This is a genomic window from Mycobacterium sp. OTB74 (assembly GCF_029892685.1).
Taxonomy (GTDB): Bacteria; Actinomycetota; Actinomycetes; order Mycobacteriales; family Mycobacteriaceae; genus Mycobacterium.
Genome location: NZ_JARXVD010000002.1, coordinates 57,672 through 113,139 on the forward strand (window position 1 = coordinate 57,672; position 55,468 = coordinate 113,139).

The window sequence follows — 55,468 nt, forward strand, 5'->3', positions numbered from 1 at the left end:
CCCAACTACACCCGGCCGGCATTGCGGTCGGTGGCGCCCATCGCCCAGCTGCATTTCGAAGTAGCCGAGGTCCTGGTGCCTGCCCCCATGCAAGTGCCCGCTCCCCTGCCGGCCCCGGCCCCCGAGCCGGCACCAGTTGTCGCGATGCCGCCGACCATCACTCCTCGGACCCCGATGCCCGAACCGGTTGAGCCGGTCGCCTCTGAGCCCGTTGAAGACGAGGCACCCGAAGTAGCAGCACCCGAACCCGTCGCGGCGCCGCGCTCTCGCAAGCGCAAGCCCGAAATCCCCGCTTGGGAAGACGTCCTGCTCGGGGTGCGCGCCAACGGCCAGCGCTGACCAACTGCGCCGCTGCGGCTAGCTGACAGCTAGCGTCGCCAGCCAACCGATTGCCACGCCAACGCCGCAGCCCAATGCGTACCAGCGCCATACCGGACGTGCACGCCAGCCCCACACCGTGGGCGCCAGACCACCGACCGCAATCAGGTTGAGAGTGATTGCCAGCAGCGGGTGCACACGGATCAAGCCCAAGCTGAGCACGACGATCGCCACGGCCGTGAATGCCGCCACAAATGCCGCGACCGTGAGGCCTGTCCCCCACGGGGTCTCGGTGCCCGTCATCCGGCCAATCTAACCCGTCGTGCTGGACCGCTCGTAGAACGCGAGCGCCGCCGCGGTGGCCACGTTCAGCGAGTCGGTGCCTCGCGACATCGGAATGCGGGCCCGCACGTCGCACGCCCGCATGGTGCGTTCGGTCAGCCCCGGCCCCTCGGCCCCGACCAGCACCGCCACCTTCTCCCCGGACAACGGGCCCAACGCCCGCGCCAGCGGCACCGAACCGGCGCCGGGCGTCATCGCAACTAGACGAAAACCCTTGTCCTTCAACAACTTCAAGTCATCCGGCCAGGACGCCGCGCGGGCGTACGGCACCAGCAGGGCATGCCCCATCGACACCCGCACCGCGCGCCGGTACAGCGGGTCAGCGCAGCCCGCGCCGAACACCACCGCGTCGACGTTGAGCCCAGCTGCGTTACGGAAGATCGAGCCCAGGTTCTCGTGATCATTGACGCCCTCGAGAACCGCGACCGTCCGGGCCCCGGCGAGGACGTCCGGAATCGACAGCTCTGCAGGCCGCCGGGCTGCTGCCAGCACACCTCGGTTGAGGTGAAAACCCACCACCTCGGCCATCACCTCAGCGCTGGCCCGGTAGTACGGTGCCGGACAGCCGACCAGGTCTGCGGCCAACTCGGTCAATCGGCGATCGGTCCCCAGAAATGCCCGCGGGGTGAACCGCGACGCCAGCATCCGCTGTGCCACCAGCACACCCTCGGCGATCACCAGACCCTTGCCGCTGGGCAGGTCCGGACGACGATCGACGCTGTTCAGGTCTCGGAAGTCATCCAGTCGCGGATCCGCGGGGTCGTACACATCGTGAACGTTGAGGTCGGGGGCCACGCCGTCCTTGGTGTCCGTACGCGTCACGGGCTCTCGTCGATGATGGCGAACATCAGGTCTGCGGCCTTCAACAACGTCTCGCGATCGGTCGGGGTCAGCTCATCAAGCCGCTGCTGCAACCATTCCCGACTGGCCCGCCGTTCCGCCTCGAACAACTCTGCGCCGGCCGGGGACACCTGTACCAGCACCTGACGACCGTCAGCAGGGTGCGCACTACGCGCCACAAAACCCAGGTCGACCAACGACGCGATGACCCGCGTCATCGACGGCGGCCGAACCCGCTCCCGGACGGCGAGCGCACCTGGCGTCATCGCCCCTTCTTTGGCCAGCGTGGCCAACGCAGACAACTGCGTCAGCGACACCGGGGAATCCGGACGACGGAAGCGAAGCTGCCGCGCCAGCCGCATAACGGCCAGCGACAGGTCGTTGGCCAAGCGTTCATCCACGTCCGTCACGACCAGATAGCGTACCGATCAATCGACTAGGTTTGACGACGATGGCTGCCACAACACCGGATCCTCCCGAACCGCCGGCGCTACCGGACCGCCTGATGGCGCCCTGGCCCATGATCCTGACGATCGCGGCGGGCTGGCTGGTGGCCCTCACTCTCGCCTTCACCGTGCCTGCACTGCACAGCTGGAGACCGACGACCATCGCCGGACTCGGCGTCGGCGTGCTGGGCACATCTATATTTCTTTGGCAGCGCAGCGCGGCGCGCCGGGGCTCCCGGGGTGCACAGCGCGGACTAGTGCCCGACGATTAGGAGACATCAATGGCTGGCGAAGCACCCCTGCTCCAAGCGGACATCATCATCAACGCACCAGCGGAAAAGATCTGGGCGCTGCTGACCGACCTCGGGAACATGCCCAAGTGGAGCCCGCAGTGCCGGGTGATGAAGGCGTTCAGTCCGGTCGAGGTCGGCACCAAGACCTACAACCTGAACCGTCGCGGCCTGCTCTTCTGGCCCACCACCAGCACCATCACCGTGCTCGACCCGAACCGCGCCTTCGCATTCCGGGTCAACGACAACTTCACCGAGTGGAGCTACGAGCTGGAGCCCGCGGGCGAGGGCAGCACCAAGGTGACCGAGAGCCGCAAGGCCCCCAACGGCGTCAAGCCGATCTCCGGCAAGTTGGTGGACCGGTTCATGGGTGGTGTGCCCAACTTCGAGAAGGAACTGGTCGACGGCATGCAGACCTCGCTGGGCCGCATCAAGACTGCCGCCGAAAGCTGACCCTCAGACCACCGAGATCGACGATCGGGCCGGAATTACTCGCCCTTTGCAGCCCGTTCGTCTGTTTGGGCGGGAAGTCAGCCCGGGTCGAGGACGCCGTCGTCGAACGGCTCGTACATCGGGGAACCGATCGGGTCCGGCGGCGGAGTATCCGAATGCGCCCCACAGCCGTACTCGCCTGACACCACCCGCCCATCGGCCGACAACTCGTTGGCGCATACGCCGAACAGCGAACCCAGCGATCCCGACAGCGGCACGTAGAAAGCGCAACCCCGGCAGGTCCGGCGGGTCGCGCGGGCCATCGCCGAGCCTGGCCCGAAATCTCCGTCATGCCAACGCTGCGCGGCATCAGCGCGGCCCAAGGCACTGAGCACCTGACGACGTCCAAAACCGATCTCGGCGGCGACCTCGTCCACCTCGTCATCGCCCGAGAGCAAGTAGCCGGGCACCAGCCGCGGATCGTCAGCCGGCGGGGCCAGCAGATCGCCGGGACTGAGGTCACCGGGCTGAACGCGCTCGTGCCACGGCACCCACTGCGGGGCCAGCAGCGAATCAGGACCCGGAACCAGGACCACTTCACTGACCGTGGTGTGGTCGGCTCCCGGGTAGGTGGCCACCACCACTGCCCACTGCCAGCCCTGATAGCCCGACATCGAGGCATGGAACCGGTGGGTGGCCGAGGCCGCGTCATCGAACGTGGCGCCCAGGTAGTCGCCGACGACACCCTCGCCGCTGAATTCGACGATTGCGGCACGCGCCTGCTCGACGGCGGCCATCAGGATCGGCGAAAGATCCGGCTGCTCGGCAGGCACGACGTCAGCCGCCTCGGTCTCGACTTCAGCGGTCACGACATCGGCAGTCTCGGCAGCCTCAGTCTCGACAACGTCAGTCTCGGGCGTGACCTCGACTGGCGCAGTCTCGTGCTCCGGCTCGAGCTGCGCGGCGGTGCCGCTATCGAGTTCAGCGGCAGGCACCTCAGCCGGCGCCGTTGTAGGCGTCGGTTCCTCCGGCGCAGACCCTGCCGATTCGGTGTCAGTGGGCGTGTCCATCACCGTCAATACTGCCTGACCACCCTGGGCCGAGGCCACACCGGCCACCTGCAGACGACTGTCACTGCCATGGGGAACAATCGTCGTCATGAGCGGGCCGCGGGATTCAGGATGGGAGGAAGAATCCCGCTACTTTCCGCCGCGCCCACCCCGCAACGGTGCCGACGAGCATCCCGGAATGGCCAATTACCCGAGTGATCCGGCCGCCACGCACCGCCGCTCGCGCCGTCTCTCCAGCGACAATCGCTGGCTCCCGCCACTGCATCACGATCACGACGCGGATCGTCGGAGCCGTCGTCAGGAGCCAGACGAAGACGCTCCTTCAGGCCGCGCCCCGGACGCCGAGAAGATCACGGTCACCAAAGCCGCAGCGCAGCGCAGTCGCGAGATGGGCTCCAAGATGTACGGCCTGGTGCAACGGGCTGCCACTGCCGACGGAGCCGACAAATCCGGCCTGACCGCCTTGACCTGGCCGGTGGTGGCCAACAACGCGCTCGACGCGGCCATGGGCGTGGCACTTGCCAACACGCTGTTCTTCGCAGCCGCCGCAGGTGAATCCAAAAGCAAGGTGGCGCTGTACCTACTGATCACCATTGCCCCGTTCGCGGTGATCGCCCCGCTGATCGGGCCGGCGCTGGACCGCGTGCAGCAGGGCCGCCGGGTGGCACTCGCAGTGTCGTTCGCGCTGCGAACCGTTCTCGCGCTGGTGCTGATCGCCAACTACGACGGGGCCACCGGCAGCTATCCGCCCTGGGTGCTATACCCCTGCGCGCTCGGGATGATGGTGCTGTCCAAGTCGTTCAGCGTGCTGCGCAGTGCCATGACGCCACGCGTCCTGCCACCGTCCATCGACCTGGTACGGGTCAACTCCCGGCTCACCATGTTCGGTTTGTTGGGCGGTACCGGGTTGGGCGGCGGTGTGGCGGCTGCCTTCGAGTACACCTTCGGCCTCATGCATCTGCCGGGCGCGCTCTACGTCGTGGTCGCGGTGACCATTGCAGGCGCTGTGCTCACTATGCGCATCCCCAAATGGGTCGAAGTCACCGAAGGGGAAGTGCCCGCAACCCTGTCGTATCACTCCCCTACCGAACACATCCGGCAGCCGTCGGCCAAGGCCCGCTCGCCCCGACAACCGTTGGGACGCAACATCATCACCTCGCTGTGGGGGAACTGCACCATCAAGATCATGGTGGGCTTCCTGTTCCTGTACCCCGCCTTCGTCGCCAAGTCGCACGACGCGGGGGCCTGGGAACAGCTCAAGATTCTGGGGCTGATCGGCGCCGCTGCCGGCATCGGCAACTTCGGCGGGAACATCACCAGTGCCCGCCTCAAGCTCGGACGTCCGGCACAAGTTGTGGTGCGAGCAACGGTCATCGTCACCGCCGCCGCTATCGCCGCCGCCGTGACCGGCAATCTCTTGATGGCCGCGGTCACCACGCTGATCACCTCGGCGGCCACCGCCATCTCGAAGGCGTCGCTGGATGCCTCACTGCAGCAGGATCTGCCGGAAGAATCGCGCGCCTCAGGCTTCGGTCGTTCCGAATCGGTCCTACAGCTGGCGTGGGTGATCGGCGGCGCCATCGGTGTGCTGATCTATACCGATCTGTGGATCGGTTTCACCGCCGTCAGCGCGGCGTTGATACTGGGTCTCGCGCAGACGCTGGTGAGCTACAACGGCGACTCGCTGATTCCCGGTCTCGGCGGCAACCGGCCCGTACTCGCTGAAAAGGAAGGACCACGGCCCAATCCCGCGGCGACGCCCGGGTCCGGCTCAGGATGGATATGAAACGAGTTCTTGCACTACTGGCGGCGGCGGCCGTTGTCTCTGCGGCGGCCACCGGCGCGTTGGTGTGGAAGCTGACCCGCGACGGAGCCAACCGCGGCCCGCGCTACCCCGAGATCAGTGCATTCACCAACGGCCAGCTGACCCGGGTCGGCCCGTACCGGTACTGCCAGGTGCTCGACTTGGACAACTGCGACGTGCCCGCGAGCGTCGGCGAGCTGAATGTCAGTGCCCGGCACCCGATCCAGCTCTCGGTGCCGCAGGCGATCGGCCGCGCGCCGTGGGTGCTGTTGTTGGCGTACGAGGATGCCGGCACCGCGATCCGGGAGTTCCGGCCTGACACCAAACTGGCGGTGACCATTCCGACAGTCGACCCGCACCACGGCAAGCTGACCGGGTTGGCGGTGCAGCTGCCGACCCTGGTGCGCGACTCGGAGGGAAACGAGTTCCCGCTGCCCCATGCCGAGTGGTCCGTCCGAACCGTCTGGAACTAGCCCCTCAGACTGCCGAGTCCGTGTCTTGACCGGCTGGCACCCTTTCGCCTTCGCGCGTCGGTCGATACATGAGTGAGACCAGATGAACTCGACCCTGGCTAACTCTCCTCGGGCCAATATCCTTGCGACTCAAGGCCGTCGTCCGGGTCGTCCCAGCTGTCGTAGCGTCTTTCACGGGGTCGGATGATGCGGCGGCGCAGCTCCAACAACAGCTCCTCAGTGGAGGCACGGGCGAGAGCGTCCGCGGTGTAGGAGTGGTACCGAGGTTCGGGGCTGTCTCGGCGCAGCTTGACGACCATCTCTTTGGGTTCTCCGCCGGCCAGGATCGTGTCGATGCTTCCCGGTGCCCACCCAAGCTTGTTCTCCAGCATGGCGTAGGTGCCCGGACTGGCCTTGCGCACACCGTTCTCGATGTCGGAGAGGGTTCGCACCGTGAACTGCAGGCTGTTTGCGAAGTCAGTGCGGTTGCGGTAGCCCAGCGCGACGCGCCGGCTCACGATCTGGTGGCCCAGCCTTCTAAAAGCATCCTGGTCCATTAAGGCATGCTTACGCCCGACGAGCGGCGATGTCGAGCCGCCATGCCCATTTTTATCCGTATATTGTGTGAGACATATCCGTATTGTGCGCGAGATAACGGAAACTACTTCCGCGGCACCCCCGCCAGATCGGCCCTGACCTGGGTAATGGTGTCCCAGAACAGCTCCTCAACCTTCTCCCGAGACAACCCCGCCACCTCGACCCTGGGCACCCCGGTCAGTTCGCGGCGCACCACCTTGGCGTCAGGTAGCGAGTCGCCCGTCCACCATTCCTGACGAATTTCGAAGTCATCGAAGCGCTCACCCTCACGGGTGTGTCGGAGGTGACCACGGCGCTTGCTCACCGGTACTCGCGCCCACCACTGCGCCCGCCAGTACGGGCCGTCATAAGCCCCCGGCGGCGCACCGGCCTCCCACTCCTCGACGTGAACAGGCTCAACCGGCGCAATGCCGTTGTAGTCCTTCGCAAAACCGTATGCCTCGTCGCGATCGAGGTAGACCCGCTCGATGCGGTAGGTGTCACCGCTACCCGCAGTCACCACATACACCATCGCCATCGCCGCCTCCTACACCCACCACAACCGCCGGACCTCAGTGTTTCACCAACCGCACCGGCATGCCCGACAAAACGCCGATCACTTCGGCAACCGGCGTAACCGCGCGCCAGGACACGACCGAACTTCAGCTGCGCGAGGGAAAGCCAGGGAAAGCAGTTCCTGAATAGATGCGGAACGTATCGGTTTCCAGCCGCTGCAAAGCCGCCGAACCGTGGCTCTGGCACGCTGCAGCCCCGCTGCACTGTCGATAACCGCACTTCACTCAGCGGACCCGATCCACCGCGGGCTCATGACAGGTGTTCCGGCCCACGGCCGGCGTGCAACCTCAGGCGTCGAGTTCGCGCGCGACTGCCTTGACCACCTCGGACACCTTGCGGGCCGTCTTGCGGTCCGGGTACCGGCCACGACGCAGCTCGGACTGCACGGCATCCTCAAGGAGCGTGATCATGTCCGAGACCATGCCGTGCAGCTCGTCCGGAGTGTGCTTGTGCTCAGGAGCCGACGTCTCGCGGCGAGTGCGCGCCAGGCTTGGCGGCGGATCAATCAGCTTGAGGCTCAACGCCTGCGGGCCGCGACGGCCTGCCGCGACGCCGAACTCGACGCGCTGGCCTGCCTTGAGCCCTTCGACCCCAGCAGGCAATGCCGAAGACCGGACGTAGACGTCCTCGCCCTCTTCTTGAGAGAGGAAGCCGAAGCCCTTCTCGGTGTCATACCACTTAACCCGGCCGGTCGGCACTGGTCTCACCTGCTCGTTCTCAACATGCGGTCACATAACGAAGCGCCCCACATGGGCAGGACGCGATGGGGTGATCTTACTCGGCCACCGATCCCGGCAGCATCCCTATTACTCGGTAGGCTGGAGACCCCTGTTGGAGGTGACATGCGACTGGTCCTGAATGTGATCTGGTTGGTGTTCGGCGGCCTGTGGCTGGCGTTGGGCTATTTCCTGGCCGCACTGATCTGTTTCCTGCTCATCATCACAATTCCGTTCGGTATCGCCTCGGCCCGCATCGGTATGTATGCACTGTGGCCGTTCGGCAAGACCGTCGTCGACAAGCCCGGTCCCCGACCGGGTGCCCTGATCGGCAACATCATCTGGGTCGTGGTGTGCGGCATCTGGTTGGTCATCGCTCACATCACCACCGCCATCGCCCAGGCCCTCACCATCGTGGGCATTCCGCTGGCGCTGGCGAATCTCAAACTGATTCCGGTGTCGCTGATGCCGCTGGGCAAGCAGATCGTGCCGGTGGATCAGGCCCACCCACAGCAGTCCTGGCAGTCCTGGCCGAGATGACACTCACCGCACTGGGCATCCCAAGCTCGGCACGCCCCGCTAGTCCGGCCCCCGAATCCGGGCCACTGATCGACACTCACGGCCGGGTGGCAACCGACCTGCGCGTCTCTCTGACCGACCGGTGCAATTTGCGCTGTACCTATTGCATGCCGGCCGAGGGCCTGGACTGGCTGCCGCGAGAGGACCTGCTGTCCCTCGATGAACTCACCCGCCTGCTGCGGCTGGCAGTGACCCGTCTCGGTATCACCGACGTGCGCTTCACCGGCGGCGAACCCCTGTTGTCCCCACACCTCGAAGATGCCGTCGCAGCCGCCGCCGCGTTGTCGCCTCGTCCCGGTATTGCATTGACCACCAACGGGATTGGCCTGGCCAAGCGAGCCGGCCCGTTGAAACGGGCCGGGCTGGACCGCGTCAACATCTCGCTGGACACCGTCGATCCGGACCACTTCGCCCACATCACGCGGCGGCACCGAATGACTGACGTTCTCGACGGCCTGGCCGCCGCCGCGCACGCCGGGCTGACGCCGGTGAAGGTCAACGCGGTGCTGGACCCTGACACCGGCCTCGACGACGCAGTCAGTCTGCTGCGGTTCTGTCTGAAGCACGGTTACCAGTTGCGGATCATCGAGCAGATGCCGCTGGATGCGGGCCATCAGTGGCAGCGTGGGCGGGCGCTGGACGCCGAGCAGATCCTCTCGACATTGCGCAGTGAGTTCACTCTGACGCCGGACCCGGCCCCTCGAGGCTCGGCGCCGGCCGAGCTGTGGCGGGTAGAAGGCGGCCATGACGATGCCACGGTCGGCATCATCGCGTCGGTGTCCGCAGCGTTCTGTGGAGCGTGTGACCGCACTCGGCTGACCGCCGACGGTCAGGTACGCAGCTGCCTGTTTGCTCAGCAGGAAACCGACCTGCGTGGGCTGATACGCAGCGGCGCTGAAGATGCCAAGTTAGAGGCGGCCTGGCGGGCCGCCATGTGGGCCAAGCCGGCCGGCCATGGCATCAACGCCCCGGGCTTCGTCCAGCCGGTCCGCCCGATGAGCGCGATCGGTGGGTGAATTGGCGACCGACATTGACGTCACTGTCCGTTATTTCGCGGCTGCGCAGGCCGCAACGGGAATCGAGACCGAAATGTTGCAGCTCCCGGCTGACACGACGGTCCGTGATCTGGTGCAGTTGATTGGTGCCCGCGGGGCAGGTGTGGCAAAAGTGCTTACACGCTGCTCGTTTCTTCGTGACGGCGTCGCCGTGCGAGACCTCGACGGGGCGTTGCTAACAAACCAAACCGTCGATGTGTTACCGCCTTTCGCCGGCGGATAGTTGTGATTTACATCACATCACAGATCTGTAACGGACTGGCTACAACCAAGTGGAGCCACGTTTGCACCTGCAGAAATGCCGAAATTTCCAGCGGGTTTAAAGGTTTCACAGAATTTGCCAGGCTCAGAAACGCCGAAACGCGTTAGAGATGACGTAACTGCAGCGAAGCTATACCGTCGTCAACCAAGCCATAGGCGACCCCATGGCCATCCGTATCTGAGACGCCTAGCTCCATCCATCAGATGCGGACGACGACAAACCCGTGGATGGAGGCGGGGGACCCAACCGGTCCCGCGAAATGTAGGACCAGGAGCCACCGGCTCCTTGGGGTGAAGCCGCCGTTCTTGTGACGGAGGCCGGGCAACCTCTCCAGCCCGAACCCGACAGCTGACCTCGTAGGCGTTGACGAGAGGACTGTTCCTTCATGAGTGGACGGCATCGCAAGCCCACTACTTCCAACGTCAGCGTCGTCAAGATCGCCCTTACCGGTGCGGTTTTGGGCGGCGGCAGCCTTGCCATGGCCGGTCAGGCCATGGCCGCGACCGACGGTGAGTGGGACCAGGTTGCCCGCTGCGAATCCGGCGGCAACTGGGCGATCAACACCGGCAACGGCTATCAGGGCGGCCTGCAGTTCTCTCCGGGCACCTGGAGCGCTCACGGTGGCGGGCAGTACGCCCCGGCCGCCAACATGGCCAGCAAGGACCAGCAGATCGCCGTCGCCGAGCGCGTGCTGGCCAGCCAGGGCCGCGGCGCCTGGCCGGTCTGCGGGCACGGCCTGTCTGGCTCGACCCCGCGCAACGCGGCAAACAACCCGGCGCCAGCCCAGACGATGGACAACTCGGACGTCAACGCCAAGCCTGCTGATGCCCCGGCTCCGGACGCCGCAGCGCCGATGGACGCCCCCGCTCCGCCTGCGCCAGCTGGCGACCAGGCACCCCCCGCCCCGATGGACGCCCCCGCGCCTCCGCCTTCCGCCGACGGCCCCGCGATCGTCAACGTGGCCAACAACGCTCCCCCTCCGGATGCTCCGGCCCCTGACGCTCCGCCGCCTGCTGCCGGCCCGACCGTCCAGCCCGCCGACTGGGACAGCAACAAGCCGGCACCCGCCGGCGACCAGCCCCAGCCGCAGGAATGGGCGCTGCACGTCGCTGCGCCGCAGGATGTTCCGGCGCCGCCCCCGGCCCCGGTCGCTGACCCGGCTCAGGCCCCTGCTCTCGCTCCCGGGGCCTCCATCGCAGCTGCGGCGCCCGCCGCCGCTGGCCTGCAGAGCCCGCCGGAAGGCGTCCCGCACCTCGCCAGCCCGGACAACCTGCCTCCGGGTTCGACCATGCAGCAGGACAACCCGAACTCCAACTCCAACATGAGCTACCTGAAGGAGCTCTGGCACGCCGTCCAGAACAAGGACATCTCGGGCCGCGATGCCCTGCTCGCGGTGGCCTCGCAGCGGTCCATGACCGAAGGCACTCCGGCCGGAAGCATCCCGGCTCCGCCGAACGCGCCGGTCGGAACCGGCGACGCGCCCGGCCCGGGTCCGCTCGCGCCGGCTCCGGCTGGCCCGGCTCCCGTTGCCCCGGTCCCGGCAGATGCCGCCCCGGCCAACTGACGCCAGACAAAGAGAACGGCCCCGACCATTGGTCGGGGCCGTTCTCTTTTCATTAGTTCAGGCCGAGCCGACCCATTCCTCGGTCCCATCGGCGAAAAACTGGTGCTTCCACACCGGTAGCCGCTCCTTGACCGTGTCAACCAGCAGCGCGCACGTCCGGAACGCCGCGGCGCGATGATCGGCCGACACCGAGGCAACCAGCGCGGCATCGCCGATCTGCAAGGCGCCGACGCGATGGCTGACCGCCAGTGCCCGAATGCCCTCACCCGCCGCGGCAACCTCCGCGGCGACCTCGGCCAGCACTGCGGCCGCAGACGGATGCGCCGAATACTCCAGGCGCGTCACCGAACGTCCACCGTCGTGGTCACGCACCACTCCGGCAAAGCTCACCACTGCGCCCGCGGCCCGATGATTGACCAGTGCCTCGTGTTCGCTGACGTCGAGTGTGGCTTCGCTGAGTTCGGCACGAAGGACGATCACCCGTGGTCCTTTCCGCTCAATTGGTCCAACGCGTGCTTCAGGACTTCGCCCAGCACCCCTAGACCGTCCTTCACGCCGCCCGTGGAGCCCGGCAGGTTGACAATCAGTGTTCGTCCGGCCACCCCGCATATGCCGCGGGAGAGCACCGATGTCGGTACCTTCGGCAACCCGGAACGTCGGATGGCGTCGGCCAGGCCCGGAATCTGGTAATCCAGCACCTGTTCGGTCATCTGTGGGGTGGCATCGGTGGGTGATATCCCGGTACCGCCGGAAGTGATCACCAGCGCCACCCCGTCGGCGACGGCACGCCGCAGCTCGGTGCCCACCGGCGCCCCGTCTGGCACCACGACGGGCGCGGGGACGTTGAACCCGCGCTCTTCCAGCCAGGCCACGATCAGCGGGCCGGTGCGGTCTTCATAAATGCCGGCAGAAGCGCGGGTGGAGGCTATGACGACGCGGGCCCTCATCGCTATCGCTCCCATGTGCCCGTCTTGCCACCCTCTTTGCGCAGCACCCGAACATCGTCGATACGGGCAGCCGGGTCGACGGCTTTGATCATGTCGTACAGCGTCAGCGCCGCCACGCTCACCGCAGTGAGCGCTTCCATCTCCACCCCGGTGCGGTCGGTGGTGCGCACGGTGGCGGTGATCCGAACTTCCGTGCCGACGACCTCGAAGGCCACCTCGACACCGGTCAGTGCCAGTTGGTGGCACAGCGGAATCAGGTCGCTGGTGCGCTTGGCGGCCATGATGCCGGCCACCCGCGCGGTTGCCAGGGCGTCACCTTTGGGCAGACCGCCAGTGCTGATGAGGTCGACGACGTCGGCACGGGTGTGCAGGACGCCTGCAGCAACTGCAATGCGCTTGGTGGCGTCCTTGGCGGTCACGTCGACCATGTGGGCCGCACCCGACTTGTCCAGGTGCGAAAGCTCCACGGCTACCTGTTGACGACGGTGACCGGGTGCGTGTACGGCAGCGTCTCCGCCGGCAAGGGAAATGTCAGCTCGCCGAACGGCGACAGCGCGCCGGTGCGGTCCGTTGCCAGCTCACTGACGGCGTGCTCGTCACCGGCTACTTCCGGCCAGCCGTTGTCGACGTAGTGCTTCTTGTTGTCAGCCACGGCTGCCATTGTGGCAGGCCGCAGGCGCGCTGGCGAGATCGGGCGTCCCGGACGCGAGGAGGAAAACAGCAGCTGCCTTTACCCTGGTCAACAATGACCGATGAATCCCCAGGTGTGCCGTTAGGCTCCTGGTTGGCCGACATGTCCGATGCGCAACTGGTCGAGTTGCTCTCGGTGCGGCCCGACCTCACCCAGCCGCCGCCGGCCACGCTGACGGCGCTTGCGGCTCGGGCGCAGTCCCGCCAATCGGTCAAAGCAGCGACTGACGACCTGGACTTTCTCCAGCTGACGGTGCTCGACGCACTGCTGGTGCTGCAGGCCGACACCATTGCCGTACCCACGGCCACCCTGTTCAAACTGTTGTCCGGCCGGGCCACCAAGAAGCTGGTGGCAGCGGCGCTGGACGAGTTGCGGTCCCGCGGTCTGGTATGGGGCAGCACCCAGGTGCGGGTGGTGGCCGAGGCGGTGTCCGGGCTGCCCTGGTACCCGGGGCAGGCGACGCTGGAAGAAGCCGATGCCGACGGCATCGCCGTGCGCCTGGCCGGCATCGACACCGCTCAGCGCGACCTGCTGGAGCGACTGGCAGACGGCTCCCCCGTCGGGCGCACCCGCGACGCGGCGCCGGACACCCCGGCCGATCGCCCGGTGCCCCGGTTGATCGCTGCCGGTCTGCTGCGCCGTATCGATGACGAGACGGTGATCCTGCCGCGGCTGGTCGGCCAGGTGCTGCGGGGGCAACCGCCGGGCCCGACGACGCTGACCCAGCCGGGGTCGGACACCCCCGCGTTGAGCGAACGCGACGTGGATGCGGCAGCCGCGGGGGCCGCCCTGGACATCATGCGCGATGTCGAGCTGGTCATCGAAACCCTTTCCACCACACCGATTCCCGAACTACGCAGTGGAGGCCTGGGGGTTCGGGACGCCAAGCGGCTGACAAAGATCACCGGCATCGCCGAGCAGCGCCTGGCCCTGATCCTCGAGGTGGCCTCGGCGGCCCAGTTGATCGCGTCGGGCATGCCGGATTCCGACGACTACGACGGGCCGCACTGGGCACCCACCGTGGCTGCCGACCGCTTCATCGAGTCCACCGCCGCGGCGCGCTGGTACCTGCTCGCTACCGCCTGGCTAGACCTGCTGTGCCGGCCGAGCTTGATAGGCAAACGCGGTCCGGACGGTAAACCCTATGCCGCACTGACCAATTCGCTGTACTCGTCGGCAGCCCCTCTGGACCGCCGACTGCTGTTGACAGTGCTCTCCGAACTGCCTCCCGGCGGCACAATGGACACCCGCACCGCCTCGGCGGCAATGACATGGCGCCGCCCCCGCTGGGCCGCCCGACTGCTGCCGGAACCCACCGACGAACTACTGACCGAGGCGCACGCGCTGGGCGTCGTCGGCCGCGGCGGGATCGCCGGGCCCATAAGGCTTTTGCTTGCTGAGGAGCCCGAGGAGAAGGTGGTTGCCGCGATGGCCGCCGCCCTGCCTGATCCGATCGATCACTTCTTATTGCAGGCCGACCTCACCGTGGTGGTGCCCGGCCCCCTGGAGCGGGATCTGGCCGACCAACTCACCGCCGTTGCCGACATCGAATCCGCTGGTGCTGCAACAGTTTACCGGATCAGCGAGCAGTCGGTGCGACGCGCGCTGGACGCCGGGAAGAGCGCCGGCGAGATTCACGCCCTATTCGCGCGTCATTCCAAAACGCCTGTGCCGCAGGGCCTCACCTACCTGATCGACGATGTGGCACGCCGCCATGGACAGCTACGGGTGGGCATGGCCTCGTCGTTCATCCGCTGCGAGGACCCCGCGCTGCTGGCCCAGGCGTTGGCCTCCCCGATGCTCGAGGCGGTGAGCCTGCGGGCTCTGGCCCCGACCGTGGCGGTGTCACCCGCGCCCATCTCCGGGGTTTTGGCTGCCCTGCGTTCCGCAGGCTTCGCGCCCGCGGCCGAGGACTGGTCGGGCACCATCGTCGACCTGCGCCCGCTCGGAGTGCGGGTGTCCACGCCACTGCACCGTCGCACGTTCCGGCATTCCACGGCGCCGAGCCTGCAGACCCTGGGCGCGATCATCGCGGTGCTCCGCCAGACCAACCGCGGCACCACCGGAGAACGCCTCGACCCGGCAACCGCGATCTCGCTGCTGACCAGCGCCGCGCTGGCCCAGCACTCGGTGGTGATCGGATACGTCGACGCCGCGGGCGTGGCGACACAGCGGGTGGTGGCGCCGGTGAACGTCCGCGGCGGCCAGTTGACCGCTTTTGACCCCGCCGCCGGACGGGTCCGTGAATTCGCGGTGCATCGGGTGACTTCTGTGGTGTCGGCGGAATAACTCGGGCTCTGGGGGCTGTTTCTTCACGCGGCTGGGGTAGCCCCAGCTCACGGTGGATACGGTGCACTTCGCTGAATCTGGATAATGGAGCGGATGGCCTTCAAGCAAGTAGCGGAGCAGGAACACGCATGACCGACGGACCCCTGATCGTCCAGTCTGACAAGACAGTGCTGCTTGAGGTGGACCACGAGCAGGCCGGTGCTGCGCGCGCGGCAATCGCGCCGTTCGCCGAACTGGAACGCGCCCCCGAGCACGTGCACACCTACCGGATCACCCCGCTGGCGCTGTGGAACGCCCGTGCCGCGGGCCACGACGCCGAGCAGGTGGTCGATGCACTGGTGTCGTTCTCCCGGTACGCGGTGCCCCAGCCGCTGCTGGTGGACATCGTCGACACGATCGGCCGCTATGGCCGACTTCAGTTGGTCAAGCACCCGGCACACGGCCTGACCCTGGTCAGCCTGGACCGTGCGGTGCTCGCGGAAGTGTTGCGCAACAAGAAGATCACCCCGATGCTGGGCGCCCAGATCGACGACGACACCGTGATCGTGCACCCTTCCGAGCGCGGCCGCGTCAAGCAGATGCTGCTCAAGATCGGTTGGCCTGCAGAGGATCTCGCCGGATACGTCAACGGTGAAGCGCACCCCATCGCGCTGCAGCAGGACGGCTGGGAACTGCGCGACTACCAGGAGATGGCCGCCGAGTCCTTCTGGGCGGGCGGGTCCGGCGTGGTGGTGCTGCCCTGCGGCGCCGGTAAGACGCTGGTCGGCGCCGCGGCGATGGCCAAAGCCGGGGCCACCACGTTGATCCTGGTCACCAATACCGTTGCCGGCCGGCAGTGGAAGCGTGAACTGATCGCGCGCACCTCGCTGACCGAGGAGGAGATCGGCGAATATTCGGGTGAGCGCAAGGAGATTCGACCGGTCACCATCGCCACCTATCAGGTGATCACGCGGCGCACCAAGGGCGAATACAAGCACCTGGAACTGTTCGACAGCCGGGACTGGGGGCTGATCATCTACGACGAGGTGCATCTGCTGCCTGCACCGGTGTTCCGGATGACGGCCGATCTGCAGTCACGTCGTCGACTTGGCTTGACCGCCACACTGATTCGTGAAGACGGCCGCGAGGGCGACGTGTTCTCGCTGATCGGGCCGAAGCGGTACGACGCGCCGTGGAAGGACATCGAGGCGCAGGGCTGGATCGCGCCGGCCGAATGCATCGAAGTCCGGGTCACCATGACCGACAACGAGCGGATGATGTACGCGACCGCCGAACCCGAAGAGCGCTACAAGCTGTGTTCGACGGCGCACACCAAGATCGCGGTGGTGAAGTCGATCCTGGCTCGTCACCCCGATGAGCCGACACTGGTGATCGGCGCCTACCTGGACCAACTGGAGGAACTGGGCGCCGAACTGGACGCGCCGATCATTCAGGGCTCCACCAAGAACGCCGAGCGCGAGCAGTTGTTCGACGCATTCCGGGCCGGCGAGATTCGCACCCTGGTGGTGTCCAAGGTGGCCAACTTCTCCATCGACCTACCGGAGGCCTCTGTGGCCGTTCAGGTTTCGGGCACCTTCGGTTCCCGCCAAGAAGAGGCCCAACGGTTGGGGCGGCTGCTAAGGCCCAAGGCTGACGGTGGCGGCGCGGTGTTCTACTCGGTGGTGTCCCGGGACAGCCTGGACGCCGAATACGCCGCGCACCGGCAGAGGTTCCTGGCCGAACAGGGCTACGGCTACGTCATCAAGGACGCTGACGACCTGCTGGGCCCGGCGATCTAACGCTTGACCACGGTCAGCAGCACCACCGCATCGGCGAGCGCTCGCAAGCTATGGCGGGTGGGCGGGATGATCAGGTGGTCGCCGGCCATGCCGTCCCAGCTGGCTTGTTCACTGACGAGCTGAACCCGCCCCTGCAGCACCTGCAGGGTGGCCTCGCCGGGACTCTCATGTTCGGACAACTCGCTGCCATCGACGAGGGCGATCAGCGTCTGCCGCAACGCGTGCTCGTGGCCGCCGTAGACGGTATGCGCACTGCGCCCGCCGCCGGACTTCTTTGCGCTTACCAGTTGTTCGCGGGCGAGAGCAGTCAGCGAAATCTTCTCCATGACATGAACTATCCGCCAGAGCGGACGGTGTTGGGGGCGGATTTGGTCAATGGCAGACAACCGGATTCGCCGAAGGCCGAGGCTGAGGGAACACGATTCTGCGAACTTGCTGTGGATTTTGTCGGATCACCGAGCTACACTCGAACACATGTTCGACACAGTCGAAAGTCTTGGCGGGGTTGATGATTCAGCCCTGATCGACGCGATCATCACGGGCGAACGCGCGGAGGCGATGGCCGCATCGACTCGGTTGACCGCGATGGGCGAATTGGTGGCCCGCCGCTGCGGCAATCAAGGCGAGCGCGAGCGCTGGGCCTGTGACGGTTGGGATGCTGCGGCCGCCGAAATCGGGGCTGCGTTGAACATCGGGCGACGGGCGGCATCCCGGGACATGCACATCGCGATGGCATTGCGCGAACGGCACCCGAAAATCGCTGCTCTGCTGGCCGCCGGGGACATTCCCATCGGGCTGGTCGAGACGATCTGCTGGCACACCACCTTGGTGAGCGAACCGGACACCATGGCCCTTATCGACACTGCCCTGGCCGGGGCTTTGAACGGGTGGGGCCGGCTGTCTGGTCCCAAGCTCATGGGGCTGATCGACGGCTGGGTCGAGAAATTCGACCCCGCCGCGGTGCGCCGCACCCGCAACAGGGCCCGGGCCCGCACTGTCGAACTCGGCAAGCCTGAAGACAGGTCCGGGGTGGCCTCGATCTGGGGTGCACTGCTGGCCACCGACGCCGCCCTGCTTGATGCGCGGCTGTCGGCCATGGCCAGCCAGGTGTGCCACGATGATCCCCGCACCGTCGGGCAGCGCCGCTCTGATGCGCTCGGGACGCTGGCTGCCGGGTCCCTGCAATTGGCGTGCCTGTGCGGCACCACGGACTGCCCAGCCACAATCGATGATGCCCGCGCCGCCGCGGTCACTGTGCATGTCCTGGCTCAAACCGTCCCTGCGCCCGCAGACTCACCGGCAGATCCGATGATCAACGGACCTCACCATCAAGCCCTGACTCCCGAACCCCAACCACCGGCCACTACTGAACAGGCTGCGGTCGGATACGTGCTGGGCGGCATGTTGATGCCTGCGATCCTGTTCGCCGATCTGATCTCCCGCGGCGCCAAAGTGCACACCGTCACCAGCATCGAAAGCCTCACCGGTAAGAGCGGCTATCGACCCACCGCGCGACTTGACGAGTTCGTCCGGATGCGGGATATGACCTGCATGTTCCCCGGCTGCGACCACCCCGCCGTCACGTGCGACATCGACCACACCATCCCGTGGCCGAGCGGACCCACCCACCCGGCCAACTTGAGTCCAAAGTGCCGAAAACACCACTTGCTCAAGACATTCTGGACGGGTCCCGGCGGCTGGCGTGACCGACAGCTACCCGACGGCTCGATCGTGTGGACAGCACCGACCGGACACAGCTACATCAGCGTGCCCGGCAGCCGAATCCTGTTCCCCGACCACGCCATCACCACACCACTACCGACAACTGACACGCGCGACCTGGACATCCCCGACGCTCCGGGCCGGGGCCTGATGATGCCCACCCGTCGCAAGACCCGCACCCAAGACCACGCGCGTCGCATCGCCTATGAACGCACACTCAACGAACAAGAACTCGCCGATGCCGGCTCCGAGCCCGAAAAGCCCAGCACTCCAAGGCAACCGGCACCAGCAATTGACGACCCACCACCCTTCTGAGTGGCGCTAGCTCAGCGCGGGGATGACCTCGCGTTCGAACGCCTCGATCCCGGACGTGTCGTAGGCCGCCTCTGGGAAGTAGATGATCGCGTACTCACAACCCAGGTCGCGAATCTGCCGCAGCTTCTCGATGACCTGATCTGTTGTGCCAGTGGGCGAATCAGGCGAAGTCAACGTCTTGAGCATCGCGGCGACCGCATTCTCGTCGGCCACCGCGACCTGCCGCTCTTTGATCCGCGCGATACGGGCCTGCACGTCAGCGTCGGACTCGCCCACGATGACGTTGAAGTTCGCCGACCGCACAATGGCGTCGTAGTCGGTTCCCAGGTCGCGGCAATGCTCCTCCAGCACTTGCGATTTATGCGCAAATCCCGCCGCCTCGGAGGTGAAGTTGGTGTACTGCGCGTACTTGGCCGCGATGCGCAACGTCACCTTTTCGCCACCACCGGCGATCCACATTGGAATCCCGTTGTCCTGCAGCGGCTTCGGCTGGACGATCGCGCCGTCGACCTGATAGTACTTGCCGTCGAAACTCACCGAGCCATCGCGCCAGGCGTCGCGCATGATCTGCACGCCCTCGTCCAACCGGCCAAGTCGCACCCCGGCTGATGGGAAGCCGTAACCGTAAGCGCGCCATTCATGTTCGTACCAGCCGCCGCCGATGCCCATCTGCACCCGGCCACCGGAGATCACGTCAACCGTCGCAGCTACCTTGGCCAGATAGACCGGATTTCGGTAGCTCATGGCCGTACACATCTGCCCCAGCTTGATCCGCGAGGTGCTGGCCGCGTAGGCCGACATCAACGACCATGCCTCATGGGTCGCCTCGGCGGTTGGCAACGGCACAGTGTGGAAGTGGTCGTACACCCACAGCGAGTCCCACGCTCCGGCGTCGGCATGCGCCGCCAGATCACGCATCACGTGCCAATGCTGTTGCGGCGGAATTCCCACCAGATCCAAACGCCAGCCTTGTGGGATGAACATTCCGAAGCGCATGCGACCACCCTATGACGAGGGCACCATCCGGCGGCGGCTAATGGGTGCGCAGACCGGGATTAGGGGGCCAGCAGCATTTTGTACTGCGCGGCCGTCTCCTGCCGTGCGCCCGTCGGATTCGGATCCTGCACCGCGATGACCAAGTTGTTCAACGCCGCAAAGCAGTAGTACATCGAGTCGTCGGCCGACGGATTGCGTTCGGACTGCACGCATTGACTACCTGGCATGAAGTCGACGGCATTGGCCGGATGCGCCGACACCTCGGTGGTGGCCGTCACCGCAGCAAGATCACTGACCAACTTGCTGGCACCCGCGGCGTCGCGCACGCGATAGATGGTGGTCTGGTTGAACGTCATCGCCTGCAGGCCCGCCGCCGTGAACGCCGGCTCCATCTGGGCCGGGTCGTCCTGCAGGTGCAGTGCGGCGCGGGGAAGGTACGTGCCGATCTTCGGATCGTGGGGCTTGATGCCCGGCGGGTCCGGGTAGGTCGGCGCGGACATGGTGTGGGACAGCAGGCCCGACGGATCCACCGGCAATGACGCGAACTGAGCGGGATCGGTCGGGACGAACTGGTCGATACGAGGCTGCTGGGCGTCCAGGGTGGCGCCGACGGCAGCGGCCGCCTGGTCCTGTTGCGGTGCGTACACCAACTGGCACAGCACGTAGGAGCCGTGTGGGGTAAAGGAATACACTGTCACCGGCTGATCGGGGCTGGTGTTCAGGTTGTAGCTGTAGGTGTTCGCCTGGGCGTCGGGATGGCCGGGGATGGGCACCGCATGGTCGAGGGTCGGCGACAGGGCCAGTACTGCCTGCGACAGGTCAGCTGCGGCCGCGGATGCCGACGCCGAATCCGCAAACCGCAGAACCGCGTTCATCAATCGCCATTGCGAAGGGTCTTGCCGGTCCGAGGAGAACCCGTAGATCAGGTTGTGCGACTTGACCGTATTGGCCACCGGGATCGGCAGCACCAGTCCGAGAGACGTGGCGTCGGAGATCACCATGGCGCGCGACGGGCTGGGCAGCACCATCCGCGGGTCGACCTCCCACGGCCCGACGACGTAGTCGGCCATCCGCCGCGCGTCGATCAGCGCCCCGGTCAATGGCGCTCCAGCAGTGCCCAGTGGACCCATCGGCTTTACCGGAAAGTTCCCGCTACCAAGCAGATTCACCTCGACGGCGCCCGGAGACGGCCCGCCCGCGGGCTTTTCGGCTTTGCCTGATTCGTTGTGGGCGCATCCGGCCAGCACCAGAACCGAGGCCGCGATCACGAGAAGCCGGCGGGTCATGGGTCAGCCCGGCAGTCTGTTGTTGATTCGCACGCCGGCGAACAGCGCGCACACCAAGACCAGGAACCCGATACGGGTCCAACTGCCGCTGGCATCACCGCGGATGGTCTGGTAGCCGATCTGCTGCTGCAGGTTGGCGTAGACACCGCTCAACTCGTCGAGGCTCTCGGCACGGAAGGCCTGTCCCCCGGTGATCTTGGAAATCTTCTGCAGAATATCGGGATCCGGCGGCACCGGGACTTCCTGGCCATCGTAGTTGATGATGCCGTCCGGGGTACCGAAGGCGATGGTCGAGATCTCCACGCCCTGGTCTTTGGCGGCGCGGGCGGCGGTCAGGGCACCGCGCGGGTCATTCGGGTCGGCAGGCACGGTCTCTTTACCGTCAGACATCAGCACCATGCGAGCCGGCGGCGGGCCATCGCCACCGCCCATCACCGCGCCCAGGGTGGCGATGGCCTGCAACGCGGTGAAGATGCCTTCACCGGTGGCGGTACGCGGCGAAGGCTGCAACGTTTCGATGGTCTTGACGACGACGTCGTGGTCACTTGTCGGGGCGACCAGCATGGTCGCGCTGCCGGAGAATTCAACCAACCCAACGCTGATTCCCGGGGTCAGTCCACGGACGAACACCTGGCCGGCACTCTTGGCCGCCTCGATACGGCTGGGTGCGACGTCGGTGGCGATCATGGATTCAGACACGTCGATGACCAGCATGACCACGGCGCGGTTACGCGGGATTCGAATGTCGTGCGTCGGTCCAGCCATGGCGGTGGTCAGCAGAACCAGCGACGTGATCAGCAGGATGATCGGCAGGTTTCGCCATCGAGACTGCTGCTTGGGCCGGGCGGCGACCACCTGCTCCAGCAGTTCGGTGTTGGCGAACCGCAGCACTCGCTTGCGTCGGGCCCGGCGCAGCAGCAAATACGCAACGACGGCGGCAACCACCGCCACCAGGAACACGAAGAACCAGGCGCTGGTAAACCCGGACAGGGTCAGCGGCCCGACGAAAGGGATGTCCATAACCAATCACCACACCGTGCTGCGTCGGGCGCTCATGGCAGGTACCGCACTGACGGAATCCCCCACGCGCAACCTCCGCAACTGTTCGGCATCCAAGGCCGCGATCAAATACCCACGCAATCGTACCGGCGCGGCGCGGGGGGCACCCGGCGCGACGACGCGGTTGTCCTGCAACCGGGCGTCCTCGCGCAAACCACAAGGCTAGAAGGCTTTCGCTACCTTGGGGTCATGGCGCTATCCAAGGACGAACGCGAACAGTTTCTGGCCGAGCCACACATCGGGGCCTTGTCGGTCAACGCCGGCCCCGACCGCGGACCGCTGACGGTGCCGATCTGGTACCAGTACACGCCCGGCGGCAAGCTCTGGCTGCTGACCGGTCCTGGTTCCCGTAAACACAAGCTGATCGAAGCCGCCGGGCACTTTTCGCTGATGGTCGAGCGGTTGGAGCCGACGACGCGCTACGTCGCGGTCGACGGCCCGGTGCTCAGCATCGAGCCGGGTACCGACGAGCAGCTGGTCGAGATGGCGACTCGCTACCTGGGCGCCGAGAAAGCCCCGGCGTACGTGGAGTTCTCCAAGCGCGAGCACGGCGCCACTGTGGTCGTCACGCTTGATCCCAAGCACTGGCTGTCGGCGGATCTCGGCGCCATCATCTGAACCGAAGAAGCTCAGTCGGGCAGTCCCAGCGCCGCCATCGCACCATCGACGCTCGCGTGGCACAACTGCTCGTAGGGCGTATCCGGATACTGCAGGCAGCAGTCCTGCAGACCGCCGAACGCTATAACTGAGCGGACCGACTGGTCCAGGGTGGGTCGACGGCCGAACACCACCTTGCCCAGCCGGTCCCGCCAGGCCAGCAAGGCGTCGATCAAGCCGAGGTCGGCCAGGGTGGTCAGTTCGGAGACGATCAGCACCAAATCGGCGCGATGCCGGTAGTGAAAGTCGAAATAGCCCTGCAGCAGTTCTCGGGGTGTCGCCCGATTCGATCCACGCAGCCGCTCCTGGTGCGCGACAAAAGCCTCGCCCTCGTCTATCAGGGGCTGCAGGATGCTTCGGACCAGATCCTCACGTGACCGGAAGTGGTAGTAAAGCGCCGGCTTGGTGATGCCGAGCCGGTCGGCGATGTCCTGCAGGCTGGTGCGTTGCACGCCCTTCTGGGTGAACAGCTCGCGCGCCACATCCTGGATGCGCTGCCGGGTCTCCGACGGGGGCTTGGCCACGTAGCCACCCTAACTTACTTAACGAGCAGTAAGCTGATTGCGCCCGTCACTTACCGATCGTTAAGTAAATGGGGAGAAACCGATGAAAGTGCTGATCTCCGGCGCCAGCATCGCCGGACCCCTGCTCGCATACTGGCTCGCCCGAGGCGGATGCGACGTCGCCGTCGTCGAACGCGCCCCGGCGCTCCGCAAGACCGGCGGCCACGCCGTCGACCTGTTCAGACCTGCCATGGACATCTCGGAACGGATGGGCGTGCTCGACCGCATCGAGGCACATGCCACCGGCACCACCCGACTGATCGCCCACCAACCGCCGGCTACCCGGCCGACAAATATCGATTACGTCAAAGTGGTCGCCATGGTGTCCGACAGGCATGTCGAGATCATGCGCGACGACCTCAGCGCCATCTACTACGACGCCGCTCGCGACGCCGCTGACTTTCGGTTCGGCGACCAGATCACCGCCATCGCCGACGACGGTCAGGTGGCCTTCGAACACGCGCCGTCCGAACACTTCGACGTGATCGTCGGAGCCGACGGGTTGCACTCGGGTGTGCGCCGCTTGGTGTTCGGAGAGCACGTTCCGGAGCAGTTTCTCGGCGGCTATCTCTCGGTGGTATCAGTGCCGAAATCCCTTGCCCGCAACGGTGAAATGGTCGGTTACCTGGTGCCCGGGAAAATCGCCATGATCTACACCGCTGACCATCTCGACGATGCGCGGGCGGTGTACATCTTCCGTCCCGGCGGACCCATGGATTACGACCACCGCGACGTCGCACGGCAGCAACGTCAACTGGGTGCGGCCTTCGGCGGCATGGCGCCCGAGGTCGACCGTTGGCTAGAGGAAGTCGACCACACCCCGGCGTTCTACTTCGACGCCATCACCCAACTGCAGATGAGCACCTGGTCTCGCGGCCGGGTAACGCTGGTCGGCGACGCCGGGTACTGCCCGGGCCCAGCAGTGGGCGGCAGCACCAGCCTGGCGGTGTACGGCGCCTACGTCCTGGCCGCCGAAATTGCAAGGGCTGGTGACGATTACGCCGCAGCATTCGCCAACTACGAACGAACCATGGCCGCACCGGTGTCCGGCAGCCGCAAGCTGGCGGCCGTTAACGCCAAGACTATCGTACCCGGATCACGTTGGGGCATAAAGGCTTTGATGGGCACCGCACGGACCATCTCACTGCTGCCCATAGGGCTGACGCAATCACTGGCCCGGCTCAACCCGAAAGGTGTCCGGCTCTACGACACCATGCCGCTACCTGACTAGCCGGCCTTAGCGCTCTCGCGCCGCCAACGATCCATAGCAATCGGCGGATCGAGGAGCGTAACGTTTTCCAGGTGACTAGCGTGTCCGCATTCGCCGAGCTCTCGGCACTCGATCACGGTCTTTGCGTGCTCAGCACCCTGCGCGGCGATGGCAGCATCCAGTCCTCGGTGGTCAATGCCGGCGTGATGGCACACCCACGAACCGGTCAACCGGTCGTTGCCCTGGTCGCCATCGGCGGCGCACGCAAGTTGCGTCACCTCCGCGCTGACTCCAGGGCCACCGTCGTTGCCCACGCCGGCTGGCAATGGGCGACGGTCGAGGGAACCGCCGAGATCATCGGCCCCGACGACCCGCATCCGGAGGTCGATGCCGAGGGACTGAGGCTGTTGTTACGCAACATCTTTACCGCGGCCGGTGGCACCCATGACGACTGGGACACCTATGACCGAGTCATGCGCGAGGAACGTCGAGCTGCCGTCCTGATCTCGCCTACCCGGGTGTATTCGAACCCCACACCGCGCTGAGATTAGGTAATACCCGACAGGGACGGGCGAAAAATCTGAGTAGCCAATACTCAACATTTTCGGCCCAATACCAGCGATGATCCAAGCACGGGTGAACAACACCCGGGCGGGTCTGAGTTCGGGGCGGACACTCCGGTGCTTCGGGTCTGATGCCGGCGCACAACGAGCACAGGAGACGACGATGTCGCCACTTGTACAGAACCAGCCTGCCCGAACAGGGGCCGTAGTGAGCGCAGGGCGCCTTGTGGGCCGCGTCGGGGGGCTAGCCGCAGCACTAGGTGTTGGTGTGGCAGTGGCGGTTTCGCTGGGCACACCTCCGGCCAGGGCGGATGACTCAGCAGGGAGCGCCTCGTCGAGCGACGGAGTCTCCCCATCGGACTTACACCATTCGTCGACCAGCGGAAAGAATGCGCCACAGCACCGGTTATCCCCGACGAAGCGCGTAGCGTCACCGGAATCGGCTGCCACACAGACCTCGATCGGGACCACCCCCGCGTCCGTAGCCGCAACGTCACCAGGAGCCGCGCAGCAGGTCAATAACTCAGCGCCGCACAAGAATTCCCGAGTCACAGGCAATACCACGCGCGTGAGCCCGGCCGCGGTGCCCACACCGGCGCCGGCACAGTCAACTGCGCGGGGGTCGGCCAGCGGGTCGGCATCGTTGAGCAGTACGAGCACCCCAGTCGCCAAGCCTGCAGCCGCACCGGCCACCTCGCAGCCCACCACCCCCGTCCTCGCAATCAGCACTACCAACAAGATCGTGCCCGCGCCGACCACCTCGACACCGGCCGCCTCAAGCGTGGTGAACAGCGTGTTCTCCGGGGTGCTAGGCGGACCGTCGACGCTGCCCACCGGCGTGACGGACACCGACACGCCGCTGGTGCTGGGTCTGCTGCAGTGGTCGCGCCGCCAGAGCACCCCGACCACCCTGAGTTCGTCGACCACTGTTGCCACATCGACCAGCCAGTTGCTCAACACCTCCGCACCGGTCTCGGCAACCGCGGTGGTCGCCGCGGCGGCGCCGTCGACGGTCTCTGCGGCCCTGACGAGTTCGATCGCAACGACTTCGCCCGTCGGCGTAGCTGTCAGTCCTAACGGAAACACGGTTTACGCCCTCAACGGCGGCACGGGCGGGTTCTTCGGGTTCGGTGGCAGCCCAGCATCAGTGGCGCTCATCAATGCCAGCACCGGCCAAGTAACTGCGAACACGCCCCTGGCGTCGGCGGCAACCGGCATCGTGGCCGGCCCCAACGGCATTGTGTACGTGCTCAACAGCGGCACCAGCGGATTCTTCGGATTCGGTGCTGCCAACGGTTCAGTCTCGACGATGAACTCCGCAGGCACGGTGACCCAGACGATCGGTGTCGGCGCGTCACCGACCGATCTGGCCATCTCCGGAAACAACCTGTACGTGCTCAACGGCGGCTCGACGGGCTTCCTCGGCTTCGGCAGCTCGCCAAGTTCGGTCACGGTGATCGACACCACCAACAACACAGTCAGTCGGACCATCGCGCTGAACTCGGCAGCCAGCGCTATCGCCGCCAGCCCCACCGGCACCCTGTACGTAACCACTAAGGGCAGCAACGGTTTCCTTGGCTTCGGTGCAACGCCAGGCCAGGTGCAGGCCATCAATCCCGTCACGGGCACGGTGACCCAAACCATCGCTGCTGGAACAGCACCTGGCCGAATTGCCTTCAGTCCCAGCGGTGCAACAATGTACGTCCTCAATGGGGGCACCCCGGGCTTCTTCGGACTCGGTGGCACACCGGGGTCGCTTGCCGTCATCGACGCCGCCACCGGTCAGGTCGGCAGTACAGTGCCCGTCGGTGCGGCAGCCAGTGATGTGATCGTCAGCCCCAACGGCAGCCGGGTCTATGTCGCCAACGGCGACGACACCGTCAGCATCATCGACACCGCCAGCAATACCGTTGTCCAGAAGGTCGCGGTCGACCCCTCACCCGCACCCGCCAACCAACGACTCGCGCTCAGCCCCGACGCCACCACCCTGTACGCCACCGACGGACCGGAGAACCGGATAGGGGTCGTGTCGCTGAACTACGTCGTCGGTAGCGGGGTAAACGTCCTGGGCACCGTCAATATCCCTGGAATTCCTTGGGGTACACCGGTATTGAGCGCCGACGGCACGCACGCCCTGGTCACCACCACTGTCAGCAGCCTGACGGCCGGCATCAGTACTCGAATAGCACTGGTCGACTCCGCCACCGGTACCCAGACCGGCCCCACTGTCACAGTCCCGGGCAACGCATCGGGGATACCGCTGTTAACCGCCGACAGCACCCACGCCGTGGTCACCACCACCGTGACCGACCCGACCACCGGCAGCGCAACCCGGGTAGCGCTGTACAACACCGCTACCGGCACCCAGACTGGCACCGCCCTGACCATCCCCGGCACCGCGACGGGCTCTGTACTGAGCGCCGACGGCACCCACGCTCTGATCACCACCGTCGTCTACGACTCAGCCACGGATTCGAACTCGACCCGGGTGGCAGTGCTCGACACGACCACCGGCGCACAAACCGGCACCACCCTGAACATCGCAGGCCTGGCGTCGGGCTCACCGCTATTGCTGGCCGACCGCCGTCACGTGCTCATGGACACCACAGTCACCAACCTGGCCGGCAACACCACCCAGGTAGCGCTGATCGACACCACGACCGGCACCCAAACCGGCACCACGCTCACCCTCCAAGGGACCCCACCCGGTGTACCGGTACTGAGCGCCGACGGCACCCACGCCCTGATCACCACCAGCGTCTTCACTCAGTCCACCGGTGATACCACCCAGGTTGCGTTGATCGACACCACGACCGGCACCCAAACCGGCACCACCGTCACCCTGACCGGTTCCGCAGCGAGCCCGCGCCTGTTGAGCGCCAACGGTTCTCAGGCTCTCATTACCACCATCTCCGGAGACTCGACCAACGGATTCACCACCCGGGCCGCGGTGTTCAACACCACAACCGGCGCCCAGACCGGCAGCACCCTCACCCTTACCGGCGCCGAGTCGGGCTCCCCCGTGCTCGCTGCCGACGGCACCAATGTCGTCATCACCACCAGCGCCTATGACTCAACCGTCGGCTCCACCGCCCGGTTGGCAGTGTTCAACACCACCACCGGCACCCAAACCGGCAGCACCCTGACCCTCGGCGGTGACCCAAGGGGCGTTCAGCTGATCAACGGCGACGTCCACCACGCCCTGATCACCACCGCCGTATACGACTCGCTCACAAGCACTTTCACTACCCGGGCAGTGATGGTCGACCTCACCACCGGCGCCCAGACCGGCACCGCCCTGAACATTCTCGGCGATTCAGTCGGGTATCCGCCGGTGCTGAGCGGCGATGGTAGCCACGCCCTGATCACCAGCTACAACGACAATGCGACTCCACACACAACCCGGGTAGCAGTGCTCAACGCCATCACCGGCACTCAGACGGGTACGACTCTCACATTCGGTCCGGAGACGAGTGCATCGGCGGTGCTGCTCCCCGACGGCACGCATGCGCTGATCACCACGGGCAGCAGTGGCGGCACCCAGGTGACGCTGATCGACCTCACCACAGGCGCCCAAACCGGCACCCCGATCAACCTCGCAGGCGCAGAGATAGGTCGAGTGCTGTTGACTGCCAATGGAACTCGCGCTCTTGTCACGACCTACACCTTCGACCCATTCAGTCAGACGTATACAACCCAGGAGACCGTCCTCCAGGTTGGCTAGCCGCATGCCCGAGCACGCAAAAGCCCCCGACTCGCGCCGGGGGCTTTTGACGTTTTGTGCTTAGTTTTCCAGCGAAGCCGGCGGCAGGAAGCGGTCGCCGTACTTGGCGGCCAGTTCCTTGGCCCGGGCCACGAAGGCGGCCTTGCCGACACCGAGCGGACCTTCGTAGCCGACGATGTACTGCGCCGAGCCACCGGTGTACGGCGGGTAGCCGATGCCCATGATCGAACCGATGTTGGCATCGGCGGTCGAGGTCAGCACGCCCTCGTCGATGCACTTCTGGGTCTCCAGAGCCTCAGCGAACAGCATGCGGTCGATCATGTCCTGCAACGGAATTGACGTCGAGCCCGAGTTGAACGTCTCGGCCAGGCCCGGCCACAGCTGGGTCCGCTTGCCGTCGACGTATTCGTAGAAGCCTGCACCCTTCAGGCGCGACGGGCGACCGATCTCGATCATCTTCTCCACGACAGCCTCGGCCGGGTGCGCCACGTAGGTGCCACCCTCGTCCTCGACGCCCTTGCGGGATGCCGTGGCGATCTTGTGCATGAGCTCCAGGTTCAGCTCATCGCTCAGCTGCAGCGGCGCCGCCGGGTAACCGGCCTGTGAGCCGGCCTGCTCGATCGATGCGGCCGCAACGCCCTCGCCCAGCATGGCCAGCGCCTCGTTGACGAAGGTGCCGATCACGCGCGAGGTGAAGAAGCCGCGGCTGTCGTTGACGACGATCGGGGTCTTCTTGATGGCCAGGACGTAGTCGAACACGCGTGCCAGCGCCTCGTCAGAGGTCTTCTCGCCCTTGATGATTTCCACCAGCGGCATCTTGTCGACCGGCGAGAAGAAGTGGATACCGATGAAGTCCTCCTGGCGCTTCACACCGGCCGCCAGACCGGTGATCGGCATGGTGGAGGTGTTCGAACCGAGGATGGCATTGGGCTCGACGATGTCCTCGATCTCCTGGAACACCTTGTGCTTGAGTTCCTGGTTCTCGAACACGGCCTCGATCACGAAGTCGACGCCCTTGAGATCCGCAGGATCGGCGGTGGGGGTGATCTTGGCGAGCAACGCCGCGGACTTCTCTTCGGTCGTCTTGCCACGCTTGAGTGCCTTGGCTTCCAGGCCCTCCGAGTACGCCTTGCCCTTCTGGGCGGCCTCGATGGTGACGTCCTTGAGCACCACGTCGTAGCCGGCCTTGGCCGAGACGTAGGCGATGCCGGCGCCCATCATGCCCGCACCGAGCACACCGATCTTGGTGATCGGGGTCTTGCCGATGCCCTCGGGACGGCTGCCGCCACCGTTGATGTGCTGCAGATCAAGGAAGAACGCCTGAATCATGTTCTTGGCGGTCTGGCCGGTGACCAGCTTGGTGAAGTAGCGGCTCTCGATGCGGGACGCAGTGTCGAAGTCGACCTGCGCACCCTCGACGGCCGCATCCAGGATGAGCCGCGGTGCGGGCATCGGAGCACCCTTGAGCTGCTTGCGCAGCAGTGCCGGGAACGACGGCAGGATGGCTGCCAGCGCCGGGGAGGCGGGGGTGCCGCCGGGCATCTTGTAGCCCTTGACATCCCACGGCTGGGTGTGGGACTCGGGGTTGGCCTTGATCCATGCCTTGGCGGCCGGGACCAGTTCCTCGACGGTGCCGACCAGCTCGTCGACCAGACCGGTGGCCCGCGCCTTGGCCGGGCTGAAGCGGGTGCCCTGGCTCAGCACCTCCATGAAGGCCTTCTGGATGCCGAACATCCGGACGGTGCGGGTGACGCCGCCGCCACCGGGCAGCAGGCCCAGGGTGACCTCGGGCAGACCGACTTGGCTGCCACGCACGTCCGCGGCGATGCGGTGGTGACACGCCAGCGCGATCTCCAGGCCGCCACCGAGCGCGGCGCCATTGATGGCGGCGACGACGGGCTTGCCCAGGGTCTCCAGAGCACGCAGGTCAGCCTTGATGGTCTCGACCAGCTCGAACGCCTCAGCGGCGTCGTCGGGCCCGATGCTCATCATGCCCTTGAGGTCACCGCCGGCGAAGAAGGTCTTCTTCGCGCTGGTGATGACCACACCGGTGATCGAATCCTTCTCGGCCACAAGGCGATCCACAGTGTTGTGCATGGATTCCTTGTAGTGCTCGTTCATCACGTTGGCCGAGCCGGTCGGGTCGTCCAGCGTCAGGGTGACGATGCCGTCGGCATCCTTGTCCCACTGAATGGTGTTCTGTGCCATGGTTCTTCGTTCTCCCTAGACGCGCTCGATGATGGTGGCCACGCCCATGCCGCCGCCGATGCACAGCGTGACCAGCGCACGCTTGGCACCGCGACGCTCAAGCTCGTCGACCATGGTTCCGGTGATCATGGCGCCGGTGGCACCCAACGGGTGACCCATCGCGATGGCGCCACCGTTGACGTTCAGCTTCTCGTCGGGGATGTTCAGGTCCTTCTGGAACTTGAGCACCACCGAGGCGAAGGCCTCGTTCAGCTCGAACAGGTCGATATCGTCGACCGTCAGGCCGGCGCGGTCCAGCACCTTCTTGGTGGCCGGGGTGGGGCCGGTCAGCATGATGACCGGGTCGGCACCGCTGGTGGCGGTGGCCACGATCCGGGCGCGCGGGGTCAGGCCCTGCGACTTGCCTGCGGCCTCGCTACCGATCATCAGCAGCGCGGCACCGTCGACGATGCCCGAGCTGTTGCCACCGGTATGCACGTGGTTGTTCTTCTCGATGAAGTGGTACTTCTGCAGCGCCACGTCGTCGAAGCCACCCATCGCGGCCAGGCCTTCGAAGGCCGGCTTGAGGCCTGCCAGGCTCTCCATGGTGGTGCCGGGGCGCATGTGCTCGTCGTGGTCCAGCACGGTCAGGCCGTTCTGGTCCTTGACCGGGATGACGGACTTGGCGAAGTAGCCGCCCGACCACGCCGCAGCAGCCTTCTGCTGGCTGCGCAGGGCGTAGGCGTCGACGTCTTCGCGGGTGAAGCCCTCGACAGTGGCGATCAGGTCGGCGCCGATGCCCTGCGGGACGAAGCCGATGCGGTAGTTGGTCTCGGGGTCAGAGGCCCAGGCGCCGCCGTCGGAACCCATCGGGACGCGGCTCATGGACTCGACACCACCGGCGTAGACCAGGTCGTCGAAGCCCGAGCGCACCTTCTGAGCGGCCAGGTTGACGGCCTCCAGGCCGGAAGCGCAGAAACGGTTGAGCTGGAAGCCGCCGGTGGTCTCCGGCAGGCCGGCCACCAGCGCGGCGGTGCGGGCGATACAACCGCCCTGATCGCCGACAGGCGAAACGACACCCAGGATGACGTCGCTGATCAGCGTCTCGTCGAGATCGGGGTTACGCCGACGCATCTCCTCGATCAGGCCGACGACCAGGTTGACGGGCTTGATCTCGTTGAGTGCGCCATTGCGCTGCTTGCCACGGGGCGTGCGAATCGCCTCGTAGATGAAGGCTTCTTCGGCCATGTGTTTGCTCCAGGTCCTGTTGAGGATGGGTATCGGGTTTGCCTACCCGCGAGTAGGCGGTCCCCTGCTCGGTAGCGTAACAGGCCCACCCAACCGGGTGGTTGGGAGCGTGCTCAGCCTCACTCGCCGGCCTTACCCGCCCCCTTTTGCCGCGACTGTGCGTGTCTGCACATCGACACGCGCATCGGAGTGCACTCAGCGCACGCTCGCTCGACAAACCCGACTAATGCCGGGGCGAAATGCGGTATGTAGAGACCCTGCGATGCCACCTGAAAAGAGGACGCCCGTGCTTGAGGTCATCGACAAAGGCGTCTGCACCGAGGCACACCCCGTCCCACTGCTGTTTCTGCACGGCGGTTGCCATGCAGCCTGGTGTTGGGACGAGCATTTCCTGGACTTTTTCGCCGACAACGGGTTTCGCGCGGTGGCGCTGAGCTACCGCGGCCACGGAAAGAGCGGCCTGGACAAGCCCCTGAAGAAGTGCGCCATCGCGGACTACCTAGCCGACGCACGCCAGGTGGCGGCCGGTCTCGGTACGGCGCCGGTGCTGGTCGGGCATTCGGTGGGCGGCTTCGTCATTCAGAAACATTTCCAAGACGGACACGCCCCCGCCGCCGTGCTGATGGCGTCAGTGCCACCGCAGGGCATCATGCGCGGAGCCTTCAGGGTGTGGCGCAGCCACCCGTGGACTACCGTGCGCAACAACATCATTGGAAATAATCACTTCATGTTCAGCACGCCGCAGCTGGCCCGCGAGCACCTGTTCTCGCCCGGCACCCCCGAGCAGATCGTGGCGAACGGCGCAGCGCGGGTGCAGAAAGACAGCGTCCGCGCCGTGTTTACCGACATGGTCGTCTGGCGCCCCAAACCCATGGCGGTGACCGCGCCCGTTCTGGTCCTCGGAGCTGAGCAGGACGGCACGATCAGCAATGCCGAAGTGCATGCCACTGCGCGTGCGTTCGGCACGAAGGCCCAACTGTTTCCGAACATGGGGCACGCCATGATGCTCGAACCCGGCTGGCGCGTCGTCGCCGAATGCATCCGAAACTGGCTTGCGCACCAGGGCTTATAGCTGCGTCGAGTGTTGGCTTGTGTTCTACGAATTCGTGGTTGTTCGACCGCAAGCCAACACTCGGGAATCAAGCAGTAACTGTCTTGATGAAGTCCGTGACCTCCCTGACCGCACGGCGGGCGTCAAGGTTTGACGAGGCGAATACCTGGAACACATGGACCGCGCGGTCGAATATCTGCAGCCGCACCGGAACCCCCGCCTCGGCGAGCCGCTGCGCCAGCAACTCCGAGTCGGGCCGCAGCGCCTCCCGCGAACCGACCTGCAGCAGGAATGGACCCAGCCCCTGCAGATCAGAGTCCACCGGGCAGGGCACCGGACCGCGAGTCCCGTTGCGAAGCAGGAATACCTCGCTGATCATCCGCAGGAAGTCCACCGGGAACATCGAATCCGGAACCTTTTGGGCTGCTTGATATTTCGGCTCCATATCGCTGTCAGTAGCCGCCGAAAGCAACACGCAGCCCGCGGGCGGCGTCATACCCAGATCGCGCACCGCTGCGGCGGTCATGGCCGCCATGAAGCCACCGGCCGAGTCACCGGCCAGCACGATGTTCTCGGGCTTCACGCCCTGTCCAAGCACATAACGGTAAGCGTCCACCCCGTCGGCGATGGCATCCTCGACCTGGCTCCGGGGACACAGCCGGTACCCGACGTTCAGGGCACGCGCACCACTGTCCCGCGCGATGCGGCTGACCAGCGGCCGGTGGCTGTTGATGCCCAGAGCGATGAACGCTGATCCGTGGAAATAGATGACGACCGGACCATCGGCGACCTGGGCGGTCTCGGAGTTCCAGACCCATTCCGCCGGACAGTTCGGCAACGTCACGGGCTCGGTGCGGGTACCGCGCACACCGGGCACCCAGGCGATGAATCGCTCGAGCCCGTCGTAGGACCTGTTGAGCAGGGCCTGCGGAGATCGCCTGTTGATGGCCAGCATGAGCATGGTCAGCGCAAACATGATGGGCTTGAGGGCCTGCATCAGATGGCTCTCGACGACTGAATGCCAGTTGGCCGTACCCATCCACTCCGGACCGGAATAGACGTCTTCCGATTCGACGGGTTCGGGAATCCGGCTAGGACTGGTCATTACGGGGCCTCCTCAGGCAACACTGCCCGCCGAGACTAACCGACCGGTTGGGTGGGCGTTCGCCGCCTATCCAAATACCCCGTCAACTGTCTAAAACGGCGTGGGCGGCGTTGTAGCCCGGAATGAAGTTGACCGCCGGCCCGCCGTGGCATCCGGCACTGCCCAGGTACAACCCTTCGATGGGCAGTTCCTGGTCGATGAATCCGCGCGGCCCCGGACGGTTGGGCCCCATCTGTTCGGGGTGTATCAGCCCGTGGCAGAAGTCGCCGCCGGGTGCACCGAACATCCGGTCCATGTGCCGCGGCGTAAATGTGGTGTGCCGCAGGATCAACTTCTCGAAGTTCGGTGCCAGCCTGGTGATCTTGTCGATCACCCGCTGACCCATCTCACGTTTCTGCGCACCGTAGTCGCCGCTTCCCTCGATGGGGAACCACAACGCGAACGCCGATGACGCGTGCTTACCTGGCGGCGCCAGCTCCGGGTCCTGAACCGACGGAATCTGCCAGGCGATCGATGGGTCGGCGGGCACGATTCCTCGGCGGGCGTCCTCCCACTGCTGCTGAAGTTCCTCGGGCGTACTGAAAATGCCGATGGTGGACTGCAATTCGGGATCGTTGAGCATCTCGTAGGGCTCGGCGAATTCCGGAATGCCGTCCAACGCGAAATGCATCTGCAGATAGCTGCCTCGGTGGTCTACCCGGCCGTAGCGGGAACGCACGTCATCGGGCACGGCCGCGCCCACCAGTTTGTCGACCGTGACAGACGGTGCCACAGACGAAATCACTACGGGTGCAGCAATTTCCGTACCATCGTCCAACCGCACCCCGGTAACCCGACCGTCTGCGACTGTGATTGCCGAAACCTCGCTGCGCAGCCGCACCTCTCCCCCGTGCGCCACGAAGGTGTCCTCCAAGTGCTGACAGAGAGCCCCGATGCCGCCCTTGATCTTGCGCATCAGCGACGCGTTCTCGGTGGGCACCGCCAGACCGAAGGCCAGGGCGGCAGCGCTGCCCGGCGTCTGGGGCCCGCGGTAAGTGGTGTTGCACGCCAGTACCGACATCATGCCGCGCATCGCGCCATGCTTGTCCTTGTCCGGCAGGAAACGATCCAACACATCGGTCACCGAACCGAACAGCATGTCGGTGATCGCCGACCGCTCGAATTCATTTGTGGCGCAGGCATACATCTCGTCATAGGTCTTCGGGGGCAACCCCGCGTCGAACCGGCCCAGCGCCCGGGCGGGCGCCTGACTCCAGGCCATCAGCCCGGCCATGCCGCCAAGCGCCTCGGCCCCGTGTACCTCGTTGACGTGGTTCAGCAGCTTCATCGGGTCGGAGTAGAAGATGAACGGGTCGTCACCGACGCCGCGCAGGTTGACCGACATGACCTCCTGCTCGACGCTGGGCACTTCGTCCAGACCCAGCTCCTGACTTACGGCCAGGGCTGTGGGGAACTGCTCGGAGCCGGCGATCTCGAACTTGTAGCCGTCGAACAATTCCACGGTCGAGGCCATGCCGCCCGAATAGAGCTTTGCGTCCAGACACAAAGTGCGCCGGCCGGCCTTCTGCAGGATCACCGCCGCAGCCAGCCCGTTGTGCCCTGCTCCCACCACGATCGCGTCGTATTGCGCCATGTCCGCAGACTCGCACCGCCGGCCTGTTATGTCAATGGTGACAAAACTCAGCCGAGCCCCAACCCGCCCGCCAGCTGGTCCAGTGCCGTGTGGCTCATTCGCGCCAGATCCGCCAGCGACCGCTCCGAACCAAGCATCCAGACCTCCATTGCGCCGAACACCGCCCCCGCGATGGTTCGCGAGGTGACGGCAATGCGCAGCCTGTCCCCGTCGTCCGCGGCAGAGCGACGGCCCAGATGTTCGGCGATGGCATCGGCGAAATCGGCCTCGACCTGACGGATATGGCTGACGATCCGTTCTGGGTCCAGCTCCTGCTGACGCAACGCCGCGATCTTGGTGACGGCACCAAAGTCGTAGGGGAAAGAAAAGATTGCCGCTTGAACCGCTTCCACGATCGACTCGTCTGGTGAGCGGTTCGCCAGCGCCGTGCGAAACCAGTGCAGTCCCGCGTCGTAATCGGCGAACAGCAGCTCGTGCTTGGAGGCGAAATGTCGGTAGAAGGTGCGCAGTGACACCCCGGCGTCCGCTGCGATCTCCTCGGCAGTGGTGCCCTCCACCCCCTGAGCCAGAAACCGCACCAGGGCAGCCTGCTGCAGCGCTTCGCGAGTGCGTTCGCTGCGGGCGGTCTGCGGCGGCTTGGCCATGGCAGTACCGTACCGCAGGAAGTTTTGACATGATTGACAGAACTTCCGGCGTCGAGAAGACTCCCCCAGCATGGTCTCGCTCATCGTGCACGCCGTCCTGGGCCTCATCACCATCGCGATCATCGTCCGGACAAACCAGACGATCTTCGCCCGACCCGCAGGCGGTCCCCGGTTCTCGGCGCTGGAGCTGACCTACTACGTCATCGGCATCGCCTCGATAGCGCTGGGCTACTACTTCAACACCAAGTTCGTCATGGAATACCAACCGCCGCACGGCAATCCGTTCGTCGGCCCGGGTAGTTGGTCCGATTACATCCGGTTGATGTTCGTCAACCCGGCGGCGTCATCGGCCGGCCAGGACTACACGATCATCAACGTCATCCTGCTACCGCTGTTCACCATCACCGACGGACTGCGGCGCGGTATCCGGCATCCGTGGCTGTTCTTCGTCAGCAGCCTGTTCACCAGTTGTGCCTTTGCGTTGGCGTTCTACTTCGCGGTGATCGAGCGGCAGCGGCGCGCCGAGGCACAGCGGGTTTGAGACACTCCCTCAGGTGACGCCACCTGGAATGGTTCCCCGCCTGCGGCCGTACGCCTCCACCATCTTCGCCGAGATGTCTGCGCTGGCAGCGCGGGTCGGGGCGGTCAATCTCGGCCAGGGCTTCCCTGACGAGGACGGTCCGGTATCGATGCTCACGGTCGCGCAGCAGTCGATCGCGGCCGGCGTCAATCAATACCCGCCCGGGCCCGGCATCACAGAGTTACGGCAGGCTATCGCCGCCCAGCGCAAACGGCATTACGGCATCGACTACGACCCCGACACCGAGGTTCTGATCACGGTCGGTGCCACCGAGGCCATCGCGTCGGCGGTGATCGGGCTGGTCGAACCGGGAAGCGAGGTGCTGGTCATCGCGCCGTTCTACGACTCCTACTCCCCGGTGATCGCCATGGCCGGCTGCCATCGGGTCACAGTCCCGCTGGTGGCCGACAACCGTGACCCCTTGGTGGCCCGTCACCGTGGCTTCGCCATCGACATCGACCGACTGCGCGCCGTGATCACACCGCGCACCCGGGCGCTGATACTCAATTCACCGCACAACCCCACCGGCATGGTGGCCGGCCCTGACGAGCTCGCCGCCATTGCTGCCATCGCCGCCGAGCACGACCTGTTGGTGATCACCGACGAGGTCTACGAGCAGCTGACATTCAACGGGCACCGGCATATCCCCCTGGCCGGCTACCCGGGCATGGCCGAGCGGACCGTCACCATCTCCAGCGCAGCCAAGATGTTCAACTGCACCGGCTGGAAGATCGGCTGGGCCTGCGGGCCCGCCGAATTGATCGCCGGGGTGCGGGCCGCCAAGCAGTACCTGACGTACGTCGGCGGCGCGCCGTTCCAGCCCGCCGTCGCCCACGCCCTCAATCACGAGGACGCCTGGGTGGCCGACCTTCGCGACGCGTACCGAGGCAAGCGGGACCGACTGGCCGCCGCTCTGGGTGACATCGGGTTCGACGTACACGACAGCTTCGGCACCTACTTCCTGTGCGCAGACCCGCGGCCACTGGGCTATGACGACAGCACCGCCTTCTGTGCAGGGCTGCCCGAACAGATCGGCGTGGCTGCAATCCCGATGTCGGCGTTCCTGGACCCCGACTCACCGGACTCGGCGGGCTGGAATCACTTGGTACGGTTCGCCTTCTGCAAGCGCGACGACACTCTGGACGAGGCGATCAGCCGACTCCGGTCACTGACCTAGGCGGCATCGACGCGCTAATCCAGTTGAGATGTTTCGTCCTCCGCCAGCAAGCCGGTGTCGCTGGGGAACGTCGCGATGACGTCATTGAGGCGGTGTGCGTGCCGGGTCGTGGCTGCCAATAAACGTTCGGAATCACGTGCCAGGAACGCAACCAGCATCTCGTCGTGGTCGATGTTCAGTTTGGTCCAGTGGTCGGAGTCGACGTGGACCATCGGCTGAACAGGCTCGATCATGTTCCAGGCCATATCGAGCATGCGCAACAGGCGCTGCATACCGCTCGGCCGGGCCAAGGCCATGTGGAAGTTTCGGCTCTCCCGCTGATAAGCCGCCCCGTCACCGTCGATGATCGCCTGCGCCAATCGCTGGTTGGCCGCCACCGCTGCGGCCCGGTCCTCCTCGGTGGCGCGATGTACTGAGACAGCCAAAGCCGCAGCTTCCAGAGATTCCCCCACGATGTACATTTCCCGCAGCTCCTGGGCGGTCAGCTGGGCCACGGAGTAGCCGGCGTTCGGCCGGTGCGTCACCAGTCCCTCACCGGTCAGCGTCTTGAGCGCCTCACGAACCGGAATGTGGCTGACGCCTAACAGATCCGCCACTTCTGACAGCGGCACCGGTGTTCCGGGCGGCACGTCGCCGTTGAGGACGACGCGTCGCAATTCGTTCACTACGGATTGCTGCGGCCCGCCGTTGCGACTTGCCACCAGTTTTTCCAAAAACACGGAGGGGCGATGCGGCGGCATGGAGCCACCCTACGCGCATCTGCAGTTCCGCCACCGTAATCGTGTGCCGTGGCGTCTGTGCTGGTGAGGGGCTTGGCGACAATGTGCAGCAAGTTGTTCTGATCGCCGTGGACGTGCGAGACCAATTTCCGCGGTGAGGCCAACTACCCGTAAAACCTGGTGACGCGGGTCCGCAGCCGGTCGATCGCGTCGTCAAGGACCAATTTTCGAGCCCGCCGCAGCAGGAATTCCGGGATGGGAGCGGCCAGGTCGATGATGAGGTCGAACCGGACGCGGGTCAGGTCCCCCTCGCGGGTCAACTTGTACTCGGCGTGCTGCCCGCGCTGCTGGAACGTATCGGCTGCGTCCCAGACCATCCAGTCGTCGCCCCAGTGGTACTCCAGGAGTTCCTTATCGGTGAAACCCATGATTTTCACGGTCGCCTTGACGTGGTGTGGGCGGCCGTCCGGGTATCGATCCACCACTTCTATGTCCCGACGCAGCTTCGACCACGACGACACCTCGTCCGTGTCCGCCAACGCATCCAGGATGGCTTTGGGCGAGGCGTCCATCACCGCTTCTCGGGACGCCATAACTGCCATAAAGGCAAATTTAGACCTGTATATGGATGACGTACAGGGGTTCTGCTGGCTAACTTTTGAAAAATTACCAGCCGAGCTCGTCGATCGACGTTGTCTGCTGCGGCGGCGTGCCCACCGGCCCGCTCGGCGTGCGGGAGAATCTGGGCGCCGGCGCGGCCTGATCCACACCACCCCAGGTGACGATGGTGGACCGGGCTCGCAAGTGCTCACCAGCCGCCGCCTCGGTCCAACTCAGCACAGGTGTGACGCAGGCGTCAGTTCCGGCGAAGGTCTTCGTCCACTCGTCGCGTGTCTTGCTGGCGAACCTAGTGGCGAAGATATTGCGCATCCGGTCGTAGTTGGCCGAGTCGAACTGTTTGGGCACCTCGTCGGGGTCCAATCCGAGCCCGACGAGCAGCTGGGCGAAGAACTGCGGCTCGATCGATCCGACCGCCATGTAGCCGCCGTCGGAGGTCTCGTAGACCCGGTAATACGGAGCCCCGCCGTCGAGCAAGAACGACTCCCGTTGGTCCTTCATGGCTCCGGTGGACTTCATGGTCCACATCATCTGCGCCAGCATGCTGACGCCGTCGACCATCGCCGCGTCCACCACCTGGCCGCGACCGGAGCGTTCGCGTTCATACAGCGCGGCGACTATGCCGATCAACACCAGCATCGAGCCGCCACCGAAGTCGGCGACCAGATTCAACGGCGCCACCGGCGGCCGGTCCGCATAGCCGATGGCCGACAGCGCGCCGGTCTGCGACAGGTAGTTGATGTCATGTCCGGCGGTCTGCGCCAGCGGCCCGTCCTGCCCCCAGCCGGTAATCCGGGCGAAGATCAGCCGCGGGTTGACGGCCTCGCAGTCTGCCGGCCCGATCCCGAGCCGCTCGCAGGTGCCGGGCCGGAAGCAGTCAAGCAGCACGTCGGCTTTCGCGGCCAGCGCCAGCAGCGCCCCGGGGTCGGACTTGACGTCGAGGTCGACGATTCGCTTGCCGCGGTGCAGCAGGTCGACGTTCTCGGCGGGCATGGTGAGCCCACCGGGACGACGCACCCGCACCACGTCGGCACCGAGGTCGCTCAGCATCATGGCGGCGTGCGGCCCGGGGCCGATTCCGCCGAGTTCGATCACCCCGGCGAGGGGCCCCGCGTTGGTCATCTCGCGACGTTAACCCATCCGCGGGGCCACCGTCCGAATCCCGGTGGGAGTCAGCCGTTTTTGACCTTGAGCACCTGCTTGCGCAGACCATCGGTGGCGGTCTCCGAGCCACCTTTGAGGGTGCGCTTGAGCAGGAAACCGGGCAGCGGGACGGCCACGTCGACGGTGATGTCGAACCTGACCTTGGTCTTGTCGCCGACCGGGGTCAACGTGTAGCTGGCATCCTGTTTCTTGAGCTGACCGCTCTTGATCAGAGTCCAGCTGATCTTGTGCTCTTCCCAGGTGTACTCGATCACCATCTGGCCGGTTATGCCAGCGGCCTTGACCGTCATCTCGACCTGCTTGGGCCGGCCATTGTCGTACGTCGAGAGAATCTCAGCCTTCTGATACTGCGGTGACCAGGTTGGCGTCGATTCCACATCGGCGACGACGTCGATGATTTCCTCGGGAGTTGCTTCGATGGTGACTTCGCGTGAGTCGCTGGCTGCCATGGCGCGAACGATACACAGCAACGGCTGACGGTTGGCCCGATCGATTTAGTGGATGCCGCCTTGGATCTTTGCTGCGATGGCGGCCGCCGCCGTCTCCGACTGCTTTGGCGAGCACGCCTCGACGTCGATGATGACGTTGCCGGCCAGCTGCAGAACGTGTTGGCACCAACGGGTTTGGTCACCCGTGCCGCGGGTGATGGGCATGGCCAACTGGGTGTCGGTTCGGCTCAGGTCACCGGAAAGCCACTTCGGCAGCTGCGCGTCGTTGAGCGTGATGTTCACGTGGTGATTGGTGCACTTGGACCATCGGTCGGCCGACTGGTTGAAGAAGTCACGCGCTGCGTCAGGCTTCTCGTAATAGACCACCGACTGGGCCACCAGGTTGTCCCAGTGATCGTTATCGGGTGTGCGCAGAGTCTGCTTGCGCACCGATTTCCAGGTCTTCTCGTAGATCTGGCTTTCATCGATCTGCCAGACGCCCAGGCAGTTCATGTTGGGCAAGAGGTTGCGGTGATCGTCCATCTGATCGCTCACCGGATGGGCCACCAGGTCCGTCGTCCCCATGATCTGGTTCACCACGGCCGGGGACAGCAGGAGGGTATCGATCGCCGATTCCGCGACCTGGGGCGCGGACTGCGTTGAAGTTGTTGGTGCGGTGGCTTTTCCACCGCATGCGGCAAGCGCCAGGCACAGCGCGGCCAGCCCGAAGGCATATCGCTTCACAGTTGGTTGTTATCCGTCGTTCTAGTCGGGTGAATGTGGTCAGGCGTGGGTACCGGCCGCGGCGCAAGCACGCTGCACAGCTTCAGCGTTGTTGTTGACCTCGGTCGCGGTGGAATCAAGGGTGCCGGTCAAGTTCAGGCCCATCTTCACGATCAACTTGGCGGCGCCGAGCGACCAGGCCCGCATCGGGTCCGCGATCTCGGGCGTGAGCCCGGGAGTGTTGGCTGCGTCCATTGCAAAAGATGCGGACTGACGCAGGCTGGTGCGACCGGCTACGTTGCTGTCGTTCACGGTGCCGTCGCGGTCATCCAAACTGTCCGCATAGTTGCCGTAGCCATCCGACGCATTGTCGAGCGCCTGGGCGAACTTGGCACATGCAGCTACCGCCGCGGGATCAGCGTTGGACGAAGTGACTGTCGTAGCCTGCACGGCCGCACCGGGAATCGGAGCGCCGCCCTGGTCAACCACCGCGGCGTCACCGTCGACGTCGGCGGCCGCCTCCGGCAGCCACAGCATCCCGACTCCGCTGACCACAATCGTTGCCGCCAGGACCCGTGCACACCCGAGTGGTGTCTTCAATGCTTCCTCCAAACAGTTTCGGAAAACCTACCGTCAGACGTTTACATGACCACTGGATGAACGCGGAACCACACGCGAGTTTCCAGTCGTGATCGGTTCCATTGCACCAGCAGAAGACAATGACACAGATCACACTCGGCCCTTCACCCCGACCAAGTCACAGTGAAATTAACATCGATGCTGGTCGCGATGCCGCCCGTTGCTGGTCTTGTACAAAAATCTCACTGGTCGTAAAGGTGGCCTGTTTTGTTTCCAACCCGTTCACTGTTTCGACACCCAGCCATTGGATGCTCCGACCCGAAAGATTCTTGCTAGATCCACAGGGATTCACTGAAAGAATCCACAGAAAATCTAGCTACCAAACAAGAGAGGCGCGCTCATCACCATGTCGAACCGCTATGCCATGTTGGCTGCCGTCTGCGTGCTGCCGCTGCTCAGCACTGCGCCCATTGCGGTCGCCGATCCCGCGGCTGACCCGGCCGCGCCGGCACAGCCGGTCGTCAACGCCGCAGCCCCGGTCCCGCCGCCACCCGCCGATGGCCTCGTGCCCTCCGGTCCTCCCGGAGTACTGGACACCCCGGACGGCTGGCACTTGTCGGTAGTGGGCAGCAACGAGACCCAGCTGCCGGTCGCTCCGCTGACCACCGCCATCACCTCCCGCGAGTACCTGGTCTCAGGTACCTTCACCGGAACCATCACCGGTGGCGGCAAATCCAAGCTGGCCGGCGGCACGCTGGAGGCCGGCGAGCAGATCGGCTGCGGCATCATCAACGATGAGGAAGAGATCAACCCCATCGCCAACACGACGCCGGGCATCGGCATCACCGGCCCGAGCATCAACTTCGGCGCCGCCCTCCAAGGCAAGGTCTACCTGAAGCCGGGCACCGTGACCACCGTGGCCGTCGACAAGAAGTCGTTCAAGGGCAACTCCACCCGAATCACCCTCACCGGAGTCCGCATCAAGACCGACTACTGCGCCGGGCAGTCGTTCATCCGGTCGTACGCAACGCTGACCAGCTCGACTGACAACACAGACGACGTGATCACCTACCTCGGTGTGACCAAGTCTGTCTAGTGCCAGCGTTACGTCATCACATTCCCATGCGCACCAACATGATTCACAGTTTTCAACCGACCAACGGATTGACCACGAGAGGCCTCGCCACCACCATGCTGAACCGACTCGCCATATTGGCAGCCACTTGTCTGTTGCTGCCGGTAACTGCAGCGCCGCTTGCTCTGGCCGATCCTCCGGCACCCGCCCCGCCCGCTGACCCGGTCGCGGCAGCGCAGGCGGCTCCCGCTCCGGGTGACGACGGTCCGCCACCGGACAACGGAGTCGTTGCCTCGGCTGACCCGGGTGTGGTGACCACGCCCGACGGCTGGGTGATGACGGTCAAGGGTGACAAGGAGACCCAACTGCCGGTCGCCCCGCTGACCACTGCTGTCAGCTCACGCGAGTACCTCGTCGGCGGTACCTTCACCGGCACGGTCACCGGCGGCGGCAAGACCAAGCTGAACGGTGGCACCCTGGAGGCCGGCTACCAGATCGGCTGCGGTATCGAGCTCGGACAGATTCGTCTTATCGGCCAGGCCGGTATCACTACCGGAACGTCGACGTTGACGGGCCCGATTCCCACCTCACTCAGCTTCCCGCTGTCGGCCACCCTGGAGATCCACCCGAAGCCCGGCCAGGTCATCCAGGTTCCGGTGGACAAGAAGACCTACAAGGCAGCCCCGGTCCGGGTGACCCTCAAGGACACCCACGTCAAGATCGACGGCTGCGTCGGACAGTCGTTCCTGCGGTCCTACGCGACGCTGACCAGCTCCACCACCGACACCGATGACATCGTGGCCTACTACGGCGTCACCAAGTCGGTCTGATGCACCGCAAACAACTGATGACGAAAGCCGCGGCGGCTGGCGTGCTCGCCGCCGCGGCGTCCATCGCCTTGTCCGGGTCGGCAGCAGCCGACCCGGACACACCGGCACCACCCCCCGCACCGACCGGATTCGGCAACACGGCGCCGCCGGTGCCCGACGGCAGATCAGAGGCGCTGGCTGGACCTATAGCTGCAGCACTCGGTCCTACTCCACTGGCCGATAAGCAGATGCCTGGACTGGGAGCGCCGTTGGGGCCCGAAGGGATCAACCTCCTCGGGCAGCGCGGCGCAGATCCTGCGGCAGTGGGTCCTCTGGGGCTGCCGCAAGGAGTCAGTGGCTTGAGCCACGACACGGTACTGGGCCAGAACGCGGTGCCGTCTCGCCCGGGCTCGGATGCGGGTACTGTGCCGAAACTCAATGCCTTCAACAACGCCTACGGCGTGCAGCAATGCCTCAAGCCCTCGGCACCCGGCCAGTGCCAGGAGTTCGGGGTTGACCCTGGCCAGGAAAACGCCGACATCACCCCGCACGACTGGCTGCACCGGTACATCGACATGTACCACGACGGACGACTCAGGGGTGGTTCGCTGAGCCAGTGGAATCAGCAGCAGCTCGGCGAACCGCTGCCAGGAACCGCACCGCCGCCTGGGACCAACATCCCGCCAGGTCTGGGGCAGTACTACGAGCCGCCGGACGCTCCGCCTGCACCTGGTGCTCCGCCTGCACCTGGCGCCCCACCACCACCGCCGGCACCTGCGGGCTGACCTACCGACGGAAGCACTGCCCCTTACCGCTTGACCGAGACGAGACATCGTCATCTCGGCCAATTGGTAAGGGGCATTGTCGTTTTTCCTCACGAAACCCCCTACCGTACGACTCGTCTGACGTATACAGAGATCTATGGCGGCGTCCGCGTACATCGGTCGGGTCGGCGGTCTTGCAATCGCGCTCGGGGTCGGCGCCGCCCTGACTTCCGGAACCGCCTGGGCAGGCACCGGAGATTCCGCCGGCCGCCACGCGACCAGGGACCGCTCAACCACATCGAGCAGTACCCGCGATCACGACGCCTCGGCGAAAGTTGTGACCGCCAGAAAGCCAGGCAATCAAGCCCGGTCGGGTGATGGTGACCAGCACGTCGCGAAACCCTCACCGTCCACCGCAGCCGCTGCGGCACCTTCGGCACGGTCGAACACCGTTGGCGGGTCGGCGAATTCGCCAGCCAGCCAGACTTCGACCACCACTGCCCGGACCGCCAGTGCTGTCAGCGCCGCAGCGTCGTCGCCCGTCTCCAACCCGACAGTGCAGCCCACCCCGACCCTGCCATCCGATCCTGCCAGTGCTTTCCAGGCCCTGGTCTACAACCCCAATCACACCGGTGCCCAGAACTGGATCGACAGCCCGCTGGGCCAGAGCGTGGACGGCGTCATCAACACACTCGCCGGAACCTACGTGATCGGCAACGGCAGCACCGGCACCCAAGCCAACCCCAACGGCGGCGCAGGCGGCTGGTTGCTGGGCGACGGCGGCGCCGGGTGGAACAGCACCAAGCCTGGTGTTGCCGGTGGCAATGGTGGTGCGGCCGGACTGATCGGGACCGGCGGTGACGGAGGAACCGGCGGCGCAGGAGCAGCCGGTGGTACCGGTGGGACAGGCGGTGCCCTGATGGGAGTCGGCGGCCGCGGAGGCGATGGTGGCCCACTGCCCGGCGGGACCGGCGGTGCGGGAGGTCATGGAGGTTCCGCACCGGGCCTGCTGTTCGGCCTCGGTGGCCGGGGAGGCGACGGCGGAGCCGGCGCCGACGGCGGCCGCGGCGGCGACGGTGGTTCTGGCGCATACCTTTTGGGCGGCGGAGGCAGCGGCGGCGTCGGCGGGAACAGTGGCGTCGGAGGCGCCTCGACGACGCTACCGGCGCTCGGCGGGGCCGGCGGCAACGCAGGCCTGCTCGGCCAGCATGGTGCGGTCGGGCAATCCGGTACGGGCGCAACGTTCAGCCAGCATGACTCGTCCGATGCGGTGGCGCCCATAACCTCCACCGGCACCTGGCTGACCAACAGTGACGGGCAGGTCGTCCTGCTGCACGGGGTCAATGAGGTGTACAAGCTGGCACCCTACGAACCATCGGCCAGTGGGTTCACCGCCGATGACGCAGCGTTCTTGGCCGCCAACGGATTCAACGTGGTGCGTCTGGGCGTCATCTGGGCCGCAGTGGAACCCGAACCAGGTGTGTACGACACCGCCTACCTGGATTCCATCCAGCAGACCGTGAACATGCTTGCCAGCCATGGCATCTACACCATCATCGACATGCATCAGGATCTCTACAGCGCGTCGCTGGGCGGCGAGGGCGCCCCTGAATGGGCTACCCAGACCGGAGGCCAGACCAACCAGAATTTCGGCTTCCCTGGCGGCTACTACCTCAATCCCGCCGAGTCCGCGGCCTGGGACAACTTCTGGAACAACTCCAACGCCGCCAACGGAATTGGACTCGAGGACAACTACGCCAAGACGTGGCAGACCGTCGCCGGCTACTTCAGCGGAAATAGCGGAGTCATCGGCTACGACATCATGAACGAGCCGTTCCCGGGCTCGTCGTGGTTGCCGACGCTGCTCGGCGGTTCGTTCTTCGCCGATCAACAACTGACCCCGATGTACAACCAGGCGGCCGCCGCCATCCGGTCGGTCGACCCCTCCACAGCCCTGTACGTCGAACCGGCCAACCCTGCGGTCTCCGAAATTCCCGCCATCCTCGGCGCTCCCGTCCAGTTGGGCACCATCAATGACCCGAATGTTGTTCTGGCGTTTCATGATTACTGCGCGGGCTCGGCCACCAGCAGCATCTGCGGATGGCTGGCCAAGCAGCAGGCCGACACCGCAGCCGCATTCGGCAAGGCCAACAACGTGCCGGTGTTCATGGATGAGTTCGGCGCCTCCGCTGCGCAATCGGACCTGTACGCCGAGATGGACGCCGCCAACCAGAACCTGATGAGCTGGTCCGAGTGGGCGTACTCCGGCGCGGGTGACATCACCACCAGCGGCAACACGGATTCGGAATCGCTGGTCTACAACCCCGCGTTGCCACCGACGGGCTCCAACGTCAACACCAGTTCGCTGCAGGTGCTGGCCACCCCGTACCCGCAGACCATCTCCGGCACCCCGATCGCGTACTCAAATACCAACGGCACCTTCACCTTCAATTACTCGACTGCCAAGACCGACGGTTCGGGCAGCTTCACAGCGGGCTCACGTACCACCATCTCGGTGCCGACCGTGGAGTACCCGAACGGTTACTCGGTGACCGTCACCGGCGGGCACGTGCTGTCGGTCGCCAATGCCCCGACGCTGGTGATCGCCTCCGACTCCGGGGCGAGCACCGTCAACGTGGTCGTGACCGCTTCATAGCCCGTGGCGAAGCCCACAGCGTTTCGAGAATCAAAAAGCCCGCAGTCGCCTGCGGGCTTTAACGTGGCCAGGGCCGGGATCGAACCGGCGACCTTCCGCTTTTCAGGCGGACGCTCGTACCAACTGAGCTACCTGGCCGGACGGCACGACCTCCGAAGTGCCTCGCCGTACTGGCGACCCTGACGGGACTCGAACCCGCGACCTCCGCCGTGACAGGGCGGCGCGCTAACCAACTGCGCCACAGGGCCTTACGTACTACGTGCTCCGCGCTTCCGCGATGCGTACCCCCAACGGGATTCGAACCCGTGCTACCGCCGTGAAAGGGCGGCGTCCTAGGCCACTAGACGATGGGGGCCTAATCCGAATCACTCCGGGGTACTCGCAACGCTTCCGTTGGGAGCTTCGATAGCTTAGGGCACGATTGCCCCGCGCTCCAAACCGGCTCGTTCGAGGGCCCTTCGGGGGCACTTTCGGAGGCACGCCCGAGGACGAAGTATCCTGTGTCCCACGCCCCTATAGCTCAGTCGGTAGAGCTACGGACTTTTAATCCGCAGGTCCCAGGTTCGAGCCCTGGTGGGGGCACAAATTCATCCGTGATCGCGCCAGAGTTCCCAACCTACGGGCAGCGAGAATCCGAGCGGCGGCCTGCTGGAATGCCGTTTCAGAGTCGCTGAGTCAGGCGGTGCGCGCGGTGGCGATGTCCTCGGCCAACGGCGCAATCGCGGCGATGATCTGCTCCACCGTCGCCTCCGGAACCCCGGCCGCAGCCAGGCTGTCGCTCAGATAGGCCGCCACCAGATTGAAATGCCGCATGGTGATTCCGCGCCCGCGGTGAATATCCCGCATCGACGCGCCTGAGTACGGCTCCGGTCCGCCCAGGGCGGCGGCGAAGAATTCCACCTGCCGCCCTTTGAGGCGCGACATGTTGGCGCCGGCGAAGAAACCGGCGAGTTCGGAATCGGCCAGCACTCGTCGGTAGAAGTCCGCCACCACATGCTCGAGCGCCTCGGCCCCTCCGATCTGCTCATAGATGCTCGTCATGCGCTGAGCAAACAGCAGGCTGATTGCTTGACCGTTGCCCAGCGGTGACCCGGCAGCTAAATCGGCCTCACAGACTTGTCGTCAGTCACCGTGTTTCGACTTGTGCCCGTTGCCGTTCCCCTTGTGATGGCCGTCAGGTGGTGGAACATCGACTACCGGCGATGGCGTCGAAACCGGCGGCGGGGGCAGCACGGATGTGGGAGTCGGCACCGGAGTGCTGGTGCCCGCCGGCAGCGGCGGTGCCGGACGGGATGCGAAGTCGACGATTACCGCAGCGATCGCCAGCAACACGGCGATAACGACCGCGGCAATCCACCACAAGGCACGTGGCCGATGTGGCGGCGCCCCAACTGCCAGTGGCGTCGTAGCCGGATCCGGCAGCGGGTCGCCGAGCACCAACGTCTGTGGACGAGCCGCGGGAACGCCGCCAATCAGGGCGCCTCGCATCTCGTTGGCGCTGGTGAAGCGCCAACGAGGATCGCGCGTCATCGCGCGTTCGATGACACCCGCAAGTGCCGGCTGAACATCAGGGCGCAACACGTGCAGCGGCACCGGTTGGTCCTCCGCGACCGCTCGAGCGAGCGCAATCAGATTGTCCTGAGGAAAGGGACGCCGACCGGTGAGCGCCTCGTAACCGAGTACGCCCACCGCGTAGAGATCGTCAGCGACCGTCGCGGGCCGACCCGACATCCGCTCTGCTGTGAGATAGCCCATTGTCCCCAGGATCTGACCAGCCGTCGTCTGAGCGGAGTTGGCACTCTTCGCGATGCCGAAATCAGCGACTTTTGCCGATCCGGAAGCGGTCAACAGGATGTTCCCCGGCTTGATATCGCGGTGCAGGATGCCGGTTGCGTGCGCCAGCGACAGCGCCGAGAGCACGTCGTCGAGAACGGACCTGACCTGCTGCTCCGGCAGCGGGCCGGCGGCGATCGCGTCCGCCAGCGTCCGCCCCGGCAGCCGCTCCATGACGATGTACGGGGTGCCGTCCTGCTCCCCGCAGTCGTGGATCGACACGATATGCGGATGATCCAGCCCTGCCGCCGCGCGCGCCTCAACCTCGAAACGCTGCCGGAAATCCGGTTGCGCGCTCAGCGGCGCGTACAGCAGCTTGACTGCGACCGCACGGTCCAACTTGGTGTCCCAAGCGTCGCGCACCTCGGCCATTCCCCCACGTCCCAGCGTTCCGCGCAGCTGGTATCGACCTGCAAGAACCCCAGGGTGCGGCATAACCCCACGCTAGCCCGATACCGGGTCAGCCGACCCCGTGTAGGTCAGACCGTGCGCAATCCCGCTGTGCCACAACCGCACGCGTTACCGGCGATGCCTCAACCAACCACCGGGCAGTAATGCGTGCCGTCGTGACGAACATCAAGCGGCGGCAGATTCCGGGCCGGCGTCTCGATCAGTGGAGCGTCCATCGGGACCCGACCGCTGGCCCGGTCCAGGCCGGCGCGGGCACGGGGGTGCTTGCGGTACCTCTCGGGCACGAACGCGAACACGATCCGCACCACATCACACAGCCGGTGATGCGACCATTCGTCACGCTCGGTCCAGGTGAAGCCCAGCAGGTCGCGCACCGACTGGTCGTAAAGGCCGACGCACAACCACCGCATCAGCGGGGCGACGGTGCGACGCTGAATAGGGCTGAACACCCGATCCGGCAGCCACCCCAAGAACCACGGCTTGCCGTAGTTCTCCAGCGCCAGCACTTCACGCGTGGCAAAATTGTCCTCTAATACGTTGCGGCACATGTGATCCCAATAGACCTGAAAGTCTTCCCAGGTCTCCGGCACGGGCCGCATGCTCATGCCGTACATCGAGTACCACTGCTTGTGCTCTTCGAACAGCTGGCGCTTTGCGTCCTCGGAGATGCCTCCGCAGAACCGGTCCGCGACGATCAGAGTGCCCATGAAGAACGTCGAGTGCGCCCAGTAGAAGACGTCGGGGTTGAGCGCGTGGTAGCGACGCCCCTGCGAGTCAACGCCCTTGATGTCGACGTGGTAGTCGCGCACCGCGGCACCGGTCTGCGGAGCGCGGTCGCCGTCGAACACCACGCCACCGATCGGATACAGCGAGCGCAGCACCCGCGCCCACGGCTCGGACGCGAACGTCGAGTGCTCCTCGACCGCGGCACCGAGTTGCGGGTGCATGTTCTGCATGGAGCCCGCCCACGGCCCCTGCAGCATGCCGCGCCAGTCACCGAAGTACTTCCAGGTCAGCGAGTCGGGTCCGAGCGGGACCGAGTCGTATCCGCCAGGCGCCACCGGGCAGCCTCCGGTCACGGATTCGCTGGTCACCGGGGATGCATCGGAAGTATTTTGGGTCACTGGCATTCTTTCCTGGACGTCAGCAGCTATCTTGACTACATGCGTTGTCATTATTCAGCCTAGGAGCCACGTGCCTTCAGGTCAACGACCCGGACGCTGGTCAGGCGTGCCACTACAGGACCGTCAGACTCTGCGACGCGATGCACTCATCGCGGCGGGCATCGCCGCACTCGGCGACCCCGCCGGCCCGGCCCTGACCGTGCGGACCGTCTGCCGCACGGCCGAACTGACCGAGCGCTATTTCTACGAAAGCTTCACCGACCGCGACGACTTCGTGCGCGCCGTCTACGACTCGGTATGCACCACCGCCATGGCCGCGCTGAACACCTCGGCAAGTCCACGCGACGCCGTCGAGCGGTTTGTCACGATGATGGTCGACGACCCTACGCGCGGACGGGTCCTGCTGATCGCTCCGGCCAGCGAACCGGTGCTCACTCAGTCCGGCGCCGACTGGATTCCCAGCTTCATCGAACTGTTGCAGCACAAGATGTTTCGCGATACCGATGCAACGCGGCAGGCGCTGGAGGCCACCAGCCTGATCGGCGCCCTCACCGCCTTGTTCACCGGATATCTGAACGGCAAGCTGCCCGCCACGCGCACCCAGTTCGTCGACTACTGCGTCGACATGCTGCTCAGCCGGGTGCCTTCGCATCAGTAAATCCCCATAAATCCCGAAGTAACAGTTCAGATTCACCTGCGCGACGCGACCCGGAACAACTTGATGTCACCGGGGGACACAGATACTCTGACTGCTACCAACAGGTACAGATAACTCGGGAGGTGCCATGTCAGCCGACATGACCGATCTGCAGCTTCTGCGCGAGCTTGAGCCCGTCGTCGAGAAGCTCGTCGACCGGCACATGACCATGCGCAAGGACTGGAACCCCCACGACTACATCCCGTGGTCGGACGGCAAGAACTACTACGCGCTCGGTGGCCAGGACTGGGACCCCGAGCAGGCTCAGCTGTCCGAGGTCGCCCGCGTGGCGATGGTCACCAACCTGCTGACCGAGGACAACCTGCCGTCGTACCACCGCGAGATCGCAATGAACTTCGGCATGGACGGACCGTGGGGCTGGTGGGTCAACCGCTGGACCACAGAAGAGAACCGGCACGGCATCGCGCTGCGCGACTACCTGGTAGTCACCCGCAACTGCGACCCGGTCGAGCTGGAGGAACTGCGGGTCGAGCAGGTCACCCGCGGCTTCTCGCCCGGCCAGAACGACCAGATCGAGGCTGATCTGTTCGCCGAGAGCCTGTTCGACTCGGTCATTTACGTCTCGTTCCAGGAGCTGGCCACTCGTGTCTCGCACCGGAACACCGGCAAGGCCTGCGACGAACCGATCGCCGACCAGCTGCTGCAGCGCATCTCCGCCGACGAGAACCTGCACATGATCTTCTACCGGGACGTCTCGGCTGCCGGTCTGGACATCACGCCCAACCAGGCCATGCGGTCGCTGCACAAGGTGCTGCGCAACTTCAAGATGCCTGGCTACACCATTCCCGACTTCCGCCGCAAAGCGGTGACTATCGCGGCAGGTGGCGTCTACGACCCGCGCATCCACCTCGACGACGTCGTGATGCCCGTGCTGAGGAAGTGGCGCATCTTCGAGCGTGACGACTTCACCGGCGAGGGCGCGCGGATGCGCGACGATCTGGGCAAGCTGGTCGAGGAACTCGAAGACGCCTGCGTGAAGTTCGACGTGGCCAAGGAGCGCCGCCTCGAACGCCAGCGCAAGGTGGCCGAGAAGAAGGCCATGAAAAACCTACTGGTGACATCATCAGCAGTGTCCTAGCTGCGGCTGTTCCGCCCGTCGAATCGGCCCGGTCCCTGCGGATCGGGCCGATCGCGTTGCGCAGCCCCGTAGTCCTGGCACCGATGGCGGGTGTGACGAACGTCGCTTTCCGCACCCTGTGCCGGGAGCAGGAGCTTGCCAAAATGGGCACGGTGTCCGGGCTCTACGTGTGCGAGATGGTGACCGCGCGCGCTCTGGTCGAGCGGAACGCCGCCACCCTGCACATGACCACCTTCGCGCCCGAAGAGTCCCCCCGGTCGCTGCAGCTGTACACCGTCGACCCGGCCACCACCTACGCGGCGGCCAAGATGATCGTCGACGAGAACATGGCCGACCACATCGACATGAACTTTGGCTGCCCGGTACCCAAGGTCACCAGGCGCGGCGGCGGCTCGGCCCTGCCCTACAAGCGAAAGTTGTTCGGGCAGATCGTTTCTGCCGCCGTACGGGCCACCGAAGGCACCAACATCCCGGTGACCGTGAAGTTCCGGATCGGGATCGACGACGCCCACCAGACTCACCTCGATGCAGGCCGGATCGCCGCCGAGGAGGGTGCGGCCGCTGTCGCGCTGCATGCGCGGACTGCCGCACAGCGTTACTCCGGCACAGCCGACTGGGACCAGGTCGCGGCCTTGAAGGCGCACGTCACCAGCGTCCCCGTGTTGGGCAACGGCGACATCTTCGACGCCGATGATGCGCTGAAGATGATGGAGCAGACCGGCTGCGACGGCGTCGTGATCGGCCGCGGCTGCCTGGGTCGGCCGTGGCTGTTCGCCGAACTGTCCGCGGCATTCAACGGACAACCCCGTCCCACCCCACCAACGCTCGGCGAGATCGCGAGCATCATCCGCCGCCACGGCCAACTGCTGGCCGACCATTTCGGTGAGGACAAGGGCATGCGCGACATCCGCAAGCATGTCGCCTGGTACCTACACGGGCTGCCCGCGGGCGCCGACCTGCGTCGTGCGCTAGCCCTGGTCAAGACCCTCTCCGAGCTGGATCAGCTACTCACACAACTGGATTCGGACCTGCCGTTCCCGGACTGCGCGGAGGGCCCACGGGGCCGACAGGGTTCACCCGGCTCGGTGGTGCTGCCGGAGGGCTGGTTGGACGACCCCGACGACTGCACAGTGCCGTTCGGCGCCGATATGGCAAACTCTGGCGGTTGACATGACCGACCGTGACCTGAGCCCCGACGACTGGGGCGGTACCGACGCGAGCAGGGACAGTCATCGGCTGACCCCCACCCCGCGGTCGACAGGTCCGGTCGGGTCGTCGCGGGAGCACGCCCCCGGCAGCGTTCACCAGAACGGCGTCGACGTCGCTAATGACGAATTCGATGCCGACGAGGACGACGACGAATCCACCGGTAACCACGGCGGTGGCGGCGTCAGCGTCGCCGAGTTGATCACCCGGCTGTACGGCAGACAAGCCGAACCGCCGGCTCCACCTAAACCTCCTGCGGCGCCCAAACCTCCCACTGCGCCGAAACTTCCGCCTGCGCCTAAACCTCCCGTCGCAGCCAAGGCCCCCATCACACCAGAGCCGATCGCAGCGCCGAAACCTCCAGTCACGCCGAAGCCGGCCGCGCCCGCTGCCCGGCAGCAAGCTCCCAAACCTCCTAAGCCACCGGAACCGCCGCAGCAGCAGCAGCCGCCGGTTCCGAGCCGGCCACCCCTCGGACGCCCGGACCGCCCCGCCGCCCCCATCCGACGCGAAATCGAATACCCCACAGAGGTTTTCGACGCGGTACCAGTCCGACTGCCCGAACCGGCCCCGCTGGCCGAGGTGCCCGAACCAGTCCCCCCGTCTGATGTGTCCCCCTTGTCGGGCCTGCCCAAACTGGTTGATCAGCCCCACCTCCCCGGTCTGATCGACATGTCCGAAGGCCACGTCGACATGTCCGAAGACCACGCGGAACCCTGGTCCAACGACGAGACGACTCTTCTGGCTGAAGTCGACCCACCGGCGGACGGGCCGGCCCACGTCGACACCCCGCCTCCGGTCGTCGCGCCGCACACC

General features: G+C 65.6%; 59 protein-coding genes, 4 tRNA genes and 1 riboswitch (2 of these 64 only partly in view). Of the genes, 28 read left to right on the plus strand and 35 right to left on the minus strand.

All coding sequences use genetic code 11. The features are described from left to right. Positions 1–339 carry the 3' end of a septation protein SepH gene (gene sepH / locus M2432_RS03370; protein WP_280825354.1) on the plus strand. Its footprint begins 576 nt before the window's first position, so the window shows 339 of its 915 coding nt (coding positions 577–915); the start codon falls outside the window, past its left edge; the stop codon is at positions 337–339. Positions 340–357: 18 nt separating this feature from the next. Here the strand turns inward: sepH and M2432_RS03375 are convergent, their stop codons facing one another. The 3 genes from M2432_RS03375 to M2432_RS03385 are packed head-to-tail and all read right to left on the minus strand — an operon-like array spanning position 358 to position 1,910. Then, positions 358–621, minus strand: coding sequence for a DUF2537 domain-containing protein (locus M2432_RS03375; RefSeq protein WP_280825355.1), 264 nt, complete (start codon positions 619–621; stop codon positions 358–360). A gap of 9 nt (positions 622–630) precedes the next feature. Further along, positions 631–1,455: an RNA methyltransferase gene (locus tag M2432_RS03380; RefSeq protein ID WP_280825728.1), complete on the minus strand. Its 825-nt coding sequence runs from the start codon at positions 1,453–1,455 to the stop codon at positions 631–633. 23 nt (positions 1,456–1,478) lie between these two features. Further along, positions 1,479–1,910 (minus strand): MarR family transcriptional regulator, encoded by a 432-nt coding sequence (locus M2432_RS03385; RefSeq protein ID WP_280825356.1) that lies wholly within the window; start codon positions 1,908–1,910, stop codon positions 1,479–1,481. 41 nt (positions 1,911–1,951) lie between these two features. Here M2432_RS03385 and M2432_RS03390 point away from each other — a divergent pair, with 41 nt between their 5' ends. Further along, complete coding sequence (locus M2432_RS03390; protein WP_280825357.1) at positions 1,952–2,218, plus strand: DUF2530 domain-containing protein; 267 nt, start codon at positions 1,952–1,954, stop codon at positions 2,216–2,218. A 9-nt stretch (positions 2,219–2,227) separates the two neighbouring features. Then, positions 2,228–2,689 (plus strand): SRPBCC family protein, encoded by a 462-nt coding sequence (locus M2432_RS03395; RefSeq protein WP_280825358.1) that lies wholly within the window; start codon positions 2,228–2,230, stop codon positions 2,687–2,689. Between the two features lie 77 nt (positions 2,690–2,766). Here the strand turns inward: M2432_RS03395 and M2432_RS03400 are convergent, their stop codons facing one another. After that, positions 2,767–3,465, minus strand: coding sequence for a DUF3027 domain-containing protein (locus M2432_RS03400; protein WP_280825729.1), 699 nt, complete (start codon positions 3,463–3,465; stop codon positions 2,767–2,769). 361 nt (positions 3,466–3,826) lie between these two features. Here M2432_RS03400 and M2432_RS03405 point away from each other — a divergent pair, with 361 nt between their 5' ends. Both M2432_RS03405 and M2432_RS03410 read left to right on the plus strand, forming a co-directional pair. After that, on the plus strand, positions 3,827–5,524 hold the full coding sequence (locus M2432_RS03405; RefSeq protein ID WP_280825359.1) for an MFS transporter: 1,698 nt from the start codon (positions 3,827–3,829) through the stop codon (positions 5,522–5,524). Then, complete coding sequence (locus M2432_RS03410; protein ID WP_280825360.1) at positions 5,521–6,015, plus strand: DUF2771 domain-containing protein; 495 nt, start codon at positions 5,521–5,523, stop codon at positions 6,013–6,015. The genes M2432_RS03405 and M2432_RS03410 overlap by 4 nt, the downstream gene beginning before the upstream one ends. A 98-nt stretch (positions 6,016–6,113) precedes the next feature. Here the strand turns inward: M2432_RS03410 and M2432_RS03415 are convergent, their stop codons facing one another. The 3 genes from M2432_RS03415 to M2432_RS03425 form a co-directional block, all read right to left on the minus strand. After that, positions 6,114–6,551 (minus strand): helix-turn-helix transcriptional regulator, encoded by a 438-nt coding sequence (locus M2432_RS03415; RefSeq protein WP_280825361.1) that lies wholly within the window; start codon positions 6,549–6,551, stop codon positions 6,114–6,116. A 104-nt stretch (positions 6,552–6,655) separates the two neighbouring features. Continuing rightward, on the minus strand, positions 6,656–7,108 hold the full coding sequence (locus M2432_RS03420) for a hypothetical protein (protein WP_280825362.1): 453 nt from the start codon (positions 7,106–7,108) through the stop codon (positions 6,656–6,658). A 325-nt stretch (positions 7,109–7,433) separates the two neighbouring features. Further along, positions 7,434–7,844, minus strand: a complete 411-nt coding sequence (locus M2432_RS03425) for a cold-shock protein (protein ID WP_280825363.1) — start codon at positions 7,842–7,844, stop codon at positions 7,434–7,436. A 144-nt stretch (positions 7,845–7,988) separates the two neighbouring features. Here M2432_RS03425 and M2432_RS03430 point away from each other — a divergent pair, with 144 nt between their 5' ends. The 4 genes from M2432_RS03430 (at position 7,989) to M2432_RS03445 (ending at position 11,322) form a co-directional block, all read left to right on the plus strand. Beyond that, positions 7,989–8,402, plus strand: coding sequence for a YccF domain-containing protein (locus M2432_RS03430; RefSeq protein ID WP_280825364.1), 414 nt, complete (start codon positions 7,989–7,991; stop codon positions 8,400–8,402). Next, positions 8,399–9,457 (plus strand): GTP 3',8-cyclase MoaA, encoded by a 1,059-nt coding sequence (moaA, locus tag M2432_RS03435; protein ID WP_280825365.1) that lies wholly within the window; start codon positions 8,399–8,401, stop codon positions 9,455–9,457. The genes M2432_RS03430 and moaA overlap by 4 nt, the downstream gene beginning before the upstream one ends. A 1-nt stretch (position 9,458) precedes the next feature. Further along, positions 9,459–9,719 (plus strand): MoaD/ThiS family protein, encoded by a 261-nt coding sequence (locus M2432_RS03440; protein WP_280825730.1) that lies wholly within the window; start codon positions 9,459–9,461, stop codon positions 9,717–9,719. A 242-nt stretch (positions 9,720–9,961) separates the two neighbouring features. Further along, a riboswitch (cyclic di-AMP (ydaO/yuaA leader) is annotated at positions 9,962–10,136 on the plus strand. Positions 10,137–10,143: 7 nt separating this feature from the next. Then, the gene (locus M2432_RS03445; RefSeq protein ID WP_280825366.1) at positions 10,144–11,322 is read left to right on the plus strand and encodes a transglycosylase family protein; all 1,179 of its coding nucleotides are present in this window, start codon (positions 10,144–10,146) and stop codon (positions 11,320–11,322) included. Between the two features lie 57 nt (positions 11,323–11,379). On the opposite strand, the gene M2432_RS03450 is transcribed toward M2432_RS03445, so the two are convergent. Genes M2432_RS03450 through M2432_RS03465 form a run of 4 tightly spaced genes read right to left on the minus strand, consistent with a single transcriptional unit; the run spans position 11,380 to position 12,930 of the window. Next, positions 11,380–11,802 carry a molybdenum cofactor biosynthesis protein MoaE gene (locus M2432_RS03450; RefSeq protein WP_280825367.1) on the minus strand — a complete coding sequence of 141 codons (423 nt, stop codon included), beginning with the start codon at positions 11,800–11,802 and terminating at the stop codon, positions 11,380–11,382. Beyond that, positions 11,799–12,269, minus strand: coding sequence for a MogA/MoaB family molybdenum cofactor biosynthesis protein (locus M2432_RS03455; RefSeq protein ID WP_280825368.1), 471 nt, complete (start codon positions 12,267–12,269; stop codon positions 11,799–11,801). Before M2432_RS03455 ends, M2432_RS03450 begins: the two co-directional genes overlap by 4 nt. Positions 12,270–12,271: 2 nt before the next feature. Further along, on the minus strand, positions 12,272–12,799 hold the full coding sequence (moaC, locus tag M2432_RS03460; RefSeq protein ID WP_280825731.1) for a cyclic pyranopterin monophosphate synthase MoaC: 528 nt from the start codon (positions 12,797–12,799) through the stop codon (positions 12,272–12,274). Continuing rightward, entirely contained in the window at positions 12,739–12,930 is a 192-nt protein-coding gene (locus tag M2432_RS03465; protein ID WP_280825369.1) for a hypothetical protein, read from the minus strand. Before M2432_RS03465 ends, moaC begins: the two co-directional genes overlap by 61 nt. Before the next feature lie 84 nt (positions 12,931–13,014). Between M2432_RS03465 and M2432_RS03470 the strand changes: the two genes are divergently transcribed. Further along, complete coding sequence (locus M2432_RS03470; RefSeq protein ID WP_280825370.1) at positions 13,015–15,249, plus strand: helicase-associated domain-containing protein; 2,235 nt, start codon at positions 13,015–13,017, stop codon at positions 15,247–15,249. Positions 15,250–15,377: 128 nt separating this feature from the next. Next, positions 15,378–17,027: a DNA repair helicase XPB gene (locus tag M2432_RS03475; protein WP_280825371.1), complete on the plus strand. Its 1,650-nt coding sequence runs from the start codon at positions 15,378–15,380 to the stop codon at positions 17,025–17,027. Here the strand turns inward: M2432_RS03475 and M2432_RS03480 are convergent. Continuing rightward, positions 17,024–17,353 carry a cupin domain-containing protein gene (locus M2432_RS03480; protein WP_280825372.1) on the minus strand — a complete coding sequence of 110 codons (330 nt, stop codon included), beginning with the start codon at positions 17,351–17,353 and terminating at the stop codon, positions 17,024–17,026. The two genes, M2432_RS03475 and M2432_RS03480, sit on opposite strands and share 4 nt — an antisense overlap. A 148-nt stretch (positions 17,354–17,501) precedes the next feature. Between M2432_RS03480 and M2432_RS03485 the strand changes: the two genes are divergently transcribed. Beyond that, the gene (locus M2432_RS03485; protein ID WP_280825373.1) at positions 17,502–19,064 is read left to right on the plus strand and encodes an HNH endonuclease signature motif containing protein; all 1,563 of its coding nucleotides are present in this window, start codon (positions 17,502–17,504) and stop codon (positions 19,062–19,064) included. Positions 19,065–19,070: 6 nt separating this feature from the next. On the opposite strand, the gene M2432_RS03490 is transcribed toward M2432_RS03485, so the two are convergent. The 4 genes from M2432_RS03490 to M2432_RS03505 are packed head-to-tail and all read right to left on the minus strand — an operon-like array spanning position 19,071 to position 22,558. Continuing rightward, positions 19,071–20,060 (minus strand): LLM class F420-dependent oxidoreductase, encoded by a 990-nt coding sequence (locus M2432_RS03490; protein ID WP_280825374.1) that lies wholly within the window; start codon positions 20,058–20,060, stop codon positions 19,071–19,073. Between the two features lie 59 nt (positions 20,061–20,119). Continuing rightward, a complete protein-coding gene (locus M2432_RS03495; RefSeq protein ID WP_280825375.1) occupies positions 20,120–21,346 on the minus strand; it encodes a hypothetical protein in 1,227 nt (408 codons plus the stop codon). A 3-nt stretch (positions 21,347–21,349) separates the two neighbouring features. Then, the gene (locus tag M2432_RS03500; RefSeq protein ID WP_280825376.1) at positions 21,350–22,366 is read right to left on the minus strand and encodes a VWA domain-containing protein; all 1,017 of its coding nucleotides are present in this window, start codon (positions 22,364–22,366) and stop codon (positions 21,350–21,352) included. Between the two features lie 6 nt (positions 22,367–22,372). Beyond that, positions 22,373–22,558, minus strand: coding sequence for a hypothetical protein (locus M2432_RS03505; RefSeq protein ID WP_280825377.1), 186 nt, complete (start codon positions 22,556–22,558; stop codon positions 22,373–22,375). A 36-nt stretch (positions 22,559–22,594) separates the two neighbouring features. On the opposite strand from M2432_RS03505, the gene M2432_RS03510 reads away from it, so the two are divergent. Further along, the gene (locus tag M2432_RS03510) at positions 22,595–23,023 is read left to right on the plus strand and encodes a pyridoxamine 5'-phosphate oxidase family protein (protein ID WP_280825378.1); all 429 of its coding nucleotides are present in this window, start codon (positions 22,595–22,597) and stop codon (positions 23,021–23,023) included. A gap of 11 nt (positions 23,024–23,034) precedes the next feature. Here M2432_RS03510 and M2432_RS03515 read toward each other — a convergent pair whose 3' ends face one another. Next, entirely contained in the window at positions 23,035–23,586 is a 552-nt protein-coding gene (locus M2432_RS03515) for a TetR/AcrR family transcriptional regulator (RefSeq protein ID WP_280825379.1), read from the minus strand. Between the two features lie 82 nt (positions 23,587–23,668). Here M2432_RS03515 and M2432_RS03520 point away from each other — a divergent pair, with 82 nt between their 5' ends. From M2432_RS03520 to M2432_RS03530, 3 genes are all read left to right on the plus strand, one after another. Then, entirely contained in the window at positions 23,669–24,856 is a 1,188-nt protein-coding gene (locus M2432_RS03520; RefSeq protein WP_280825380.1) for an FAD-dependent monooxygenase, read from the plus strand. 71 nt (positions 24,857–24,927) lie between these two features. Further along, positions 24,928–25,380: a TIGR03618 family F420-dependent PPOX class oxidoreductase gene (locus tag M2432_RS03525; protein ID WP_280825381.1), complete on the plus strand. Its 453-nt coding sequence runs from the start codon at positions 24,928–24,930 to the stop codon at positions 25,378–25,380. Between the two features lie 661 nt (positions 25,381–26,041). After that, positions 26,042–29,122, plus strand: coding sequence for a YncE family protein (locus tag M2432_RS03530; protein ID WP_280825382.1), 3,081 nt, complete (start codon positions 26,042–26,044; stop codon positions 29,120–29,122). 60 nt (positions 29,123–29,182) lie between these two features. Here M2432_RS03530 and M2432_RS03535 read toward each other — a convergent pair whose 3' ends face one another. Both M2432_RS03535 and M2432_RS03540 read right to left on the minus strand, forming a co-directional pair. Continuing rightward, positions 29,183–31,330 (minus strand): 3-hydroxyacyl-CoA dehydrogenase NAD-binding domain-containing protein, encoded by a 2,148-nt coding sequence (locus tag M2432_RS03535; RefSeq protein ID WP_280825383.1) that lies wholly within the window; start codon positions 31,328–31,330, stop codon positions 29,183–29,185. 15 nt (positions 31,331–31,345) lie between these two features. Continuing rightward, positions 31,346–32,557, minus strand: coding sequence for an acetyl-CoA C-acetyltransferase (locus M2432_RS03540; protein ID WP_280825384.1), 1,212 nt, complete (start codon positions 32,555–32,557; stop codon positions 31,346–31,348). A gap of 286 nt (positions 32,558–32,843) precedes the next feature. On the opposite strand from M2432_RS03540, the gene M2432_RS03545 reads away from it, so the two are divergent. Then, on the plus strand, positions 32,844–33,629 hold the full coding sequence (locus M2432_RS03545; protein WP_280825385.1) for an alpha/beta fold hydrolase: 786 nt from the start codon (positions 32,844–32,846) through the stop codon (positions 33,627–33,629). A gap of 67 nt (positions 33,630–33,696) precedes the next feature. Here M2432_RS03545 and M2432_RS03550 read toward each other — a convergent pair whose 3' ends face one another. The 3 genes from M2432_RS03550 to M2432_RS03560 form a co-directional block, all read right to left on the minus strand. Continuing rightward, positions 33,697–34,713, minus strand: a complete 1,017-nt coding sequence (locus M2432_RS03550; RefSeq protein WP_348536291.1) for an alpha/beta hydrolase — start codon at positions 34,711–34,713, stop codon at positions 33,697–33,699. An 82-nt stretch (positions 34,714–34,795) separates the two neighbouring features. Further along, the gene (locus tag M2432_RS03555; RefSeq protein WP_280825386.1) at positions 34,796–36,346 is read right to left on the minus strand and encodes an NAD(P)/FAD-dependent oxidoreductase; all 1,551 of its coding nucleotides are present in this window, start codon (positions 36,344–36,346) and stop codon (positions 34,796–34,798) included. 47 nt (positions 36,347–36,393) lie between these two features. Continuing rightward, entirely contained in the window at positions 36,394–36,990 is a 597-nt protein-coding gene (locus M2432_RS03560) for a TetR/AcrR family transcriptional regulator (protein ID WP_280825387.1), read from the minus strand. A 70-nt stretch (positions 36,991–37,060) separates the two neighbouring features. Between M2432_RS03560 and M2432_RS03565 the strand changes: the two genes are divergently transcribed. Beyond that, complete coding sequence (locus tag M2432_RS03565) at positions 37,061–37,531, plus strand: DUF2834 domain-containing protein (RefSeq protein ID WP_280825388.1); 471 nt, start codon at positions 37,061–37,063, stop codon at positions 37,529–37,531. Between the two features lie 28 nt (positions 37,532–37,559). Continuing rightward, on the plus strand, positions 37,560–38,747 hold the full coding sequence (locus tag M2432_RS03570) for a pyridoxal phosphate-dependent aminotransferase (protein WP_280825732.1): 1,188 nt from the start codon (positions 37,560–37,562) through the stop codon (positions 38,745–38,747). A gap of 14 nt (positions 38,748–38,761) precedes the next feature. Here the strand turns inward: M2432_RS03570 and M2432_RS03575 are convergent, their stop codons facing one another. From M2432_RS03575 to M2432_RS03600, 6 genes are all read right to left on the minus strand, one after another. Next, the gene (locus M2432_RS03575) at positions 38,762–39,487 is read right to left on the minus strand and encodes a GntR family transcriptional regulator (RefSeq protein WP_280825389.1); all 726 of its coding nucleotides are present in this window, start codon (positions 39,485–39,487) and stop codon (positions 38,762–38,764) included. 143 nt (positions 39,488–39,630) lie between these two features. After that, entirely contained in the window at positions 39,631–40,068 is a 438-nt protein-coding gene (locus M2432_RS03580) for an SRPBCC family protein (protein ID WP_280825390.1), read from the minus strand. Between the two features lie 64 nt (positions 40,069–40,132). Continuing rightward, positions 40,133–41,206 carry a CaiB/BaiF CoA-transferase family protein gene (locus tag M2432_RS03585; RefSeq protein ID WP_280825391.1) on the minus strand — a complete coding sequence of 358 codons (1,074 nt, stop codon included), beginning with the start codon at positions 41,204–41,206 and terminating at the stop codon, positions 40,133–40,135. Between the two features lie 50 nt (positions 41,207–41,256). After that, complete coding sequence (locus M2432_RS03590; RefSeq protein ID WP_280825392.1) at positions 41,257–41,697, minus strand: SRPBCC family protein; 441 nt, start codon at positions 41,695–41,697, stop codon at positions 41,257–41,259. Positions 41,698–41,742: 45 nt separating this feature from the next. Beyond that, positions 41,743–42,420 carry a sensor domain-containing protein gene (locus M2432_RS03595; RefSeq protein ID WP_280825393.1) on the minus strand — a complete coding sequence of 226 codons (678 nt, stop codon included), beginning with the start codon at positions 42,418–42,420 and terminating at the stop codon, positions 41,743–41,745. A 39-nt stretch (positions 42,421–42,459) separates the two neighbouring features. Next, positions 42,460–42,999 carry a hypothetical protein gene (locus M2432_RS03600; RefSeq protein ID WP_280825394.1) on the minus strand — a complete coding sequence of 180 codons (540 nt, stop codon included), beginning with the start codon at positions 42,997–42,999 and terminating at the stop codon, positions 42,460–42,462. Between the two features lie 385 nt (positions 43,000–43,384). On the opposite strand from M2432_RS03600, the gene M2432_RS03605 reads away from it, so the two are divergent. From M2432_RS03605 to M2432_RS03615, 3 genes are all read left to right on the plus strand, one after another. Then, positions 43,385–44,074, plus strand: a complete 690-nt coding sequence (locus M2432_RS03605) for an MspA family porin (RefSeq protein WP_280825395.1) — start codon at positions 43,385–43,387, stop codon at positions 44,072–44,074. Positions 44,075–44,169: 95 nt separating this feature from the next. Beyond that, positions 44,170–44,883, plus strand: a complete 714-nt coding sequence (locus M2432_RS03610) for an MspA family porin (protein WP_280825733.1) — start codon at positions 44,170–44,172, stop codon at positions 44,881–44,883. Then, positions 44,883–45,647: a hypothetical protein gene (locus tag M2432_RS03615; RefSeq protein WP_280825396.1), complete on the plus strand. Its 765-nt coding sequence runs from the start codon at positions 44,883–44,885 to the stop codon at positions 45,645–45,647. The genes M2432_RS03610 and M2432_RS03615 overlap by 1 nt, the downstream gene beginning before the upstream one ends. A 339-nt stretch (positions 45,648–45,986) precedes the next feature. Here the strand turns inward: M2432_RS03615 and M2432_RS03620 are convergent, their stop codons facing one another. Further along, positions 45,987–46,175 (minus strand): hypothetical protein, encoded by a 189-nt coding sequence (locus tag M2432_RS03620; protein ID WP_280825397.1) that lies wholly within the window; start codon positions 46,173–46,175, stop codon positions 45,987–45,989. Between the two features lie 7 nt (positions 46,176–46,182). Here M2432_RS03620 and M2432_RS03625 point away from each other — a divergent pair, with 7 nt between their 5' ends. Next, a complete protein-coding gene (locus tag M2432_RS03625; RefSeq protein WP_280825398.1) occupies positions 46,183–48,282 on the plus strand; it encodes a cellulase family glycosylhydrolase in 2,100 nt (699 codons plus the stop codon). Between the two features lie 64 nt (positions 48,283–48,346). Here M2432_RS03625 and M2432_RS03630 read toward each other — a convergent pair. The 3 genes from M2432_RS03630 to M2432_RS03640 all read right to left on the minus strand — a co-directional run bounded on the left by M2432_RS03630 (position 48,347) and on the right by M2432_RS03640 (position 48,637). Beyond that, a tRNA-Phe gene (locus M2432_RS03630) sits at positions 48,347–48,420 on the minus strand. A 33-nt stretch (positions 48,421–48,453) separates the two neighbouring features. Then, positions 48,454–48,530: transfer RNA gene (locus M2432_RS03635), tRNA-Asp, on the minus strand. 34 nt (positions 48,531–48,564) lie between these two features. Next, a tRNA-Glu gene (locus M2432_RS03640) sits at positions 48,565–48,637 on the minus strand. 154 nt (positions 48,638–48,791) lie between these two features. On the opposite strand from M2432_RS03640, the gene M2432_RS03645 reads away from it, so the two are divergent. Next, positions 48,792–48,864 (plus strand) — tRNA-Lys (locus M2432_RS03645). A 93-nt stretch (positions 48,865–48,957) separates the two neighbouring features. Here M2432_RS03645 and M2432_RS03650 read toward each other — a convergent pair. The 3 genes from M2432_RS03650 to M2432_RS03660 all read right to left on the minus strand — a co-directional run bounded on the left by M2432_RS03650 (position 48,958) and on the right by M2432_RS03660 (position 51,656). Continuing rightward, entirely contained in the window at positions 48,958–49,323 is a 366-nt protein-coding gene (locus M2432_RS03650; protein ID WP_280825399.1) for a group 1 truncated hemoglobin, read from the minus strand. An 81-nt stretch (positions 49,324–49,404) separates the two neighbouring features. Beyond that, positions 49,405–50,550, minus strand: coding sequence for a serine/threonine-protein kinase (locus tag M2432_RS03655; RefSeq protein WP_280825400.1), 1,146 nt, complete (start codon positions 50,548–50,550; stop codon positions 49,405–49,407). Between the two features lie 98 nt (positions 50,551–50,648). Beyond that, positions 50,649–51,656: an oxygenase MpaB family protein gene (locus tag M2432_RS03660; protein WP_280825401.1), complete on the minus strand. Its 1,008-nt coding sequence runs from the start codon at positions 51,654–51,656 to the stop codon at positions 50,649–50,651. A gap of 64 nt (positions 51,657–51,720) precedes the next feature. On the opposite strand from M2432_RS03660, the gene M2432_RS03665 reads away from it, so the two are divergent. From M2432_RS03665 to M2432_RS03680, 4 genes are all read left to right on the plus strand, one after another. After that, the gene (locus M2432_RS03665) at positions 51,721–52,308 is read left to right on the plus strand and encodes a TetR/AcrR family transcriptional regulator (RefSeq protein ID WP_280825402.1); all 588 of its coding nucleotides are present in this window, start codon (positions 51,721–51,723) and stop codon (positions 52,306–52,308) included. Between the two features lie 127 nt (positions 52,309–52,435). Next, entirely contained in the window at positions 52,436–53,446 is a 1,011-nt protein-coding gene (locus M2432_RS03670; RefSeq protein ID WP_280825403.1) for an acyl-ACP desaturase, read from the plus strand. A gap of 35 nt (positions 53,447–53,481) precedes the next feature. Then, positions 53,482–54,615 (plus strand): tRNA dihydrouridine synthase DusB, encoded by a 1,134-nt coding sequence (dusB, locus tag M2432_RS03675; protein ID WP_280825734.1) that lies wholly within the window; start codon positions 53,482–53,484, stop codon positions 54,613–54,615. Position 54,616: 1 nt separating this feature from the next. Then, a protein-coding gene (locus M2432_RS03680; RefSeq protein WP_280825404.1) for an LCP family protein crosses the window boundary here: on the plus strand, positions 54,617–55,468 show its 5' end (the start). The gene runs 1,554 nt beyond the window's last position; the window shows 852 of its 2,406 coding nt (coding positions 1–852); the start codon lies at positions 54,617–54,619; the stop codon falls past the right edge of the window.

What these genes read in the sequence shown, in the direction of transcription:
- M2432_RS03520 (WP_280825380.1), top strand. Translation starts at nt 23,669, where the DNA reads ATGAAAGTGCTGATCTCCGGCGCCAGCATCGCCGGACCCCTGCTCGCA.
- M2432_RS03565 (WP_280825388.1), top strand. Translation starts at nt 37,061, where the DNA reads ATGGTCTCGCTCATCGTGCACGCCGTCCTGGGCCTCATCACCATCGCG.
- M2432_RS03465 (WP_280825369.1), bottom strand. Translation starts at nt 12,930, where the DNA reads ATGGCAGCCGTGGCTGACAACAAGAAGCACTACGTCGACAACGGCTGG.
- M2432_RS03445 (WP_280825366.1), top strand. Translation starts at nt 10,144, where the DNA reads ATGAGTGGACGGCATCGCAAGCCCACTACTTCCAACGTCAGCGTCGTC.
- M2432_RS03470 (WP_280825370.1), top strand. Translation starts at nt 13,015, where the DNA reads ATGACCGATGAATCCCCAGGTGTGCCGTTAGGCTCCTGGTTGGCCGAC.
- M2432_RS03575 (WP_280825389.1), bottom strand. Translation starts at nt 39,487, where the DNA reads ATGCCGCCGCATCGCCCCTCCGTGTTTTTGGAAAAACTGGTGGCAAGT.
- M2432_RS03605 (WP_280825395.1), top strand. Translation starts at nt 43,385, where the DNA reads ATGTCGAACCGCTATGCCATGTTGGCTGCCGTCTGCGTGCTGCCGCTG.
- M2432_RS03580 (WP_280825390.1), bottom strand. Translation starts at nt 40,068, where the DNA reads ATGGCAGTTATGGCGTCCCGAGAAGCGGTGATGGACGCCTCGCCCAAA.
- M2432_RS03670 (WP_280825403.1), top strand. Translation starts at nt 52,436, where the DNA reads ATGTCAGCCGACATGACCGATCTGCAGCTTCTGCGCGAGCTTGAGCCC.
- M2432_RS03535 (WP_280825383.1), bottom strand. Translation starts at nt 31,330, where the DNA reads ATGGCACAGAACACCATTCAGTGGGACAAGGATGCCGACGGCATCGTC.
- M2432_RS03395 (WP_280825358.1), top strand. Translation starts at nt 2,228, where the DNA reads ATGGCTGGCGAAGCACCCCTGCTCCAAGCGGACATCATCATCAACGCA.
- M2432_RS03480 (WP_280825372.1), bottom strand. Translation starts at nt 17,353, where the DNA reads ATGGAGAAGATTTCGCTGACTGCTCTCGCCCGCGAACAACTGGTAAGC.
- M2432_RS03615 (WP_280825396.1), top strand. Translation starts at nt 44,883, where the DNA reads ATGCACCGCAAACAACTGATGACGAAAGCCGCGGCGGCTGGCGTGCTC.
- M2432_RS03555 (WP_280825386.1), bottom strand. Translation starts at nt 36,346, where the DNA reads ATGGCGCAATACGACGCGATCGTGGTGGGAGCAGGGCACAACGGGCTG.
- M2432_RS03485 (WP_280825373.1), top strand. Translation starts at nt 17,502, where the DNA reads ATGTTCGACACAGTCGAAAGTCTTGGCGGGGTTGATGATTCAGCCCTG.
- M2432_RS03585 (WP_280825391.1), bottom strand. Translation starts at nt 41,206, where the DNA reads ATGACCAACGCGGGGCCCCTCGCCGGGGTGATCGAACTCGGCGGAATC.
- M2432_RS03375 (WP_280825355.1), bottom strand. Translation starts at nt 621, where the DNA reads ATGACGGGCACCGAGACCCCGTGGGGGACAGGCCTCACGGTCGCGGCA.
- M2432_RS03430 (WP_280825364.1), top strand. Translation starts at nt 7,989, where the DNA reads ATGCGACTGGTCCTGAATGTGATCTGGTTGGTGTTCGGCGGCCTGTGG.
- moaA (WP_280825365.1), top strand. Translation starts at nt 8,399, where the DNA reads ATGACACTCACCGCACTGGGCATCCCAAGCTCGGCACGCCCCGCTAGT.
- M2432_RS03610 (WP_280825733.1), top strand. Translation starts at nt 44,170, where the DNA reads ATGCTGAACCGACTCGCCATATTGGCAGCCACTTGTCTGTTGCTGCCG.
- M2432_RS03510 (WP_280825378.1), top strand. Translation starts at nt 22,595, where the DNA reads ATGGCGCTATCCAAGGACGAACGCGAACAGTTTCTGGCCGAGCCACAC.
- M2432_RS03475 (WP_280825371.1), top strand. Translation starts at nt 15,378, where the DNA reads ATGACCGACGGACCCCTGATCGTCCAGTCTGACAAGACAGTGCTGCTT.
- M2432_RS03500 (WP_280825376.1), bottom strand. Translation starts at nt 22,366, where the DNA reads ATGGACATCCCTTTCGTCGGGCCGCTGACCCTGTCCGGGTTTACCAGC.
- M2432_RS03590 (WP_280825392.1), bottom strand. Translation starts at nt 41,697, where the DNA reads ATGGCAGCCAGCGACTCACGCGAAGTCACCATCGAAGCAACTCCCGAG.
- M2432_RS03420 (WP_280825362.1), bottom strand. Translation starts at nt 7,108, where the DNA reads ATGGCGATGGTGTATGTGGTGACTGCGGGTAGCGGTGACACCTACCGC.
- M2432_RS03540 (WP_280825384.1), bottom strand. Translation starts at nt 32,557, where the DNA reads ATGGCCGAAGAAGCCTTCATCTACGAGGCGATTCGCACGCCCCGTGGC.
- M2432_RS03560 (WP_280825387.1), bottom strand. Translation starts at nt 36,990, where the DNA reads ATGGCCAAGCCGCCGCAGACCGCCCGCAGCGAACGCACTCGCGAAGCG.
- M2432_RS03650 (WP_280825399.1), bottom strand. Translation starts at nt 49,323, where the DNA reads ATGACGAGCATCTATGAGCAGATCGGAGGGGCCGAGGCGCTCGAGCAT.
- M2432_RS03655 (WP_280825400.1), bottom strand. Translation starts at nt 50,550, where the DNA reads ATGCCGCACCCTGGGGTTCTTGCAGGTCGATACCAGCTGCGCGGAACG.
- M2432_RS03570 (WP_280825732.1), top strand. Translation starts at nt 37,560, where the DNA reads ATGGTTCCCCGCCTGCGGCCGTACGCCTCCACCATCTTCGCCGAGATG.
- M2432_RS03410 (WP_280825360.1), top strand. Translation starts at nt 5,521, where the DNA reads ATGAAACGAGTTCTTGCACTACTGGCGGCGGCGGCCGTTGTCTCTGCG.
- M2432_RS03455 (WP_280825368.1), bottom strand. Translation starts at nt 12,269, where the DNA reads ATGAGGGCCCGCGTCGTCATAGCCTCCACCCGCGCTTCTGCCGGCATT.
- M2432_RS03400 (WP_280825729.1), bottom strand. Translation starts at nt 3,465, where the DNA reads ATGGCCGCCGTCGAGCAGGCGCGTGCCGCAATCGTCGAATTCAGCGGC.
- M2432_RS03405 (WP_280825359.1), top strand. Translation starts at nt 3,827, where the DNA reads ATGAGCGGGCCGCGGGATTCAGGATGGGAGGAAGAATCCCGCTACTTT.
- M2432_RS03550 (WP_348536291.1), bottom strand. Translation starts at nt 34,713, where the DNA reads ATGACCAGTCCTAGCCGGATTCCCGAACCCGTCGAATCGGAAGACGTC.
- M2432_RS03495 (WP_280825375.1), bottom strand. Translation starts at nt 21,346, where the DNA reads ATGACCCGCCGGCTTCTCGTGATCGCGGCCTCGGTTCTGGTGCTGGCC.
- M2432_RS03490 (WP_280825374.1), bottom strand. Translation starts at nt 20,060, where the DNA reads ATGCGCTTCGGAATGTTCATCCCACAAGGCTGGCGTTTGGATCTGGTG.
- M2432_RS03415 (WP_280825361.1), bottom strand. Translation starts at nt 6,551, where the DNA reads ATGGACCAGGATGCTTTTAGAAGGCTGGGCCACCAGATCGTGAGCCGG.
- M2432_RS03390 (WP_280825357.1), top strand. Translation starts at nt 1,952, where the DNA reads ATGGCTGCCACAACACCGGATCCTCCCGAACCGCCGGCGCTACCGGAC.
- M2432_RS03660 (WP_280825401.1), bottom strand. Translation starts at nt 51,656, where the DNA reads ATGCCAGTGACCCAAAATACTTCCGATGCATCCCCGGTGACCAGCGAA.